This window comes from Weissella thailandensis (assembly GCF_005405465.1).
GTDB classification, from domain to species: domain Bacteria; phylum Bacillota; class Bacilli; order Lactobacillales; family Lactobacillaceae; genus Weissella; species Weissella thailandensis.
Map to the genome: position 1 here is coordinate 1 of NZ_BJEC01000017.1, position 49,008 is coordinate 49,008.

The following is a 49,008-nucleotide window of genomic DNA, read 5'->3' on the forward strand; positions in this document are numbered from 1 at the left end:
AAATACTAGACCCAAATTAAATTACCGTTTAACAATCCACTCTGACCAGGGATTCCAGTATCAAAATTATGAATATGTCTCACGTTTGCAGAACAACCATGTGTTTCAAAGTATGAGTCGCAAAGCGACCTGTCTAGATAATGCTATGGCGGAGAGCTTCTTTCATCTCTTGAAGGTAGGAACTGTCCATAATAACCATTATCAAAATTATGACGAGCTGAAGTCTGCCGTCAATAATTATATCTATTACTACAACAATAAACGGATTAAAACAAAGCTGGCCGGAAAAACTCCGGTTCAATACCGAAGTCTTTCCGACCAGCTAGTTGCTTAAACTTCTCTCCAATTTTTGGGGTTCAGTTCAGTTCCAACCTTTTTTCTGAAAGTATATTGTATAACGAAGTTTATGCTACGGCCAAAAATGATGAAAATCACGTGACACGCTAGCTTTAAAACGACTTTTGTCACGCTCTTGTTTACCAAGGCTTGATGATAATCGCAGTTAAAAGATATGCCAAGATTAACAGGCAGACGAGGCCCCATTGCCATTTTGGTAAGTGTTCTTGTACAGTCTGTGTTCGTGGAAAACCTTCCGAAAAACCATGAGAAGTCATGGCAATTGCCAAGTCATCCGACCAATGTAGGGCACTTAGAATCGCTTTGAAATAGATCTGAGGTTGCCATAAATGATAAGTAATCCCACGCAAGGCACCAGCATATCGAATGATTTGCACTTGTCGTCTGACACGTGGCACTAAGTTAAAGGCAGCTAATAAACCATAAGTAAAAGTATTAGATAACTTTGCATGCTGATTCAAGCTGAACAGTAAATCTTTCACATTGACAGTTAGCGTGACAGCGGCTCCCAAAAGGAGGTAGGCGTATAAACGAGTTGCATAGACCAGTGCCAGGTGATGTGTGTCACCAGTACCAAAGGCAATAAATGACCACCAAGTTCCAAAGGCCACGGGAATCGAGATTATCAGCATCAGGCCGACAATTTTTAAGTTTGGTCGTTGGAGTAATAGATAAATTAAACTAATGAGCGCAATGACTCCGTTGAGAATAACGGAACGGACAAATGAAGTTTCAATACCAATGCCGAGCATAATGAAGACAAGAATTGTTGGATTTAATTTAAGCATTTGGCGCCTCCCCAACAAGTTGTAATTGTTGATTCTTAAAAATCAATTCATAGTCAATAAAATCAGCCAAACCGGCACGTTGATGAGAAATCATCAGGACACTTTGGTCAGTTTCGTGAATACTCTGGTTAATTAATGTCATCACTGTGTTTACTGAATCAATATCCAGACCAGCCAGTGGTTCATCCAACAATAGAATTGGTTGCCCCATAATCAACATACTGAGCACTTGTAACTTCTTTTGTTGACCACCAGATAGTTGATAGACCACATGTTCAGTTAGATGATTTAAGTGTAAATTTTCTAAAGCTGTTTGTATACGCTCATCTGTCCAATAATCAGTTGCTAAACTATGCTGTTGTGACAACGTGACTTCTTCTTGAACGGTCATTGTTACAAATTGATCACTAGCCGATTGAAAAATCAACGCAACTTTTTTTGCCCAATTTTTTAGCTTTATTTTGGCTGTATCTTGATCATCCCAAGTCACTTGCCCGTTATATTTGACTTGGTGACTAAGTGCCTTAAATAAAGTTGATTTACCGATACCGTTTGCACCAGACAATAAGCCGATTTGTCCAGTCGGTAAAGTAAAGTCACTATTGATTAACAATTGCCGACTTTTGCCCACAGTCAGTGTCAATTCTTGCCAGCGTAGATGACCATCAGTTTTAGGAACACCATAAAAAGGTGTTTGAGCAGGGAGATTAACTAATTTTGACAGTGATTGTTGATTTAATGTGCCCGAATCAGTATCGATAGCAAATAGGTAATCAACGAGTTCTTGGTAACCAGATAAGTCATGATCAGAGATAATGATCGTTTTGTGCTGCTCTAGTTGCATTTTTTTCAAATCCGTCAGTAGTGATAAACGTGCGGCTGGATCAACACTGGCAAATGGTTCATCAAGTAAGATGATATCACTGTCCATCGCAAAAATAATGGCCAAGGCAACGCGTTGTTTTTCACCACCAGACAACGTCAATAAATCTTGGTCAGCAATTTGCTCTAGATGGAGCGCATTGATAGCAAATGCTACTCGCTGATTAATAACCTCAGTTGGCAATTGTAAATTCTCTAAAGCAAATACCAATTGTAGTCGTGCTGTCCGCATCGCGAATTGACGGTCTGGATTTTGGAAGAGCATGGCAATTCGGTTTGCCCGTTCGAAAGGTGCTAATGGTTGAATAGGTTCGTCGTTTAATAATACCTGACCAGCCGTGACGACCCCACCAAATTTTGGTAGTAATCCAGCCATTGCTTTCAGCAGGGTCGATTTACCTGAACCAGAAGGGCCAATCAATAAGTTAAAAGATCCTGTTTCGGGAACCCAGTTAATCTGATTTAATACGTTGGGTTGGTCAGCTTGATAGGCAAAGCTTAGATGATCAACTTGTAATTTTGTCATAAGCTTAACGTTTTAGTAATCCAGATTTTGCAACAAGCTTTTTGATAAAGTAAACTAATACACCACCAAAGAAACCGGCAGAAATCAAACGAATAATAAATAGGGTAATCATCAAACTTGGCTTGTAATCTGCATAACCACTATTGAAGAGGTCCCAAATGAATGTCACGATCGTTGTCGTTAATACAGAAAGACTAATGCCTAATTTATCCCAGTTTTTGTAGCCAGTCGCAGCAAATCCGAGTTCTGTACCAATACCTTGGACAAAACCGGAAATCAAATTAGCAGCTCCCCAGCTTGAGAATAATAGCATTTCAACAGCTGCTGCTAATACTTCACCAATAGTTGAACTACCGACCTTTTGTAGGATAGCCCCAGCTAATGGTCCAGCCATCAACCAGACACCTAATGTTAAATCATTTGCGTAGGGCTTTAGTGGAGTAGCAGCAACGGCGTAATAAGCAGCACTCCAGACCTCAAAAATGACCCCAAAAAAGATGGCGATGATGGCTAAGAAAATCACATCACGTAATAACCATTTAACCTTAGACTCAGTAACTGTTTGCATAATAATTGCAAACCTCCTTAAAATAAAATGTGGTCGAATCGCCGAAGCTTTGGTAACAAAAAAAGCCCCAGTATCGATAGCGCTTACACACTAATCATTGATACTGGGGCTTGTTTACTGTCATGGTAAACAAACCAAGCTCCCTAGCAACATTACCTTGCTCAGGTTCTATGGGTATTATCTCAGCCAGCTTAATGGCACCCCAGCTTGTTTGATTCGCTTGTTTAAGTATAGTGGGAATGTATTTAATTTGCAAATAAATTCTATTGGGCTAACACATCATCAGAACAACTCAGGCTTTTAATGGTATAAAGCATACCGTAACCGGTTTTATTTTGTTAAAATAGATTTAACGACAGATGGTGGTGAGAAATGGAGGAAATCACTCGTGAAATCTCAAATAAAGTTGTTAGGGCTAACTGCGAATCATGATTTAGCAGATGCAGTGGCAGAAGAATTGCATTTGCCGTTGACACAGTTAGATATCAAGTGCTTTGCGGACGGCGAAATTTATGAACGAATATTAGAAAGTATCCGTGGCGATGATGTTTACGTTATTGCACCAATTGCAGAGGAAGTAAATGATGCATTTATGGAAATGATGATTGTTGTGGATATCTTACGACGTTCATCTGCGGCGAAAATTACGCTTGTTATTCCATACTTTGGTTACGCTCGCCAAGACCGTAAAGCCAAATCACGAGAACCGATTACTGCTAAAATGGTTGCGTCACTTATTGAAATGAATGGTGTTGACCGGGTTGTTTCGATGGACTTTCACGCAGCGCAATTACAAGGCTTCTTTAATATGCCAGTTGATCATTTGCAAGCGGCACCATTATTAACAGACTACTTTTACAGCCGGAATTTATTAGATGATTTGGTTGTTGTTTCACCAGATCACACCGGAGCTGGTCGTGCCCGTAAATTTGCTGACTTACTTGGTGCTCCTTGGGGAGTTGTCAACGATAATGTCGCAATGACTAACCCAGAGTCTGATGATGCAATTGTTGGTGATGTCAAAGGACGTCGGGCAATCATTGTTGATGATATTGTTGATACTGGCTACCGTGTGCAGATGACTGCTAAAGCGTTATTGGCTAATGGCGCCACTGAAGTTTACGTTGCTGCAACACACCCAGTTCTTTCAGGTCAAGCAGCTGAAAATTTGGCAGCAGATGACAATATTGAACGTTGTATCTTTACGGACACCTTACGTATCCCTGAAGAGAAGCAAAGTTCAAAATTCACGACATTATCTGTTGCACCTTTGTTTGCCGAAGCTATTAACCGCATTCATGAGAACAAACAGATTGATGTACTATTACGTTCAAAAAATAAGCCAGAAGTTAATTTATAAATAATCGCATTTAAAAATTAGGAGGTACCATAATGGTCTACGCAGCATCAGAAAATCGTTATGAAGTTATGCCATATCGTCGGGTTGCCGATTCAGGATTGATTTTACCAGCCTTGTCATTTGGATTGTGGCGTAATTTAGGAGATCAAAAGCCGCTAGCTAATTCAAGAGAAGTGATGTTAAAAGCATTTGATAATGGTATTTTTTCTTTTGATAATGCTTCAAATTATGGTCCTTCCGATGGGACTGCGGAAGAAACATTTGGTGCAGTTTATAAAAAAGATTTACATCCTTACCGTAATGAATTGATCATCACCACTAAAGCTGGTTACCATATGTGGCCAGGACCACTGGGACAGTTTTCAGGTAAAAAGACCTTAACAGCTGCTTTAGATCTATCATTACAACGGATGCATTTAGATTACGTTGATATTTTTTATGCGCACCGTTGGGATCCAGAGACGAACTTACGTGAAACAGCTGAAGCCTTAGACTTAATGGTTCGCCAAGGGAAAGCTCTGTATGTTGGGGTTTCAAATTACACGACTGAACAAGTGGCTGAGATTAGTAAAATATTTGATGAATTACACACACCATTTATTGGTAATCAGATGTCATACAATATGTTTAATCGAGAAGCTGAAGATACGGATATGTTGGCTACTTTGGCACAACATCATGCTGGATTGATTGCGTATGGTCCATTGGCAGAAGGTTTGTTAACGGATCGTTATTTGGATGGTTTCCCAGCTGACATGCCATTGCATCGTACCAATGCGTTCATCAAAGATGATCCCAAGGGAACGGTGTCAAAGCTTAACGCGTTGAATAAAGTGGCAGCTGATCGTGGACAAACCTTAGCACAACTAGCAATGGCCTGGTTGCTACGTGATAAACGTGTGCCATCAATCGTCATTGGTGCTTCTTCAGTTGATCACTTATTGGATAATGTCAAGGTTGCTGATAATATGACGTTGTCTACCGAAGAATTAGCAAAAATTGATGCTATTTTGAAGGGATAAAATTTGAGGGACAAGAATTGTTTATTTTCTAGATAACTAACTTGAAAATAAACAATTTTTTTGAATAATTATTTATAGGAGAATTGAGCTATGACAAGAAAAGTAACAGTTCTGGGGTCGTTGAATTCGGATACGATTTTGCATATTGATCACTTGCCAGTACAGGGTGAGACCATGGCCATGTCTGATGCCTCAACCGCACCAGGGGGTAAGGGGGCCAATCAAGCAGTTGCTGCCCAGCGCTTAGGTGCGCAAGTGCATTTTATCGGTGCTGTTGGTCAAGACCAGAACGGTGAGTTGCTACTGAATGCCTTGCAAGCAGATGGTGTCGATACCACACACATTGCCCAACTTGCCAATGTTGGTACCGGAGCCGCCTATATTTTATTGGAAAGCGATTCGAACAATACGATTCTTATTTTAGGTGGTGCTAATCAACAAGTTAGTGAAACAAATGTTGATGAGGCAGAAAAAACGATTCAATCATCAGAAGTCTTGGTCGCACAATTTGAAACACCGATTGTGGCAACGCTGCAAGCGTTTAAACTTGCTAAGTCAGCGGGGGTCATGACGATTCTAAATCCAGCACCCGGGCACAAAGACATTCCAAAAGAATTATTGGGGTTAACTGATCTGATTACACCTAACGAAACTGAGGCCGAAATCATTACGGGTATTCCAGTTAATGATGATATATCGATGACCAATGCTTCTAATAAAATGCAAGAGATGGGTGCTAAAAATGTTATCATTACTCTAGGTGAGCGTGGTGCGTATTATCAGTTGGCTGATGGTCATCATGGTTTCGAGCCGGCCTTGAAGGTTAAAGCTGTGGATACAACAGCAGCAGGTGACACTTTTATTGGCGCATTGGCGACTAAATTAGCGCCTGATATGACCAATCTTGTTGAAAGCGTTCGTTTTGCTAGTGCAGCATCCGCATTAACTGTGCAAGGTGCAGGTGCCCAACCATCGATCCCCACACTTAAAAAAATGAAAGAAGTATAACATCAATTATGCACAACAACGATATTATTCGTAGATTGCAATATATTTTCAATATTAATAGTAAGGACATGATGACTATTTTTGAACTAGGTGGTTTGACTCTTGATAAGCTAACCTATTTAGCAATCATGGCTAAACCAACCCAAGATAGTGCCAGAGATGCTCAGCTATCACGACATGACCTGGAAAAGTTTTTGAACGGATTGATTATCTCTCAGCGAGGACATAAAAAGAATCCAGATGGGTCGATTGCTGCACCGGACTATAGTATGCAACGCGATAACGATATTAATAATGTCGTTATTAAAAAGGTAAAGATTGCTATGGCGTACACAACTGAAGATTTACTTGATTTTTGGCAAGCTGCTGATTTCAAAGTAACTAAAGGTGAGGTTGGGGCAATGTTACGGCGTAAGTCACATCCAAAATATTTAATTGCTGGTGACCAATTCATGCGTAAACTATTGATTGGTATGGCAAACACGCTGCGTGGTTAAATGACCAATTTATGATAGAAAACGGCTTAAGTTAGGCATTACTTAACTTAAGTTTTTTTGTAAACGTTTTAATTTTTAATTGATAATAAAAATTAAAACCACTTTTGGGCAAAATATTTGATATTATTGTGTAAAAAAAATAAAAATAAGCAAAAAAATAGTTGCAACTGGGGGCGTAAGCGAGTAATATATTGTCGACGGGTAAGGAGCGCCCCGGTTAAGTATAAGTCATAAGCTTTCAACAACCAAGTTGAACGAAATTCTTTATGAATTCTACTTAGCACTATATACAAAAGTAAATAGTACACTGGGACTGACCTTATTACGGCATATTACGTATTATGGGAGGTTGTCATGACTGAAAAAGAAGTGACAAAAAACAAAGGGCTGGTACAAGATGCAGCTGCGGATGATAGTTTAGGCGATATCAATGGTTCTGTATCTGTACCAAAAGGTGGCTCTTTTTGGAGAAAACTGTGGGCATTTTCAGGACCAGGGGCATTAGTTGCCGTTGGGTATATGGACCCTGGTAACTGGGTCACTTCTGTAACTGGTGGAGCAACGTACCACTACACATTACTTTCAGTTGTCTTGATTTCATCACTGATTGCAATGATGCTACAATATATGGCTGGTAAGTTGGGAATGGTTAAGCATGAAGACTTAGCTCAAGCGACTCGTAACCGTACCAACAAGACCGGTGGTATCATCCTTTGGATTATTAGTGAGTTGGCCTTGATGGCAACGGATATTGCCGAGGTTATCGGTGGTGCGATTGCGTTGCACTTGTTGTTCGGTTGGTCAATGATTGCATCTGTGTTAACGACGGCATTGGATGTTGTGTTGCTATTGTTACTAATGCGTTTTGGATTCCGAAAAATCGAAGCAATTGTTGTAACACTTATTTTAACTATCTTATTTATTTTCGGATATCTAGTAGTTTCATCAAATCCTAATTTAGCAGCTTTGTTTGGTGGTTACTTACCACAATTACAAACAGTTAGCACACACGGTATTCATGGTGCTGATTCACCATTAGTCATGACCTTAGGTATTATTGGTGCGACGGTTATGCCACACAACCTATACTTGCATTCATCAATTTCACAAACACGTCAAGTGAGTCGTAAAAACAAGGAAGAGTTAAAAGAGGGTGTTCGTTTTATGGCTTGGGATTCAAATATCCAATTGTCATTAGCCTTTGTTATTAATTCATTCCTATTGATTTTGGGAGCATCATTGTTCTTCGGACATGGTGATCAAGTTGGTACTTTCGGTCAAATGTATAATGCACTAGGTGATAGTTCAATTGCTGGTGCCATTGCATCACCAGTTCTATCAACGTTATTTGCGGTTGCTTTGCTAGCATCAGGACAAAATTCAACAATTACTGGAACGTTGACTGGTGAAGTTATCATGACTGGTTTCTTACACTTGAAGGTGCCAATGTGGCTACGTCGTGTGATTACTCGTGGTTTGGCTTTGATTCCAGTTGTTGCCTTTACGTTGATTTATGGTGGTGACGAAGGAAAACTTGATCAATTACTTGTTTATTCTCAAGTCTTCTTGTCAGTTGCTTTGCCATTTGCGATGGCACCATTAATTGCGTTCACATCTTCAAAGAAGGTTATGGGTGAAGACTTTGCCAACTCAAAGTGGATGACATGGTTAGCATGGATTGTCTTTGTTGTTTTGACAGGATTGAATATCCAATTAGTCTTCCAAATTCTTGGACAGTTGTTTGGTTAATTAGTTAACGAAGCTAATTAATTTTGGCATAAAATGATTTAATCAAATAAACTATAAATCAAGTGGCTGAATTCTTTAAAGAATTCAGCTACTTTTTTGTAGATTTGTGAGGAGGTGGTATTTCAATTATGGTCGACAATAATTTTGACTTACATGACTGTCTTGCTGAATTAACTTCAGATCCTAAAGCAGAATCAAAGATATTACAATACATTGACCAACAGCATGGTCCCAAAAACAAAGTTGTTATGCATATTGAAATGGGAGAATTAATTAATGTTATACTGTCAACAGAAGAAGGTGATAATATCTTAGCTTGTGTTTTGACTTATTCAGAGCATTATCATAACAAGATAATTGAATTGACAGCTAGCTAATTTAAACACTGTAGGTTTAATGAGGGGGGGACGATATATGAGTAAATGGGTGCGTGAATTTTTACGCCTTGATTTAGAAACAATAATATTTGGTTTTTCGTATTATTTTTTTACTAATTTAATAGGTTATGAGCAAAGCATTACTAATGCTGTTAGTGTTTCTGTCATATTTTGGGTACTAATGTTAATTGTTTTAGACTTTATGGGTAAATTTAAGAAGAACGATTAATAATTGAGGTCATTGGTAGTATAAAAATAACTTCTTATCTTTTTAGTCTTGAAATGAAAGGTTAATTTGGTTAGTTGTTACATGATGCTAATAGCAGAATTATTTAATTGAATAGCTTAAACACTAAGCAGCTGAATTCTTCATGAATTTGGTTGCTTTTTTCTTTAAACGGCAATTATTATAATCTTTATTGTTGACATACCATTATACGTCATATAATATAATGGTATACAAGATATAACATTGAGAAATAAGGAGAACAGCCATGAATATTCAAGTACCAACGGTGGTACTCGATGGTTCTGTATTGGCCGTATTAACCAAGGAAGATACATACGGTTATATTATTACTAAGGCGATGCAAGAATTATTGGGCGTCAGTGAATCAACGATGTACCCTGTTTTAAGACGATTAAAACGTGATGGCTATTTAGAAATATATGATAAGCCATTTGAAGGTCGCAATCGGCGTTATTACCACATTACTGAAGTAGGTGTGACCCATTTAAATGAAATCAGTCAAGCATGGGTAGATTTCCGTGGAGCAGTGGATTCATTATTGGAGGAAAGTGATGATTAAAGAATATTTAACAGCAGTTAGATCATATTTGAATGATATTCCTGCTGATGAACGTGAAGAGTTACTACAGTTTTATGAAGAGCAAATGTTAGATGCTGGCTATACGATGGAAGAAGTTAAAGAAAAGTATGGTTCACCAAAGCAATTTGCGCGCTCATTAAAAATTGAATATTTCATTGAAAGTGATGAAGTAGCAGATGAAGATATGCCAACTAGCAAACGAACAAAAAACCGCGTGACCTTAATCTGGTTAATTGTTTTGGGGTTGTTTGCGTCACCAATTTTAATTCCCGTGGCAATTGGATTAGTACTCGCACTAATTGGTGCCTTTATTGGTTTCCTGGCAATTATCTTTGGTATTTATGTTGGGATTATCGGAACTTTAGCTGGTGGTTTGTTTGCCTTCGTTAACGGTATTATTTTATTGTGGCAGTCTGTGCCAACTGGATTACTATTTATCGGTGGTGGTCTGTTGTTAACCGGTCTAGTTGTTTTCTTTGCACCAATCGTTTGGCGCTTGACTCGTTGGTTATTTGAAATGTTGGTACAATTTGTGAAGTGGATTGGCCATCGTTACTTAGGCAAAAATCACGTAAAGGAGGCACAATAAAATGGGATTAAAAACAACACTCATGGCTGGTGGTAGTATGATGCTTGTTGGTGGTGCCTTGGTGATTACTGGACTATCAACCGGTGCTAAGACGTCATTTACTTGGGATAATGGTCCCAAGATTGTCGAAACACACAGTCTTAACAAAACATTTAATAATAAAGATTTTAAAAAAGTTACAATTGATAGTGGCGCGAATTCATATGTGAGAATCGTCCGGGGGAATCAATGGCAAGTATCAGGCAAGTATCTTGATGGTAACGCTGATTTAAGTACCGTCAATAATGAATTGAAGTTGGCCTTACGTGAGCCAAAAAATTCAGTTTTTGGTTTTAAAGAATCAGATCAGACTGCTGTTGTGACGGTCCCATATAAGGTTAATTTGGATGACTTAAACATTAATACTGAAGGTAGTGGTGTGAAAACACAGGATGTGTCCGCCAAGAATGTGACAGTTCATAATAATTATGGTGGTGTACGTTTAACAAAATTGACCGCCCAAAAGATTAATATGCAAGGCGATGCTGGTAATTACCGCTTACAAGATGTGACGGCGGATACGATACATGTGGACAGCGGGGATGCCTATTTGAAGGCACGCAATTTAACGTTGAAACAAGCTAGCCATGTGCAGGGTGATAATCAAGAAGTTGTCTTACGTGAAAGCCACCTACCAGGTATTAAGGTTGTTAACCAAGATAGTAGTATTTATGCTAACGGTGCTGACCAAGGTGATAATGATTATCTAACAGGTGATCAAAGTAAGGCTTTGACGATTGATGGCGACGAGACTGACGTTACAATCAAGTAGTTTATAGACTGGTAACTAATATATTTATAGCAAGCAGGGTTTGGAATGATTATTTTGTTCCAAACCCTGTTTTTTACTAAGAAGTTTAAACATTAATGTAACACAATTTGTACACCGACTTGTGTCACGCTCTCAAGTTCTCACTGTGTTTTAATCTTTGTTATAATGGAAACACTGAAATGGAGAGTGAAATATGAAAATAAATCAATTTGGTGTTATCAAAAGAACTTTCGAACAGAAAATTAATGAGTTGGCGTTGATTGGTTTTTATGATGAAAAAATCCAAGCCGCCATTTCAAAGGGGAGTGTGCCACTATTACAAGCACTGTTAGAACAAGCAGCGCAATCAACTGCGGTGACAACAAAGTTTGATGATTATATGGTCAACGAACAACAAGATTTAGCCGCTTTTTTTGCAACGGATAAACAAGTCACCAATCAAGAATTTGATGCCATTGCTTTGCAATTACTCAATTTTGAAGAATCAGTTGACTATAATTTAGCTGATTCTGTACAAGCAGTAAACAGAATTGGATTACCGTTATTTAGTAAGGATGGGGACTGGTCGACTCATGATGTGTTAAATGCATGGTATGATCTGTTAACGACGCATACCAAAGGTGGTCTACAATTTATTGATGAATTAGTCAGTCATCAGTATCTCAAGCCAACTAATCAGACAGTGTTCTTTAATGGTAAGGCGTTAGCAACATTTGACACCAACCAATTAATTAAGGAAGTTGTCTATGTTGAAACGGATTTAGATACGGATAAAGATGGTGTAAAAGATTTTGTTCGTGTCGATATTATTCGTCCAACAACAGCACAAAAGGTGCCAACTTTGTTTACGGCATCCCCTTACTACCAGGGAACAAATGATGTAGTTAGTGACAAAAAAATGCACGATGTTAATCAACCACTACAACGCAAAATTCCTAATAATTTAACATACGAGGACGTTGCATATGAGCCTAGTGCACCGGAAGAATTGACCGCCCATGAACAAACCGGCGAAACAACGGAAGCAACTGAAACCTTCTATCCAAAATCACACGTGGATTTGAATAATTATTTCTTATCTCGTGGATTTGCTGTGGCATATTCTTCAGGGGTTGGGACTCGTTATTCAGATGGTATGCAAGATACCGGTTCACCTGAGCAAGTGGTTAGTATGCAGGCAGTTGTGGAGTGGTTGGCAGGTAATCGCCAAGCCTTCGTTGATCGTCAAAGCGGTGTGACAATCAAGGCCCATTGGTCAAATGGCAAAGTGGCGATGACAGGTAAGTCATACTTAGGAACCTTAGCGACTGCTGTGGCAACCACGGGTGTTGCGGGATTAGAAACGGTAATTTCTGAAGCAGCTATTTCAGATTATTATCAATACTACCGTGATAATGGGCTTGTGATTGCGCCCGGTAGCTTTCCTGGCGAAGACATGGATGTTTTAGCAGAATTAGTCTATTCACGGATGCAAGACGCAGGTGATTGGCATCGGACAAAGGAACAGTGGGAGCAATTCCAGAAGCAAACCGTTAGAGATATGGACCGCACGACAGGCAATTATAATACTTATTGGGATGCGCGTAATTATCTAAAAAATGTGCCCAATATGAAAACCGATATTGTGATGGTTCACGGCTTGAACGATTGGAACGTTAAGCCACGACAAGTATTCCGCCTCTATCAAAAACTACAAGAACTTGATATTGTTAAGAAATTATATCTACATCAAGGACAACATATCTATATCAATAACAATCGTTCATTAGACTTTAGTGATCAAATGAATCTGTGGTTGAGCCATAAGCTGTATGGTATTGAAAATGATGCTGTTGCGCAATTACCAGATTTGACTTGGCAAAGTAACCAAACACCTGAAACTTGGGAAACTCGTCAAAGCTGGGGCACGACGACCCCTACGAAAATTTCCTTAGCAAATGTTCAAACGCCGGTTAGTTACACAGATCGACAAACGAAAGTCGCCTATGAATCGTATAGTAAAGACTATGATCACTGGCGTTCATTAATGATTGATCGTGACAATCATGAGCTTGATCATTCACGTGTTATCTTTTCACAACCAAAACAAAAACAAGACTTATTGATTGATGGTGAAGTATCGCTGCAATTAAGAATTAAATCGTCAACTAATGTGGGGTTAGTCAGTGCGATGTTAGTGGATTATGGTGATGCTAGTCGTTTAACGAAGAAACCTGTTCCACAGGGAAGCCAAATTGACCGTGGTGTCAATTGGCAGCCAACGCCGTTAGTTGAATTCGAACAAGCAAAATCAACACCTAATAAAATGATCACGATTGGTCATATCAATATGCAAAATCGTGAAAATGCTTGGCGTGTGAATGATTTGCGTCCTGATGAATATGTTGATTTAACATTGACTTTGCAACCAACCTTGTATCAGTTAACGGCTGGTCATCAATTAGGAATTGTGATTTATGGTACCGATTTTGAAATGACTGTGCGCGGTAATCAAAATATTACTTATACAATTGATACAAAGCATAGCCAATTATTAGTACCAGTGGTTACTAGTAAGTAAATGTCAATAATCAAGATTGTAGGCAATAAGAGAAAATAAAAGAGGGTATAGTTATGGGACGTAAATTAGTTGGCATTGATTTGGATCGGACAACTTTAAATGATGCCGGAAATATTTCTATTAAAACACGTCAGACCATTCAAAAAATGCAACAAGCTGGTCATGTCGTGGCAATCATTACGGGACGTCCAGTACGGCTATCAATGGACATTTATCAACAACTGGGGCTAAAATCCCCAATGATTAATTTCAATGGATCACTTGGTGAAATTCCTAATCAAATGTGGGAACATGCTTATTCTTACCAAGTTGACCGTGAAATTGCTTTCGATTTAATTGAAAATGCGGCTGATATGGCTATCAAATCAGTGGTTGCTGAAAGTCGGGCGGATGTTTGGACTAATAGTCGCATAGCACCGGAAAATCCTAATGAAGCGTTTTTCTTTCCGCAAACGACTGACACTTACCACATGTTAGACCGTTTAAGTTTGACCACGAATATCAATTCAATCTTGATTGAAGCACAAAATAGCGATCATCAAGCACTTATCCAAGAATATGTGACCAATCGTTACGGTGCAGACCGTGTGACAGTTAATACCTGGGGTGCTGATTCGCCGGTACTAGAAGTGGTGCCAGCAGGGGTTGCGAAAGATACAGGATTGCAGATTATGCAACGTGCTTTTGATATTGATAAGGATGATGTCTATGCCTTTGGTGATGGCATGAATGATTACGAAATGATCGATTATGCCACGCATGGCATTGTCATGAAAAATGGCAATCCAGATCTAAAGGCGATTGCTAATGACATTACCTCGTATACTAATGAGGAAGATGGCTTGGTCAAGTACTTAGAGCAGATTATTTAAAAGAACAACAAAATATATTTTTCAGCCGTCAATCTACCCAGTAAGTGTGGGCAGGTTGACGGCTGATTGTAATTTTGAGCTCTTGCAGCGTCCTTATTTTCGTTGCCTGAAAAACATCTTTTTGAATAGTAAAAAAACGTGTAGAATAAAATTATTATATAGGACAAGGAGTTTATGAAATGGCGGAGTTACCTAAAGACTATCAGACGAAGTACCGTCAATTAATGGGCGATGATGCAGATGAATTCTTTGCAGCATTTGATCAGCCAGTTGTGAAGGCTTTTCGAGTCAATCCATTAAAAGCTAATCAGCAATTGTATGATACACCCACAAACGGGCAAGTGCCTTGGGGTGACTGGGGTTACTTTGGTGTTGCGAAAGGTCATTCAGTTGACCATACAACGGGTGTGATTTATTCACAAGAACCATCTGCGCAATTAGTAGGAGAAATCGCGCAACCACAACCTGGTGAGAGGGTGCTTGATCTAGCAGCTGCACCGGGCGGCAAATCAACGCACTTGGCCTCTTTTATGCAACAACAAGGATTATTGGTATCGAATGAGATTTTTCGTAAGAGGGCGCAAATTTTAAGCGAAAATATTGAACGTTTCGGGGTCCAAAATGCATTGGTGACTAATCACTCACCACAAGAACTATCAAAGAAATTTCCACAATACTTTGATCGCATTGTGTTAGATGCACCTTGTTCTGGTGAGGGGATGTTCCGTAAAGATCCTGAGGCAATCAACTATTGGCATACGGACTATCCAGCAGAAAATGCAACTCGTCAGCGAGAAATCTTAGTAGAAACCATGAAAATGTTAAAGCCAGGTGGGACACTAGTATACTCAACATGTACGTTCGCTCCTGAAGAAGACGAACAAATCATTGCATGGTTATTAGCAACTTATCCTGGTTTACACTTGGTTGATGTACCAAAGCATGACGGCATGTCAGATGGTCACCCAGAATGGGCGGATGGCAATCCTGAGTTAGTAAAGGCTGTGCGTTTGTTCCCACAATTCGTGGCTGGTGAAGGGCATTTCATGGCAAAGTTGCAGTATCAGCCAGAGGATGAATCAACAGTTAAGGAACCTAAATTGACTAAAACTAATTTAACGGCTGATCAGCGACAATATTGGGACGACTTTCAACAAAAATTCTTACCAAGTTATCAACCAGGCGTTCTTTTAGCTTTTGGTGATCAACTTTATGCAGCACCAACAGGCACGCCAGAATTAAAAGGCATCCAGGTATTACGAGCTGGGTTGCATTTGGGAACTTTTAAGAAGAAGCGCTTTGAGCCTAGTTTGGCTTTGGCTTTGGCCTTACATCCCAATACGTTTACGCAACGCTATCAATTAAACGATGAAGAATGGCGTCAATATGTCCACGGCGACACATTCATGCTACCATCATCTATAGGTGATTTAACAAATGGTTGGTATTTATTAGAGTTAAATGGTAATGGGGTTGGCTTTGGTAAGCTAGTCAATCGTCAAATGAAAAACTTTTATCCAAAGGGTCTAAGGTTCATTGTTCACGAGAATCAAGTGAATTTATCAGATGACGTATACTAAATATAAAAACTTTTGGTAAAATAGCTATATTAAAGCATGAAAGGAATTAACATGGCAAACGAGCAAATTACGCGTGAAGAAGTTGAACATGTGGCTAGCTTAGCAAAGTTAGCTTTAACGGATGCAGAAGCTGATATGTTTACAGATCATTTAGGTAAAATATTTGATATTGTGACAACATTAGCCGAGGTGGATACAGAAAATGTGAAACCAACATACTCTGTGACTGAGATGCAAACAGTATTACGAGATGATGTGGCGGTTAACGCACAACAATCAGAAGCATTATTGAACAATGCACCAGAACACCAAGGTACTTTGATTAAAGTGCCCGCAATTCTTAATGGGGGAGCTGAAGGTTAATGGATTTTTTGCATACAGATATCGAAAAGTTGCATGAACAACTAGTAAACAAAGAAATTACATCAGTTGACTTAGTTAAAGAAACACTAGCAAATATTGAGCAAACTGATGCAAAATATGATGCATTTTTAGCAACTATGTCAGAAAAGGCTTTAGCTGAGGCTGCTGCCATTGATGAAGCAGGTATCGATCCAGATAATGTACTATCTGGAATTCCATATGGAATTAAGGATAACTTGATTACGAAGGATGTGACGACAACGGCCGCATCAAAAATTTTACAAGACTTTAAACCAATTTATGATGCAACGGTCGTTTCACGTTTGCGTGAACAAGGCGCCGTTGGTGTTGGTAAGTTAAACATGGATGAGTTTGCCATGGGTTCAACAACTGAAACATCATACTATAAGCAAACTAAGAATGCTTGGGATCAAACAAAAGTCCCTGGTGGTTCTTCGGGTGGATCAGCTGTGTCAGTTGCCGCCGGTCAAGTACCATTCGCATTAGGAACTGACACAGGTGGTTCAATCCGTCAGCCCGCTGCCTTCAATGGGATTGTTGGAATGAAACCAACATATGGCCGTGTGTCACGTTGGGGAGTGATTGCCTTTGCGTCATCACTTGACCAAGTTGGTGTCTTTACGCGTCGTGTCAAGGATAATGCCACTGTATTAGCTGCCATGGCTGGTCATGATGACAACGATCAAACGTCTTCAGACCAAGCGGTTCCTGATTTTGCAGCTCATTTGGATGGCGATATCGCTGGTTTGAAGATTGCCGTACCAACAGAATACTTTGCTGCTGGTGTGGATGAAGGTGTTAAAGCAACTGTTCGTGCCGGTATTGACAAATTACGTGAACTTGGCGCAACAGTTGATGAAGTTTCATTGCCACATACAAAGTATGGTGTTGCTGCATACTATATCTTAGCTTCTGCTGAGGCATCATCAAACTTGCAACGTTTTGATGGTATCCGTTATAGTACGCGTCCAGAAAACGTCAAAAGTTTGGAAGACCTATACGTACAAACACGTACACAAGGCTTTGGTGACGAGGTCAAGCGTCGTATTATGCTTGGAACATACTCACTTTCAGCTGGTTCATATGATGCTTTCTTCAAGAAGGCTGCACAAGTACGTACGCTAATGAATGATGATTTCCAAAAAGTCTTTGCCGATTATGATTTGATTGCGGCACCAACTGCACCAAATGTTGCTTATGACTTTGGCGCTAACCAAGATGATCCTGAAGTCACTTACATGAATGATGTTTTGACGATTCCTGTTAATATGGCTGGATTGCCAGGTATGTCAGTACAAGCAGGCTTTGTTGATGGATTGCCAGTTGGTATGCAATTGATAGCAAACCGCTACCAAGAGGAGACCATTTATCGTGCTGCGTATGCTTATGAGCAAGCAACACGTCTATTCGAAAAAGTACCAGGAGGTAAGGATTAATGGCAGTGCCAAATTTTGAGACGACGATCGGACTAGAAGTCCATGTTGAGCTAAAGACTAATTCTAAGGCGATGTCACCTTCTCCAGTACAATATGGTTCTAAGCCTAATGCCAATACCAATGTTATTGACTGGGGATATCCTGGGGTTTTGCCACAGGCTAATAAGGGTGCCATTGAATATGGTATGATGGCATCACTTGCATTGAATGCTGATATTACACGTGATTTGCACTGGGATCGAAAGAATTACTTCTATCCTGATAATCCCAAGGCTTACCAAATTACCCAACAACAACAACCCATTGGTCGTAATGGTTGGCTAGAGATTGAATTTGAGGGTCAAAAGAAGCGTGTGGGTATTACTGAACTACACGTGGAAGAAGACGCTGGAAAGAATACCCACGGTACAGATGGTTATTCATATGTCGACTTAAACCGTCAAGGAACACCATTGATTGAAATTGTTGGTGCACCTGATATTTCATCACCTGATGAAGCTTATGCTTACCTAGAAGCATTACGTCAAGCTATCCAATTTACAGGAATTTCTGACGTGAAGATGGAAGAAGGTTCGATGCGTGTCGATGCCAATATTTCAATTCGCCCAGTTGGTTCAAGTGAATATGGTACTAAAGTCGAGTTAAAGAACTTGAACTCATTTAACTATGTGCGTAAGGCGCTGGCATTTGAGGAAAACCGCCATGCCAAGATTTACATGTCTGGTGGTACAATCAAGCAACAAACTCGTCGCTTTGATGAAGCAACTGGTGAAACTGTTTTGATGCGTGTTAAGGAAACAGCTGATGACTACCGTTACTTCCCAGAACCTGATTTGACGCCAATCCACGTCACGGACGATTGGATTGATGAAGTTAAAGCAAAGTTACCAGAGACAGCTAAAGCCCGTAAGGCACGTTATGTCGATGAACTTGGTTTGGAAGTTTATGATTCAGAAGTCTTAACACAAACGCTAGCCATGGCAAACTTCTTTGATGAAACCGTTAGTTTTGGTGCGGATCCAAAGCGTACCGCTAACTACCTAATGGGTGATGTTAATGCCTTCTTGAACGAGCAACAAGCTGATTTGGAAGAAACCCCATTAACACCAGCTCACTTAGCTGACATGATCAAGTTGATTGATGATGGTACAATTTCAACAAAGATGGCCAAGAAGGTCTTCAAAGCAATTACTAAGGGTGATGACCCAGTTGAATTTGTGGAGAAGAATGGTCTTAAGCAACTATCTAATCCAGCAGTATTGACACCAATGATTGATGAAGTTTTGGATAATAATGAGCAATCAATTATTGATTTCCATAATGGAAAAGATCGTGCCGTTGGCTTCTTGGTTGGTCAAATTATGAAGCAAACCAAGGGTAGTGCTAATCCAGCAGTTGTTAACAAATTATTGATGGCTGGTTTGCAAGCCCGTAAACCTGAGTAAAAAAACAGTGGAAACACATTTAAAAAGAGAGTAATTTTCTCTTATCGGAATCAGAGTAGTATAGTCTACTCTGGTTTCATACATATATTAAAACTTAGGAGCGAGATAGAATGAAAAGAGCACGCATTATTTATAATCCAACTTCTGGACGTGAAGCTATTCGACGTGACTTGGTCGATATTTTGGCTGTGTATGAAGAAGCCGGTTATGAGACCAGCGCCTATGCAACGACTCCTGAACCAAACTCAGCAATGATGGAAGCAGAACGTGCTGCCAAAGCAGGCTTTGATTTGTTAGTTGCGGCAGGTGGTGATGGAACGATTAATGAGGTTGTTAACGGGATTGCTCCATTAGATGAGCGACCAATGTTAGCCATTATCCCAGCTGGAACGACTAACGATTATGCACGTGCATTGAGTATTCCACGTGAGGATCCTTTAGCAGCTGCTAAAGTTATTCTGAAGGGGAAGGCAGCCAAGATGGATATTGGCCAAGCGAATGATTCGTACTTTATCAATATTGCTGCTGGTGGTTCATTGTCAGAGTTAACATATTCAGTGCCTTCTAAGTTAAAGTCAATGTACGGCTACTTAGCTTATGTCGTTAAGGGAGCTGAGATGTTGACTAGCATCAAACCAATGGACATCCATGTTAAGTATGATGATGGTGAATTTAATGGTAAATCAGCCATGTTCTTCTTGGCATTAACTAATTCCGTTGGTGGTTTTGAGCAGATTGTGCCAGACGCTAAGCTAGATGATGGTAAATTTACTTTGTTGATCGTTAAAACAACAAAATTTGCTGAGATTTTGAATTTGATTACCGAAGTGCTGAAAGGAAAGCACGTTAATAATCCAAATTTGATTTATGTGAAATCTGAAAAAGTGGAAGTGTCATCGACTAAAAATGACAAAATTATGATTAATTTAGATGGTGAATATGGTGGGGATGCCCCAGTCACATTCGTTAACCATAAACAGCATATTGATATCGTTGCAAACATTGATGATATTGCAGAGAATACGTTAGTTGCAACGCCAATTACGTTACATGAAGATTAATTGTTTTTGATAAGTACTAAGGAAAACCATGTGGAGATTTCTTGGTACTTTTTTTACGGGATGGCTGCGTTTAGCGAATAATTATCAATAATGCGCCGCCGAGTAAGAATGATATATGATAGAATAAAGCTTTAGAGAGTCGCTTGGTCGACATAAAAGATGAAGGACTGGTTTTCATATGGGCACTGTTGAAACATATCGACAATTTGAAAAGAGTTTGGGTGATGATTGGCAAGTATTGCCCAGTCAACATAGTCGGGTCGGCATGTTGAAGGAAATTTTAAATTGGCTTGGTCATCCTGAGCGCCGTTTGTCGGTTATTCATATTGTTGGCTCAAACGGTAAAGGATCGACTGGTGTGATGTTGAGTAAAATATTAACGACTGCCGGTTATCGAGTGGGTCATTTTTCAACGCCAGCAATTTTGTCAGATCGTGAAGTTGTGATGATTAATGGTCAGATGATTAGTGAAAAAGAAGTGATGTTTCACTATAAGCGTATTATGACTGAAATTAAAAATCACGGTGGCGATGAAAAAACATTAACAAAATTTGAAATGTGGACTCTGATTGCCCTATGCCATTTTGCGAAACAAGAAGTTCACTTTGCTATTATTGAGGCTGGTTTAGGTGGTACTGGGGATGCGACGAATGTCGTTGAAAAGCCATTGATTGTTGCGATTACGAAAATTTCCGATGATCATTCGACCATGCTGGGGCATAATGTGCTTAAAATTGCAGAGAATGTTGCTGGGGCGATTAAGCCAGGCAGTTTAGTAGTCAATTATCCTGGACAAGATGTTGAAGTTTTTAAAACACTTCGTGATAAAGCAACAGCAGTCGGGGCAGTTTGGAATCCGTATCCTAAGCCACAAATTACATTGATGCGCTCATCACCAGAAGGGCTGATCGTTAATGCCGACCAATTAGAAGGTTTGAAATTATCATTAACGGGTGCTTATCAGGCAAATAATTTAAGTACCGTTTTGCAGGTCGTCACCATCTTAAAGAATAAGCGAATTACTTTGTCAGATGTGACAGTTGCCGAAGCATTAGCGCATGTTAAAATCACGGGCCGGATGGAGTTTGATAGCACCCATAATATTCTTTATGATGGTGCTCATAATCCGCACGGTATTTCAAGTTTGGTTGCCGCTATTCGTTCTTGGCATTTACCTTTTAAGCCGATTGTTATTTTGGGCCTGATCAAAGGTAAAAATCATATGGATATGTTGGATGAATTGCTTCCTTATGTATCAACGATCATTGCGGTGACACCTGATGCCAAAAATGCGATGTCAGCTGATGAGTTGGCAGCCAAAATTGTGATGATGAGCAATGTGGACGTTGAGATTGCTGATGATTCTACAGCCGCTATTTCGTTAGCGCGACAAGTTCGTGAGTCGTCAAAGTCATTAATTGTAGTTACAGGTTCATTTTATACATTACGGGCTATCGAAAAGGAGGACGGTATTTAACATGATTGAACGATTTGTTATTGCCTCAAATAACACCCATAAAACTGACGAAATGGTTAGTTATCTGGCTGTACTAGGTTTAAAAGGTATTAATTATCGTCAGTTGATTGATGAAATAACGTTTCCACCAGAAACCACTGATGATATGGCTGCTAATGCGCTCGTCAAAGCGCAAACGATCCATAATTTATTGCCAGATGAGTATGTTTTAGCCGATGATTCGGCGCTATTTATCCCGGCCATTCCGGATCATTTTGGGGTAACGACCATGCGCGAGTTTAGGGCTCATCAGTTACGTGGCGATGATGAAATTAATCAGTATGTACTACAACAATTGCCAACTGGTGCATCGCGCGAGGCTCATTTGTTGGCAGATTTTGTGGTGATCACACCACAAAATATCATTTATACCACACAAGGTAAGGGTGGTGTGACGCTTACTGAGACACCACGTGGTAATCGAAATGGATTAGATGAGTTGTTAGAAACTAAAAATGGGCTGACCCTGGCAGAAATTGATATGCCAGCACGTGTGCATTACGCACATCGTGGTCGGGCAGCTATTAAAATGAAGAATCAATTACAACAAGCTGGCGAATTAAAATAATTAACGAATAATCAGAAAAGAGGACTAAGTTTGATGACACTCACTGCAGATAACATCACAACGTTATTAGCTGATCAAGATTTATTAGTATCAGCACCAGAATTTGATGGTGAGATACAACATTTAGCTTATAATTCAAATGACGTTGTACCAGGTACCTTATTATTTATTAAGGGGAATTTTAAAGCTGCGTACTTAACCGATGCCATCGAAAAGGGCGTTACTGCAATCGTTGCTCCGGCTAACTTTAAGCATGATACTAATTTACCAACTTGGGTAGCAGATGATGTACCAGCGGCCATGAGTATTATTGCGATGGCTTATTACCAATATCCACAAAATAGTTTAGCTTTGATTGGTATAACTGGTACCAAAGGGAAGACATCAACGGCGTATATGGCATATGAAATTTTGCGTGCGTATACACATGATAAGGTTGCGTTGTCTTCAACTTTACAAGTTATTACGGGTAATAATCCAGAATCTCATTATCGGGCACACTTAACAACGCCAGAATCAGTAGATTTGTTCCGTTGGATGCGTGAGGCGGTTGATAATGGTATGACGCATATGGTGATGGAAGTATCATCACAGGCATTTAAAATGCGCCGCGTTTATGGCCTTCATTTCAATGTTGGTATTTTCTTAAATATTAGTCCAGATCATATTGGTGAAAACGAACATCCAACATTTGAAGATTATATCCAACACAAAATGATGTTATTTGATCATTCAGAACAGGTGGTTTTGAATGTTGATACAGATCATTTTGGGGAATTGATCGAACATGCTGAATTAACGGTTCCTCGTGATGGTATTTGGTTGTATGGGCAAGAAGATGCTGATTCTCCCAAAGCGGATGTTTACTTTGAAGCGACTGATGCCAACTTACATGGCAGTGTCTTTAAAGTTCGTGAGGTGGGTCAACAAGCCGAACACTTACATATTAATGGGGAATATACTTTAGATATGCCTGGTGATTTTAATCAAAGTAATGCGTTAGCAGCAATGATTGCAACGCGTTTGGTTAATGCGGATGCACCAGCAATGGCCGAAGGGCTCGAAACGGTAAAAGTTCCCGGACGGATGCAGGTTTTAAACACCAAAGAACACGGGACAATATACGTCGATTATGCCCATAATTATGCGTCAATTGCGGCCTTATTGCAGTTTGTTCGCCAAAATGAATCGGTCAATCAATTAACGATTGTTGTGGGAGCGCCAGGTAACAAGGGTGTCTCACGTCGTCCTGGTATTGGAAAAGCCGTTAGTGAGGGTGCCGACGTTGTTTATCTGACGAGTGATGATCCACAGTATGAGGATCCAGCAAAAATTGCTGATGAGATCCAAACGGCAATCACTAATCCGAAAGTAACGATCTATCGCGAATTAGACCGTACAAAAGCGATTGCATCAGCAATCCAGGCAGCTGGTTCAGACGATGTTGTCGTCTTAGCAGCTAAAGGATTGGATGAATATCAAAAGATAGACGGTGTCGATACACCATATGAAAATGATTGGGCAGTGGCAAATCGGATTGTTTCCGAATTAGAGTTCTAGTCTTTAGGCTAGAAATTTGTTATAATTTATAGAATTGTCGTTATTGCGGCCAACTATTAATAAATAAAAAACCTCAGTTATAAAAGTAAAGGGGAAACTATCATGGCTAAAGAACCAGCAGAAAATACATCAGAATTTGATATCGGTGATTTCGTCGCCGGTAAGAAGTTTGCTAATTTTGAGCATGACTTCAAAGGAATCGTTGAAAAAATTTATGAGCATTCAGTCCTAGTGGTTATTACGGAAAATAATCCTGAAGATGATGCGACCGTAAACGAATATAATCATCGTGCAGTATTGCGTATGTCAGACGCTAAAATCTTAGTAAAGACTGATAACCCTGCACCTCGTCCATCAGAAGATGATGATGAAGCGGATGATAATGCCAAAGGAGACAAAGCTTAATGGACTACAAGAATCAAATTGCCGAAACAATTGCTGCAGTTGTTCCTGAATTGGATAAAGCAACGATTCTTTCAAAAATTGAGGTGCCTAAGGATACTAAGATGGGTGATTATGCTTTTCCAGCATTTTTACTAGCCAAAGAACGTCGCATGGCACCACAACAAATTGCAAGTAACATTGTGTCAGAAATTGCAACTGACGGCTTTAAAGAAGTCAAGGCTGTTGGACCTTATGTTAATTTCTTTTTGGATCAAGCCAACTTTGGTGTTGAAACATTAGCTGAAGTGCTACGTCAAGATGACTATGGTCATAACACTGATGGTGAAGCAGGTCATGTGACAATTGATATGTCATCACCTAACATCGCTAAGCCAATGTCAATGGGTCACTTGCGTTCAACAGTTATTGGAAACTCTTTAGCTGAAATTGCCAAAGCAAACGGCTATCAACCAATTAAAATCAATCATTTAGGTGATTGGGGAACACAATTTGGTAAGTTGATGTCAGCTTATAAGCGTTGGGGATCAGAAGAAGAAGTGAAAGCTGATCCAATCAACACATTGGTAAAGTACTATGTACGTTTCCATAAGGAAGCTGAGACACAACCTGAATTGAACGATGAAGGTCGTGCCTGGTTCAAGAAGCTTGAAGATGGTGATGAAGAAGCACATGGACTATGGTCATGGTTCCGTGAAGAATCATTGAAAGAATTCATGGAATTATATAATGACCTAGATATTGATTTTGATTCATTTAACGGTGAAGCTTTCTATAATGACAAGATGGACGATGTAATCGATACCCTTAAGGAAAAGCAATTACTTGTTGAATCACAAGGTGCACAAGTAGTTGATTTGGAAGACGAAGGATTGAACGTTGCAATGATCCAACGTACCGACGGGGCAACTTTGTACATGACGCGTGACTTAGCTGCTGCTATTTTCCGTAAGAACAACTACAATTTTGTTAAGTCACTATACGTGGTTGGTGGTGAACAGCGTGAACACTTCAAGCAATTGAAGGCGGTCTTGAATAAGATGGGTTACGAGTGGTCAAATGATATTGAACACATCCCATTTGGTATGATTACTGTTGATGGTAAGAAATTATCAACACGTTCTGGCCGTATTGTTCTATTGAAGGACGTTTTGGCTGATTCTGTTAAATTGGCAACTGCTCAAATTGACGAAAAGAATCCAGATCTACCTAATAAGGCAGAAGTTGCTCATGAAGTTGGAACTGGTGCGGTTGTATTCCATGATTTGATGAATGAACGTCTGGGTGACTTTGATTTCAAGTTGGAAGAAGTGGTTCGCTTTGAAGGTGATACTGGTCCATATGTACAGTATACAAATGCTCGTGCGCAATCAATTTTGCGTAAGGCAGGTAAGCCTGAGTTAGATTTGACTAACTTGTCAATTGATGATGAACAAGTTTGGGAAACTGAAAAGTTAGTTGCAAACTTTAGTGATACTGTTCGCCGCGCATGGCGTGATCGTGAACCATCAGTGATTGCGAAGTATGCATTGAATTTGGCCCGTACTTTCAATAAGTACTATGCTAATTCAAAAATCTTGATTGAAGATGACCAATTAAACGCACGTTTGGCATTAGTAACGGCTGTTTCAAATGTTTTGACTGAATCACTACGTTTGTTGGGTGTAAAAGCACCACAAGAAATGTAATTAAAATATATTAACTATTAAAAGGGTCGAAGTTCATTCCGTGTATCGGAAAACTTCGACTTTTTTACCTATAATAATGATTGATAATTTTGTCTACTAAAGGCAGAGTTAAGTGAAATAGTCGATTATGATAGAATAGTACCAGTGGTGACAGTAACGATTAGTCATCATGATTGAGTGAAAAAAGAGGAATGAAACATGGCTTTAAAAAAGCAAGAACGACAAGCAATGATTCTTGAAATTTTGGCACGTAATGTGATTGATTCTCAAGAAGAAATTTTACATCGTTTGCAAAATGCAGGTATTGCAGTCACACAAGCTACGGTCTCACGTGACATTAAAGAACTACGGATTGTACGTCGTCCTGATGTTAATGGTCAAACGAGATATCAAGTGATGGCTGATGCAACGAATCAGGCTGCTAATGATGGCAATCAAATTGAACAAGGCTTTTCAGACATGGCAGTCGATGTCACACCAGTGTCATTTATGATTGTGGTAAAGACGACGCAAGGTAATGGCAATCGTTTGGCTGCGATGATTGATGCAGCGGAAATGCCAGAGGTGATTGGTACATTAGCTGGTCATAATACAATTTATGTCACTACGCCGACAGCTGAGGCGGCAATTGCTTTAGCTGATCAATTTAATAATTGGAAGCAATAATATGAAAGATTATATTAAAGGATTAAAAAATTGGTTTCATCAAAAAATGATGCCAGTGACTAATTGGTTACGTAAATTTTTTGGTCCGTTAATTCGGTTTCACCAACGATTTTTTCAGCCATTCTATGCGTGGTTGCGAAAAACTTTTGGCCCTTTTTGGCATAGATTTCAAATCAATCGCTGGCTGATTGCGTTATTATTGTCGCTGATTTTAGTTATCAGTGTGCTAGGAACATTTGAAGCTAAGACGACGGATGTATCTGATTTGAAAAAGCGTCTCCAATCAACTACTGAAATCTATGATGTTTCTGGTAACAAGGCAGGTAGTCTGTCAGGACAGAAGGGAACGTATGTCAAGTTTAGTGAGATTTCTCCACATGCGGTAAATGCCGTTATCGCTACTGAGGATCGTAATTTCTATAAGGAACATGGTTTTTCTGTCCGTGGAATGACACGTGGTGTATTGACTACCATCTGGTATCGAATTCGCGGTAGCAATGTGTCGGTTGGAGGGTCAACTTTAACGCAACAGTTGGTAAAAAATGCCTTCCTAAGTCAGGACCAGACTGTTATTCGTAAAGCACGTGAATTATTTTTATCAGTCCAAGTTGAAAAAGAATATTCTAAACATGAAATCTTGGCAATGTATCTAAACAATGCTTACTTTGGTCATGGTGTTTGGGGTATTCAGGATGCGGCTAAAAAGTATTTTGGTGTGAGTGCAGCTGATTTGTCAGTGTCGGAAAGTGCGATGCTCATTGGGATGCTACAATCTCCCAATGGCTATGATCCATTGACATATGAAGATACGGCTAAGCAGCGGCGTGATCAAGTCATTCAAAATATGGTGTCAACGAAATATTTGACGCAAGCGCAAGCAGACTATAATGCAAAGTTTGCCTTAGGCGCTACCGATCATGAAGTTGATAATTCAAATTATAATTATCCTTATTATTTTGATTCCGTCATTAATGAAGCAATGAATAAGTATGATTTGAAGGAACAAGACATTTTGAATAATGGGTATAAGATTTACACAACTTTGGACCAAAAAGATCAAACGAATTTGCAAAATGATTATGACGATGAGAGCTTAAATCCAATTGGTGATGGGTCGCAGGCGGCTTCAGTGGTAATGGATGCAAAAACTGGTGGTGTCCGTGCCGTTGTTGGTGGTCGTGGTGAACACGTCTTTAGAGGATTCAATCGTTCTACCCAGTCTCATCGTTCACCAGGATCGACGATTAAACCAATTGCGGATTATGCGCCATCATTGTCACGTGGTTTCTCATATGATTCTGACCTGAAGAATAGTAAGATGAGCTTTGGTACCAATGGTTATTCACCTTCAAATTATGGTGATTATACCAGTGAAAAAATCCCAATGTATCAAGCCTTGGAGAATTCTTACAATATTCCGGCCGTTTGGCTGCTTGATCAAATCGGTGTGAATGCTGGGTATAACGCAGCTACTAAGGCTGGCTTACCATTGGCCAAATCTGATAAGAACTTGTCATTAGCAATTGGTGGTATGAAAAAAGGTGTCACACCATTAGAGTTGACTCAAGCATATACGAGTTTTGCTAATGGGGGTCAAATGAGTGATAGCCATTTCATTACTAAAATTGTCGATACTTCTGGTAAGACGATTGCCCAAGCCAAAGAAAAGCATACGCGTCTATGGTCAAAGCGGGTGGCTAATGAGATGACTTCGATGATGATGGGTGTTTATACGCATGGTACTGGAACCGCTGCTGATCCGAGTGGTTATGATGTGGCTGGTAAAACAGGAACAACTGAAGTTTCAGGAACTAATTCAACGAGTGATAATGCCACTGACTCATGGGCAATCGCCTATACGCCAGATGTTGTTGTGACGACATGGACAGGATATGATGAAACGGATGCTGACCATACGATATCTGCCTATTTGTCGCAAACATCTGGTCCGTTAATGAAAACGACACTTGAACAAGTTTTGCCAAATACAAAACAAACGAACTTTGGTGTCAAAAGTGTTCGCGCGAAGATGTCAGCCACTGAAAATGGGGCTTCAAATAAGAAGAATGGTATTTCTAATAACATTTCCGGTATTGGTGATGATATTAAGAATGGTGCTTCTAGTGCCTGGAGTAATGTCAAAGGTGGTGCCCAAAAAGCTTGGTCGGGAATTCAATCATTATTACCACAATAACTATAAAATATGAGATAATGGAATAACTAAAAGAGATGGGGAATAAATACTTATGATAAATATTTACGATGACGTTAACGCAGTTGCAACTACTTTACGCGAAACAGCGCAATATAAGACATTACGTGATGCCATTGATGCTGTCGAAGCTGAGCCAGAAGCTAAGGCTATCTTTACTCGTTTCCAACAAGCACAAACACAAATCAATCAAGCAGTGCAATCAGGTAATGAACCAGCGGAGGATCAAATCAAAGCTTGGCAAGAAATTGCTAACGAGATGGAACAATATGATTCTCTAAAGAAGATGCTTGAAGCTGAAAAAGGATTGAACCAATTGTTGATGGAAATCAACGATATCATTACCAAGCCAATTGCCGAATTATACGGTCAAGATTAAATAATAGAGATGAGAGCGAGATAAAAGTCGTTTTGAAGCCGGTGTGTAACGTGATTTGCGATATTTTACCCGGAGCAAAGCGAAGGACAGGAATGTCGTAAATTGTGTTACATTGAGACTTCAGACTTTTAGAACGCGTTTAAGCTATAAAATTTATAAGCGTATAAATTAATTTGTTTTTAGCAAACAAATGTTGAGACATTTACTTTTGTCCCAACATCATATTGATAAACAGGGTGGAACATGTGATTTTGTTCCACCCTGTTTTGCTGTATTAACGTCTTTTAGAACGTTCTCTTTTTTTTGTCGTCAAACTCCCATATAATGAAATTAAAAACAAAAAGGGGCTGGAAAATGAAATTTATTCATGCAGGCGATTTACACCTGGGTAATCCATTTGGTGGTTTATCCGTGACACCAGATTGGTTGACTGACAAGTTACAATCTGCAACCGAAACTGCCGTCCATCGCTTGGTGGATGATGCCATTACTGCTGCAGTGGATTTTGTGGTATTAGCAGGTGACTTATTTGATTCAACCACGCCCGATGCGCGCGCACAATTAGATTTAGTCAAAGAATTAGAAAGATTAGCAACGGCCAACATTCCGGTATATATCGGGTTTGGTAACCATGATTATGTTGTTGATTGGCAACAGTTACCAACATTTCCAAAGAATGTAACCCTGTTTCCAGAAGCGGTGACTACGTATGATTTACAGACCCAAAATCATGAGACGGTAGCAATTTCAGGATTTTCATATACACAACGGCATATTACGACTGACCAAGTGGCCCAATTCCCAATGAAAGCTAATCAAGCTGATTGGCATATTGGTGTTTATCATGGTGCGGTGGGTGAAGTCTGTTCAGGAAATTATGCCCCGTTTAATTTGCAAGCACTGCAAGACAAACATTATGATTACTGGGCATTAGGTCATATTCATGTGCGAGAGACATTGCAAGCTAAGCCATTTATTGGTTATTCGGGTAGTATTCAGGGATTGGATAAAACTGAAACTAATGCCAAAGGTTATTATATGGTAGAAAGTGACGGTGATGAACTAGTACCGACATTTACTCCGGTGGCGCCAATTACTTGGGTGACGGCAAGCTTACGGACAAATCGTGACTTGAGTACGGTTGTTCAATATGTACGCGAGCAATTTGCGGCCAAGGATGAGTTTGAATTAATTACGTTAGAGTTGATTACTGAAGACCCCAATGTCCTGTCAGTCATTGTGAACCAACAATTATTGGCACAATTTGTGGCGGCAGCTCAGCCTACTGATATGTTCTTTATCTACGATATTCAGGTACAAACGCAAGACCAGCAGATGCCGTTACCAGCTGTTGATGAGACCTATTGGTCAGAAACCTTGGCTGATGTATTTACCCGAGAGCAATTACAAAAACTAGGCCTAAAACAGGTGACGGATGTCGCTGTTTTAGATCATTTTTTAAATGAACAGACATTGCATGAGCTACAGACAGCAGTTCAAACACAATTGCACTTGGCACAGATGGGGGATGAATATCATGTGGATTAAAAAAGTGCATATTGTGGGATTTGGTCAGTTTAATGAACAAACATTTGATTTTGTGCAGGGATTACAAATTGTGCAGGGATTAAATGAAGCCGGTAAGACGACTTTACATCAATTTTTATTTGATATATTATTTGGCTTTCCACAAGCTAAAGGTCGTAAAATCAACACTTATGAGCCATTAAATAAAGGCCCATATGGTGGTAGTATGCAATTTGAAGTTGATGGTCAACTTTACGAGCTGGAGCGTTTAGGCAGAACACAAACAGCAACGACTTTAACAGTCGTCGCAACGGGGCAACAATTTGCTGATCCGGAAGCAATGCTGACCAAGTTATTGGGACCAGTTGACCGTGACTTATATTTGGCAATTTTTAGTTTTGACCAAGCAGCTTTAATGAATATCTTTTCACTAAAGCCAGACGACTTTGCATCATACTTGCGGACGTTAGCAACACCAGGAGCTCAGAATTGGTTAGAAGTTGCGAATCGCTGGGAAAAAACAGCAACGGCAAAATTTGGTAGCACTAAAACAGCGCATCGTGAGCTCAACCAAGCTTTGGCAAATTTAAAGACACAACGCCAACAGTTACAAAATAAGATTCGCCAACAGCCATCTTTAGATAAGTTACAAGCAGAGGCGCAACATCTAAGTCAGCGGGTAACGAGTTTACAGCAACGGCAAGAGCAGATCCAAGGTCAGATGAGTCACCAACAAGCACAGGTTCACTTAGTGCCGGTGTATCGACGTTGGCAGCAGATTAAGCAACAAGTCAAAGCGACTGGTAAACCGTTGGATTTAACGGTTGCCGACAAAGCTGACCGTGTCCGGCAACAATTAGCCGCATTAGATGAAGTGATGGTAACGACAGCGGTTACGAAGCAACAAGTTGAATCAGCGACCGTTGCTTTACGGCAATTAGAAAAATTAGAAAAGCAGCAACAAACTTTGGCTGAACAACAAGTCAAATCTGTCCAGGCTCAAAATGAATTATTGGAAAAATATCATTGGACACAGATACCACCATTATTAACAGAGCAACAAAAAGCTCGTTTGGGTGGTCAAGGAGAAACGACGCAAGCAAATTCTGATTATCGCTGGTTGGTCGTAGCGGCAATAATTTGTGTTGTGATTATTATTGGTGCTTTGCTGGCGGGTCATTGGATGATCGGTATGCTGTTAGCGGTGCTTGTCTTAGTCATTAGTTGGTGGGGTAGTCGCCGACCAGAACAAACAAAAACAACACTGAATGGGTCACAAGATTTACCAGCTGCCTACCAACAAATGTCAGCCAACGATATTTTTGCTGTCCAGGCGGATATCCAGCATATTAATGATATGATGTCGTCTAATAATCAAATTATTCATGATCAACAGGCGATGATGCCAGAGTTGGTCAAAGTACGAGCGACTTTAAATTGGTTAGGTGAAGGCTTAACTGTTGACGAATACCGCAAGCGTCTTGCTGATATCCATATTAAGCAAGAAACCATGGGACAACAACAGTTACAACGCGCTAATCTCCAACAAACTTTGCAAGACTTGTATCAAGAACTAGGTGTGAAAGATGCTGCCATGTTGCGGCAACGGCGTGATGCACAACGTCATATTAATGATTTGCAGCGTGAAGCAAATGTGCTTGAAGAACAACTAAAAGATGCTGACTTGCATGAGTTAGCTGCGCAAACTGTTGTTAAGCCAGATGATCAGTCAGAAGCGGACGAGCAGCAACACATTTTAAAGCGTATTCAGGATGAGAAAAATCAGTTGAATCAAAAGTTGGCTGAAATCAATGTACAATTACAAAATCTACAAACTGATAATACAATCGAGCATCAGCAACAGGTGGTGGCTAACCAAGTAGCCGTTGTGAATCAACAATTGACTCAGTATTTTGTTGATCGGCTAGGTAGTGAGTGGATTAGGCAGGCATTGAATGCGGCCATTGCTGATCGGTTGCCAAATCTTTTGACGCAGGCAGGGGTTATTTTAAGTCAGTTGACCGATAATCATTATCAAACGATTCAGCAAACGAAGACGTTGCTCAAGGTGGTTCGTGATGATGGGAAGATTCTAGGGGTGAATCAGTTATCAAAAGGAACGGCTGAACAATTGTATGTGGCATTGCGGTTAGCCTTTGTTAAAACTGTAGCCGCTGCTTTGAAGTTACCGCTGTTGATTGATGATGCCTTTGTTGACTTTGACAATCAACGACGGCAAACCATGTTGAACGTATTGAAAGATCTGGCATCATCTGAACAACAAATTTTTTACTTTACGGCGCAAAAGACACCAGGAGAACAGGTCTTAGAATTGACGCATCAACAATAGGAGGTTGTTTTGACAAAAGCATTAAAGGACTATCAATTAGATGAACGAGTTGAAACCTTTGCATTACTTAAAGAAGTTGATGCCCGGGTAACACAACAGGGAAAGCGTTATTTAGCTTTACAATTAGCTGACCGTTCCATGGATATCAAGGGGATGAAATGGGATGCTACCGAAGCAGAAGTCGGCAAATTAGCTGCCGGCATGGTAGTCTATATTCAGGCGGTACGCGAAGCGTATCAGGATAAACCGCAATTAAAAGTGTTATCGATTCGACCAAGTAAAATTGGTGAACCACAGGATGCAGCAGACTTTGTGGCTGCTGCACCTATGAAAAAACAAGATATGGCCGAAGAAGTATCAGCAATTATTTTTCAGATTACTAATGCCAATTGGCAACGCATCGTACGACACATTCTTGGCAAGTACCGTGAGGCGTTTCTGCAGTTCCCAGCTGCTAAAAGTAACCATCATGCCTTTGCGGGTGGTTTAGCTTATCATAGTTTATCGATTGTGCATTTAGCACAAGCTGTTGTTAAGCAATATGGTAATTTAAATGCTAGTCTATTATATGCGGGGGCTTTATTGCATGATATTGGGAAGGTTATTGAACTTTCTGGACCAGTTGCGACGCAATATACAACTGCTGGTAATTTGATTGGCCATATTGTGCTAGTTGATGAAGAGATTGTTTTAGCAGCCACGGAGTTACAGATTGATTTAAAGAGTGAAGACATGCTTGTTTTGCGGCATACAGTTTTGGCACATCATGGTTTATTGGAATATGGCTCACCTGTACGTCCGATGATCAAAGAAGCGAATGTGTTACACCAGTTAGATGAACTAGATGCTGGTATGCAAAGCTTTGATAACGCTGTGGCTGAAACCCAACCTGGTGAATTTTCACCTCGCCAATGGGCCTTAGATAATCGCAGCGTTTATCGACCAAGTGAAGAGCATCTCGCAGATGAAACAAGGTAGAAAAAAATTTTCGTGAATTTGTTTGCAAAATGTAAGTTTTTTACATAAACTTATAGTAAGTGATAAAGCAAAATTAGATTTGAGAGGTTTTAATAATGGATTACCTAATTGGAGTTGACTTAGGAACCACATCAACAAAAGTTGTCCTATTCGATACTAAGGGACATGTTATTGCAAGTGCTAATAAAGGTTATAAGTTATACCGTGATGCACCCGATATGGCTGAAGAAGATCTAGATGAAATTTGGGAAGCGTTTACTGATGCGATGGCACAAGTAACTCGTACTGCCAAGGATGGTAAAATTTTGGGTGTTTCATTTAGTTCAGCAATGCACTCATTGATTGCCTTTGATGCTGACTGGAAACCTTTGACTCGTGTGATTACGTGGGCAGATGCACGTGCTGTTAAGTATACAGAGCAATTGAAGTCAAGCGGTGTTGGTCAAGAGATTTATAGTAAGACTGGTACACCAATTCACCCAATGGCTCCTTTGTCAAAACTTCTTTGGTTAAAGAATGAGCAAACGGATACTTACAACAAGGCAGTTCATTACTTGGGTATTAAAGAATATTTGTTTAACCGTCTATTTGGCGCTAACAAGATGGATTACTCAATTGCATCAGGAACTGGGTTGTTCAATATCTTTAATTTAGATTGGGATGAACAAGCATTATCAGTGACTGGTGTTGCTAAGGACCAATTGCCTGAACCTGTTGATCCATACACAATTGAAAAGGGTATGAATCCGCAATATGCTGCCGAGATGGGCTTGGATGTCGATACACCATTTATTTATGGTGCAGGGGATGGTCCATTATCAAACCTTGGTGTTAACGCTATTCAACCAGGTGTTGCAGCCGTTACGATTGGTACATCAGGAGCTATCCGTGTCGTTACAGATGCGCCAAAGATCGATCCAAAGGGACGTACATTTACATACGCCTTGGATAAGGACCACTGGGTTGTTGGTGGACCTGTTAATAACGGTGGTGATGTCTTCCGTTGGGCACGTGACAACATGTTCGATTCAGAAAAGTCAACGGCTGAATTGTTAGGTGTTGATTCATACGATCTCTTAACTGAAATCGCCTCAAAGATTCCAGCTGGTGCTGACGGTTTGTTGTTCCACCCATACTTAGGTGGCGAACGTGCCCCAATTTGGGATGCTAATGCGCGTGGTTCATTCTTCGGTTTGACACACAACCATACGCGTGCTCACATGGTACGCGCTGTCCTTGAGGGTATTATCTTTAATATCTACATGGTATCGCTAGCACTTGAAGAGGTTGTTGGTGACTTATCTGCTATCCAAGCAACTGGTGGTTTTGCTCGTTCACCATTGTGGCGTCAAATGGCTGCGGATATCTTTGAGCAACCAGTCACTGTGCCAAAGGCCTTTGAATCAGGTGCCTTAGCAGCAACTGTGATGGCACAAAAGGCTTTGGGATTGGTTGATAACTTAGAAGTTATTGGTGATATGATTGGTGAAGCAAACACTTACCAACCAAATCCAGATAACTATGAGGCTTATCGTGAATTGACACCAATTTTCATTCGTCTATCTCGTCAATTACAAACAGAGTACAAGGCAATTGCTGATTACCAACGTACCCATATTGACAAATAATTAATAAATTTTAAGTAAAAGTGGTTGGACATTATCTTGTCTTAACCACTTTTCTTCGTTGGTAAAAATATTTTTCCTTAGAAAACATCCAGTAACTGTTGTGCTGATAGCATATCAAGGTACGGGATATTTTAGTGTGTCATTATTTTTTTAGCTATCAAAAAAATGGTCTATTTTCTAAAGAAATGCTTACGAATATAAATTGGTATATGTATTGACTTTCAAAAATCATATCAGTACAATTACTTGACCAGATAATATATAGAGAGATATTAGAATTATAAAATGACATTACATCAATTTTATAACATTGGTATACTTATACCTGCTTTTAATCCTGATGACAAATTGATTTATTTATTAGATGACATACACCAACAAACAAAATTTAATCAAAAGATTATTATTGTTGATGATGGATCACTAAATCAAGATATTTTTGAACAAATTATGACCAAGTATGGTCAAAGCATTGTTGTCCTACACCACGATAGTAATCAAGGGAAGGGGCAAGCATTAAAAACTGGTTTCCAATACTTTTTGCAACACTATCAATTTATTAACGGTGTTGCAACAATTGATGCGGATGGGAAACATAAAGTGAGTGATCTTCGAAACTTAGAAGATAATTTTATAAAACATCCTGAAGCGTTGATTATTGGTGGCCGTACTTTTGACGAAGCAGTACCTTTAAGAAGTAGATTGGGTAATCTGGTAACCAATCAATTAGTGAAGGTATTGACTGGTATCCGAGTACAAGACACACAAACTGGACTCCGAATTATTCCAATCAATTATGTGAAATTATTAATTTCATTCCCGACTAACCATTATGAATTCGAATTTGATATGTTATTGGCGACTAAAAAGGCGGGGATTGAACTTGTAGAAGTTCCCATTCAAACGGTGTATTTGGATAATAATGCGACGTCGCATTTTAGGGTTATCCATGATTCATTAGCTATTTACAGTCGCTTTTTTAAGTTTGCGTTTAGTGGTGTCAGTTCGTTTGTCATTGATATTGTTAGTTTCTATGTGTTGGTACATTTTATGATGACATATACTCATGATTTTATTATATGGGCAACGCTTATTTCACGCGTCATTTCAGGACTGTTTAATTATGTCATGAATAAACAGCTCGTTTTTGGTACCCAAACTCGGCAAGCTCTTTGGAAATATAGTGGATTATTTCTTTGCCAATTGGTCGCCTCTGGTTTATTAACGACAATTTTTAGTTATCTAACAGCGTTAAACCAGGCAACTTTTTGGATTAGTTGCATTAAGATAATGGTTGATCTTGGCCTGTTTTTGATTAGCTATCAAATTCAAAAAAGATTCGTATTTCGGGAGGCCAAGGATACTAATGCAGCTTAAACTTCATCAAAAAGTATTATATGGATTAGCGGTTATATTAACGGTTATTTACCTGATTTGGCGAACCTTTTTCACGTTGCCATCGCATGATCACCTTGGTTCATTTGTCGTTGCTATATTACTCTTGCTAAGTGAAATATTGTCTAATATGACTGCGTTTATTATTATTTATTTCCGTGTGAACTTTGATAAAAATAAGAATCAACAACTAGATTTACCTGATATTGCTCCTGAGATTGTCTGGCCGGATATAGATGTCATTATTGTGACACATGATGAAGATATTGAATTATTGCGAAAGACAATCAATGCCGCGGTGAATATGACGCCCGGCCATCATCAAAAAGTTAATATTGTGATTGCTGATGATGGTAATCGACCATCAGTGAAGTTATTGGCTGAAGAATATCAGGTAATGTATATTGATATGCCTGAAGGTAATCAGGCGGCAAAAGCAGGTAATATTAATCACGCTTTAGAATTTATCCAGGCACCGTTATTGGTGGTGTTTGATGCAGATATGATTCCCTTTCAAACTTTTTTGCGACATTCGGTGCCTTATTTTATTCAAAATAAACTGATGCAAGAGCAAGATAATCAAGTGAAATCCTTGGGCTTTTTACAAACACCTCAAAGCTTTTATAATGCTGATATTTTTCAGTATAATTTGTTTTCAGAAAAAACAGCGACCAATGAACAGAACTTCTTTTCACGGGATATCAATATCCTAAATGGCTCAAATGGGGCAGCAATTTTTACCGGATCCAATGCCGTGTTTGCCAGAGAAGCGATTGATGCAGTTGGTGGTTTTCCTGAAAAGACATTGACCGAAGATTTTGAACTAGGCGTGCGCATTAATTTAGCTGGCTACATCAGCTTGGCAACGAGTGAACCAGAATCAAGTGGGATGACACCAATGGCCATCAAGAGTGTTGTTAAACAACGTGTTCGCTGGGCACGGGTGTTATCCAAAGTGCTCGGAATTTACACATATTGACTAACCGTCAATTACCATGGGTGAACCGTTTAATTTTGATCAATGTGTATCTATATTGGTGGTCTTTTGCAAGAAGAATGTTGTTTATCTTGGCACCCATCTTATTTGCTCTTTGGCATATTAAATTAGTCGATGTTAATTTTTGGCTATTACTTATACTATGGGCGCCAGGATATCTGTTACTACATTATGTGTTAGGGAAAAGTAATACTAACATACGTGGTGAGCGGTGGGGTGAAATACATGAAACCTTTTTTGCACCATATCTTTGGCTGCCTGTTCTTTTGGAGACCCTGGGGATTAAGCAGAAGAAGTTTAAGGTGACCAATAAAAATAATGGACAATCAACACAGGCAATCCTTTATGGTATCCCGTATTTAACACTGTGGTTGCTTGATGTTTGGGCACTAATTTCATTTAATTACGGTAAATGGGGCTCTGAAATTATGTATGGGGCGATTATCAGTTTTTGGCTGCTTACCCATTTGATTAATTTAACATTTAGTTTGTATATCGCATGGGGTCGCCAGATCAATCGTCAATCAGAGCGTTTTGCCCGATCAGTTAAAGGGTCTATACAAGTCAATGACGAGACAAATATACCGATAACCACAATTGATATATCTGATAAAGGTTTGTTATTTAGACAATCTGAAAGTATTGGTTTGGAAATTGGACGCGAAGTGGTTGTTGAACTTTATCATGCTGGCAAAACGATTACATTCAGTGGGGTTATTCGGATGAGATATGATGACAATACAAGATATGGGCTACAGATTACCTATATTACCTCAGATAATCAAAACAAGTTATATCATCTTATTTACAATGGTAGAAATACGTTACTACCTAGGGAACAAGATTCTTGGATGACCATTTATGATGCACTGTTATTTAATGTTGGTTATCACTTGAAAAATAGCTGGCGAAATATCCAGTCATACAGAAGGATGAAAGAAAAATGACGATGATGATAGCAATCCTGTTTGCGCTAGCTTTGCTAGGATTTCAGCAGTTAGTGATGTTCTTTAAGGGCAGTCAATATTTATCATGGTTGCTTGCAATTATTATGCAAAGCTTAGTTGTTTATATTTTCGCACTAGCCCATCAGTTACGAATAGGTATTTGGCTAACATTCGTTAGTGGGCTAATACTGGCAATAATTTTTTTGTGGTTAGAGTAAAGCAACGACAGTTACTTAAAATAAATTTACATCTATTTGATGTGTGGTTTATGATTTTTGGCATCTTAATCAGCCTAACTTTGTTGAAAAGCCCGTTGATTCATTATGACAATTTTACCCATTGGGCAACCATGGTAAAGTATTTAACTTTCGTCGGTGAACTGCCAGATGCCCAACAAAATTTGGTGACGTTCACTGATTATCCACCAGCTACAGCGATGTTTTTGACCTATTTATCGACGATTGTAGGTTATCATGAAGGCAGTCTACTGGTCGGGCAATTTGTGATTATTGGTGCGGGCCTATATGCCTTATTTGGGGTACTTCGCGATCAACGACGTGCCTTAATAACGGCAGGCTTGGTGTTCATGTTGACGCTGATTAATATCTTTAACATCGCCATTAGATTTAATAACTTGTTAGTTGATTGTCTGATAGCTATTTTAGCGATAGCAGGTATTAGTGCTGTCTATATTCATCAGAATCAACGTGGTTGGCAAATTGTTAGTACAAGTTTGATTGTCAATTTTTTATTATTGACCAAAAGTTCGGCAATGTATTTCGCAATCTTGATATTAATTTATTTTGCCATAGCTAATTTGGCGAAGATTAAAAATAAGGCGCCTAAATGGCGTGAGGTCATTAAAACGACCGCAGTAATTATCTTGACGACTGCTGGAAGTTTTATTGGTTGGTTACTGTGGCGTGTTCATGTCGCTAATGTGTTTACGAAAGTATCCAAACATGCCTTAAACTTGCAAGCCTATCAAAGCCAAGTTGATCATGAATCCGCAAACACACAAAGGTTAATTGTTCAAAAGTTTATGAGTTACATGACTAATACGGACACGTTATTTTTTCGAGGTATCCTATTAGTTAATATTGCCTTATTACTGACTTGGTTAGTGATTCGTGTTGGTCTCCATAAAAGAAGTTATAGTCTGCTTATGTTAGCAATCACTGATTTAGTTACAGCCATCTATATGATTGGTGTACTGGGGATGTATGTCGTTTCAATGCCATATGCTGAAGCCATCAATTTGGCTGGTATTGATCGTTACTTATCAACGATTGTCATATTTAGCATTTTATTAAGTGGTGTCATTATTTTAAATGATATTGACCGAGCATCGTTTCAACCAATTGTTGCGCAACGAAATTCAGCTAGTTTTGCCAATTTACAAACAAAACAGGTGTATCAAGAAAGTACTTTTTTCTTGCTTATCTTTTCAAGTGTTCTGATGTTGTCAGAGATTAATGGTATTAATTTTTTAAATCAAAAGATGAACGATGCATTGCCGATAAAGATGCAGCAGATGGTGCCTAATCAAAATACGTTTAACCACAAACGTATTTTACTTGTTGATGCGAAAGCACAAGACGTTAACAATGCTTATGCAAACTATGTGGGTCGTTATTATTTATTTAGTGATCATGTGGACGGGCGTGAAGCATTTGATGTCTCATCCAAGCAATTTCAGTCAATTATTCAGGGGTATCAATATGTTGTTGTGCCTAGATACCATCAAACTTTTTCAAAATTAACAAGCAAAACTTATCATGAACATGTGCGTACGGGTATTTATAAGGTAACTAATAATGGTATAAAACCGTTATCGACTGCAAAATACTTAGCTGAGATGAATCAATAATATGCTCTGAAATAGTGAATAATAGAGGCATGGGATGGAAAATATAATGGAAATAACAGTCATTATAATTACTTCATTGTTAATTATAACGGGGATTGTTGCAATCGATTACTCAATTAGAACCTGGATCGATAAAGTTAACGGATCGGTAGTCCTAAAAAGGTGGTTAATTTGGTTAAGAGTGGTGATACCAATGGTGGCCATTGTGATGATTGATTTAAATTACTCAGATGCGACTGATATTTGGGGTCGATTAACTGGTTACAGCGTTGAGATATCGATTGCCTGTTATTTTATTGTGCATGTACATGACAAATTATTTGTGTATGCAACGGATTGTATGGCGCTTGTTGTCATGTTATTTAATATCAGCGTGTATTTTCCGGCGGTACCAAATTATCAAGATTTTGGTAGGCTACTTCTTTCGTTATTTGGTGTGTTATTAACTATATTTATAAATCATCTGATTTATAGTTACGATGTTTTTAAAATCAGGTCGCGTGTTCGATTTTTTGTCATCATTTGTTTGTATAGTATGTCGTGGTGGAGTATTTTATCGCTTAATCAAACATTTTCTGGTTATGATCTGCTAGCACAGATGGTTGCTAGTATCGTTAATATTTCGATTATTTTGTCGTTGGACTTAGTTTTTAGAAAACAGCTTGAGTCGTTGACCCATGAGATTGATGCAGATTTTTTAACGCAAATTGGTAACCGTAAAGCATTTGAATTTGCGTTTCAACAACTGTTTAATAAGTATGAAAAAAGACAGCATGATTGGTATCTTGTGATGCTGGATATCGATGATTTTAAACAAATTAATGACCAATTTGGTCATATAGTCGGTGACACAGCATTGCGTCGTTTATCGAAAGAGGTTAATCTACAGTTATATGATCTACAATTAGATGCTTCGTTTTTCAGAATAGGCGGGGAAGAGTTTGCTATTTTGTTGACGCATATTGATGAATCGCATTTACCGCAAATTATTGAACAACTCAAGACAACTGTTGGTCGAATTGATATTACAACTAATGGTGAGCAGTCTGTAAAGATATCTATATCGATGGGAGTTGCTAAGTATCAGAATCATGATAATAGTGCTGCAGTGCTTTACGAAAGAGCAGGCTCGTATTTATACGCAGCTAAAAAAGATGGCAAAAATTCAGTGAACTATGAAGGTAATAAGTTAATAAAATAGGGCATGTAAATGTCGATACCGCTAATCTAATTAGATTGGCGGTTTTTTATGTTGTTACATTAAACCCGTTGATAGTGTTTGCTTTCCAAATTTCGTTTATGTTAGGCTTAAACTTATTATGTGAAGGGGTAGGTATTTACAAAATGGGACAACAATTACCTAAGCGTATCAAAACGGTTTGGCGTTTGCAGGCCGGGTTTAATCTTTTAATTGATATTGGCATTGTGGTGGGAATCATAGTGTGTCATTACTTTTTTTCATGGCCAACATGGCTGATATGGGTGGCGAGTTTACTTGCGATGATGGCGGCAATTATCCAATTTACCTTGATTCCTTATCGCTATCAATTTTGGCGCTATCAGCTTTCAGACCATGATGTTGAAATCACAACGGGCTTTTTCGTACGTAAAACGACGGCGGTGCCAATCTTACGGATCCAAGATGTTACCTTGTCTGCGGGGCCTTTATTACAATTTAATCATTTACAATCAGTTAAGATTCATACAGCAGCCGCAGTACATGAAATCGGTGGGGTTGATCATGCCACCGCAACACAACTAAAAAATCAAATTATGAATCTAGCCAAGGAGGAGGATGTTTATGACAGTTAAGGCAAAACATCTGCACCCCTTAGCATTAATTGTTTTTTTAGTTGAGGAAGTGAAGACGTGGTGGCTGTTACTATTATTAGGCGCTATTAATGGTTTATGGTGGGTGCTTTTAGCAGCGATTTGTTTAGGATTAGCTTTAATAGTTGGTCGCTATGCCACCATGACTTACGCAATTACAACTAATGAAATTGTGATTAAAAGTGGCATATTTAATAAAAAACAACATCATCTGACTTATCCAAAAATACAAACCTTTCAAACAAAACAATGGTTCTTTATGAAGCCACTGCATTTGGTTAGTTTAAAAATTGAAACATCGGCGCATGTTGACAATCAAGCTGATGCCAGCTTACCGGTGATTACGGTAAAAGAAGTTAGAGAACTGGAACGATTAAAACAGAATAGTTATTCAGAAATAAATGAACCCGCAGAAGCGACATCAACAAACGCCGAACCACAACATTCAGAAACAAAACAGGCACAATATCAAATTAAATGGCGCGACTTAAATTTGTATGCGCTGACTTCATTTAGTGTCGTACCAATTTTAGTTGGAGTGTTGGCGATTTATAGCAACTTAGATGATGTTTTACCAGATCATTATATTAATCAAATATTTAGTCGTTTTAGTCAGCAGACCGCAATGGTGATTATACTTGATGTTGTCTGCTTGATTTTGTTAGCTATCGTGGCTGCCTATTTGTTGATTATTCAGCGTTACTATCACTTTACAATTGTGCACCAAGGTTCACAGCTGACAACGAAAAAAGGATTTTTTCAAACTAGTCGGGTGACCGTCAGACTTAACCGAATTCAAAGTGTGGTGTATGTCCAATCGTGGTTACGACGCTTATTACATTTAACAACTGTTCAGGCGTTGGTAGCAGCAAACGCCTCGGATGATGAAGACAGTGGTGATGTGGTCATTATGCCAGTCGTGCAAACGAAAGATGTGCAACATCAAACCCGCCGCTTTATCAATTGGCTGCCAAGCCAAGATGTTGTACCCGCTTCATGGCGACAAACGAATGCCCATGGTCGTTGGGCATTGATTCGCAACCGCTTGTTAGTAACTGCTATTGTGGTTATACCAACTTGCATTTTTTGGCGTCCCTATGGTTTGTTATCACTAATTTTGTTGCCGGTTGCGTGGGGACTGGGTGCTTATGTTGGTAAAACAAATGGTCTTGGTGTGACTGAAAATCATATTTTGGTTGCCCAAGTGGGCCGTCTATTTGGTCAAAAGCGCTATTATATGCCTAAGAAAAATATTCAATCAATGCGAATATCGCAGAGTATTTTTATGCGCCGGACAGGACTGGTCCATTTAGAAATTCGTCTACGCAGTGGTAACAGTGAGTTATTAGTTGAGAATCGTTATTTGCCAAAACGTGATGCTCAGACGATTTATAACTGGTACCGTCAGACAGATATGGACAAAGAGGCTATCCAATGATTTATAGTAGGCTTTATGGTATAAAGTAATAGAAGTATCTCGATAAATCTAGCAAAATAGGACAGGAGAGATTGATATGGTATGGGGAATTATTGTTGGTATTCTGGTTGTGATAATTATTGGATGGTTAATTGCTATCTACAACCAGTTGGTGCGTTTACGTGAAAATGTCCGTAATGCCATGGGGCAAATTGCCGCACAAGTTGAAAGTCGTTGGGATGCGTTAACTAATTTAATGCAGGCGACTGAAAAATATCAAACGTACGAGAGCAAAACCTTTGAAAAGATTGTTAATGCTCGTCAAAACGTGTCTGAACGATCAGATGTCGCCGATGTAAATGCGGATGAACAACAATTTAATCGGGTATTAGGGGTCGTCAATGCTTTGGCTGAACAATATCCTGACTTAAAAGCTAGTCATGTCTATCAACAGACAATGACGGCAGTTGATGAGTTTGAGAATAAAGTGCGTCTATCACGAATGGTATATAACGATTCAGTTACGAAATTAAATCGATCGATTCAAGTCTTTCCTAATTTCATGATTGCTGGTTCAATGGGCTTTAGTCAGGAAAAGTACTTCGAAAATACCCAAGGAAAACAGGAGATGCCAAAATGGGAAAAGTCAGAGTAAAATCGCTCTGGTTACTATTTCTGGCATGTATCGTTTCGTTTTTCGTGTTGGGGAATAGCCAGAAGGTTGCGGCTGAACAAACCGTTAATCGCATGAATATCGATGTGTCTTTGAATGATCAAGGAACAGCTACAATTAAAGAAAATTGGTCCGTAACAGCTGATGAAGGTAGTGAAATTTACAAAGTTGTGAAGTTAGTTGGTCCTCAAGAGCTTTCGAATTATCAGGTTAGCATGGATGGCCGTCAATTTACGAGGCAATCAAATTGGCAAACTGATAATAATCGCCAGCAAAAGGCCTATCAATATGGTCAGAATGGGGATGAACTAAATTGGGGAATTACCTCATACGGTACTCATGAATATACGATTCAGTATCAAATCAGTAATTTTGTTGAACAAACGGCCACGAAGCAAATGATTGCTTGGCAGTTTTTAAACAGTGATGTGAAGATTTCGCCTAAAAACTTGCAAGTTGTTGTTCATGATTCAAACCGACAATTATCAGTGGATAATGGTTATGGTGTTTGGGGATTTGGCTTTGATGGGGAAACTGCGTTTAATAAGGGGCAGGTGACCATGCAAAGCAGCAAGAACTTGTCAGAAGATAATTACGTCAAAATGATTGTTCAAATCCCTAAGAATACCTATGGTACGGCATATAAAACGACACGTTCTTTTGATTCCTATATGCAAGAAGCCTTTAAAGGTAGTGATTATAATTATCAAGATTATAAGAACGGGGAAACCGTGAAGAATGATCAAGGACGCCGGCTAGCATTAATTGTGGTGACTGTTGTTATTCTGTTGGTATTGGGTGCTGGTATTTGGTTACTACTGTGGTATCGCAATTACCGTCGTTATTATCCAACTATTAAGACGTTACAAAAACAAACCAAAGGCGAGTACTATCGTGAAATTCCAACCGGTAGTATTTATAATGTTTACCAACTATTGAGTGCCATGTTATCGACGACAGTGACAAGTAATTTCTTGTCAGTCGGGTTGTTGCAACTGATGCGTGATCAATATTTGACCATTCAGACAAAAGATGCTGAAAAAAAGCCGAATAAGAAAAAAATCACGTTTATATTGGCTGATAAAGAATTGGCGGCGGATACGCCAGAACCGATTCAAAAGTTACATGAATTATTAAAACACGCAGCCAAAGACGGCGTTGTCACACAAAAAGATTTTGGTAAGTATTTAAGCAAACATAGTAAAAAACTTGAAGCATTAACGAAAGCTTTCGATCATTATAGTCAACAGTATGGTGAGGCCAATGATTTGGTTTATCCGACGAAAACAAAGCGCGTAAAAACTGATGATAAAAAGCGTGATCGGGCAAATCGGGCGGCTAGTTGGTTACAAGGCTTCCGTAAAAAGCCGGCTGCGGATGAAGTTGATTTGAATCTGGCTCGTCTAAAGAATTACTTGCAAGAATTTACATTGATCAATGAGCGAACCCCACAAGAGGTTGGCTTGTGGGATGATCTAATGTTAGCGGCAGCCGCTTTTGGTATTGCTGAAGAGGTGGCCGAGCAACTAACAGTGGCTTATCCAGAGTATCAAGCAGAAAGTGTTTACTATCATGGGTCATTTTTCCCATTCTTTGCTGTTCAGCACTTTAGTAGTAGTGCCATGACAACCGCTGTTAGTACTGGTAGTGGTGGTGCCACGAGTATGTCCGGTGGTGGTAGCTTCGGTGGCGGCTCTGGTGGTGGTGGCTTCCGTTGATTATGCACAAAGTAAATTGGTGTGTACCAATTCCGGGACATCAAAAGGTGTCTTAAACGCTTTTTTTACAGTTTGTACAGTTGTAAAAAGTTAGTGAAAAGGTATAAAATGACGTAGTTGAGCAATCGCTTACACAAGTGTGAGTGAAATTATTTTTTGATTGAAGAGGTTAGTGTATTATGTTCACAATGCTAACAGGATTATCAATTGACAAATCTACAGGACTGTATCAATGGCTGCTAAATGATTTTAATATTTGGCCATTTTTGATTCTAGTTCTTGGAATTGCCTTGTTGCTATTTTTTATCCTGAAGTTAAATGTTAATACCTTCGTGGCATTAATTATTACATCTATTTTAGTTGCCCTTGGTCTGGGTATGAACCCAGCCGGAATCGCCGATGCGTTGAAAGATGGTATCGGTGGCACGATGGGTGAGCTGATCATCGTCTTTGGATTTGGATCGATGATTGGTCGTTTGGTTTCTGATTCTGGTGGTTCCTACCGTATTGCCACAACGCTGATTAGAAAATTCGGTAAGAAGCGTTTGCAGTGGGCAGTTGCTGGTGCATCATTTATCATTGGTATTTCTTTGCTATTCGAAGTTGGACTAGTTGTTTTGATCCCAATTGTATTTACAATTGCGCTTGAAGCTGAAGTACCTTTGCTTTACTTGGGAATACCAATGGCTGCAGCATTGTCTGCCGCTCAAGGGTTCTTGCCACCACAGCCATCACCTACAGCAGTTACTAATATTCTAGGTGCTAACATTGGTATCGTCTTGATGTATGGTATTGTTGTTGCCATCATTGCGATGTTAGTTGCTGGACCATACTTCACTCGTGTTATTAAGAAGTTTGAGCCTAAAGCATTTAAGATTACTAAGAAGTTAGATGCTATTGGTGAAGTTAAGACGTTTAAGTTAGAAGATACACCATCATTTGGATTGGCAATCACAACTTCATTGATGCCTGTTATCTTCATGCTTATTTCAACGATTTACACGTTGACAGTTAACGCTGGTAAGCAAGTTTACTCAGGTACGGTTGGTGATGCCTCATGGAAGGCTATGTCAGCTGCCACTCAAAGTGGTTACGTTACTGATCCATCAGTATTAGACAAGATCATTGCCATGTTTGGAAACCCTGTGATTGCCATGGTCGTGGCTATGTCATTTGCAATCTGGTCAATGGGACCAAAGCAAGGTCGTACAATGGGTGAAGTTGGTGACTCAATGGGTAATGCCTTGAAGTCAATCGCTAACCTATTGATGGTTATCGGTGGTGGTGCCGCTTTCAAGGGAATCTTGACAGCCGGTGGTATCTCTGATGCAATTGCTGACGCTTTCTCAAACACGTCATTGTCACCAATTATCTTTGCTTGGCTTATTGCTTTGATTTTGCGTGTGTCAGTTGGATCAGCAACAGTTGCTGGTTTGACAACAGCTGGAATCGTTGCACCATTGGTAGCAAGTCAATCAGCTGTTGATCCAGCCTTTGTTGTCTTGGCTATTGGTGCCGGTTCAGTTGGTATCTCACACGTTAACGATGCTGGTTTCTGGATGTTCAAGGAGTTCTTCGATTTGGACGTCAAACAAACTTTGAAGATTTGGACGGTACTAGAAACATTGATTTCTGTTGTCGGCTTGATCGTTATCTTAGCTTTGTCAGCAATCTTTTCATAATTAATATAAATAAACGTAAAAACTGGGATTGAACTGAACCCCGTAAGTTGGAGTAATTTCCAAAACTTACGGGGTTTTACTATGTTTTCAAAAGAAGTACAAATTGAAGCAGTCACGATGTACCTACAAGGTATTCCGCCTTATAAAATACGGAAAAAGTTTGGTATTAAAGGAACAGACACCATTCGTAACTGGGTTACTAATATCAAGGAACTTGGTGTCTATGGATTAAACAACGCTAGTCAAAGTAAGACAAATTATCAATATTCCTTTAAAATCAAGGTAATTCAATGGCGACTTGAG

Annotated in this window: 45 protein-coding genes and 1 riboswitch; of the genes, 42 read left to right on the forward strand and 3 right to left on the reverse strand. The window is 39.3% G+C overall.

All coding sequences use genetic code 11. The annotated features are described in order from the left end of the window. The coding region (locus tag FFM62_RS07795; RefSeq protein WP_137604531.1) for an IS3 family transposase at window positions 1–334 on the forward strand (334 nt) is incomplete at its 5' end. A 142-nt stretch (window positions 335–476) separates the two neighbouring features. On the opposite strand, the gene FFM62_RS07800 is transcribed toward FFM62_RS07795, so the two are convergent. Genes FFM62_RS07800 through FFM62_RS07810 form a run of 3 tightly spaced genes read right to left on the reverse strand, consistent with a single transcriptional unit; the run spans window position 477 to window position 3,121 of the window. After that, the gene (locus FFM62_RS07800) at window positions 477–1,145 is read right to left on the reverse strand and encodes an energy-coupling factor transporter transmembrane component T family protein (RefSeq protein WP_115471452.1); all 669 of its coding nucleotides are present in this window, start codon (window positions 1,143–1,145) and stop codon (window positions 477–479) included. Continuing rightward, window positions 1,138–2,553 (reverse strand): ABC transporter ATP-binding protein, encoded by a 1,416-nt coding sequence (locus FFM62_RS07805; protein ID WP_115471453.1) that lies wholly within the window; start codon window positions 2,551–2,553, stop codon window positions 1,138–1,140. Before FFM62_RS07805 ends, FFM62_RS07800 begins: the two co-directional genes overlap by 8 nt. Window positions 2,554–2,557: 4 nt before the next feature. After that, complete coding sequence (locus FFM62_RS07810) at window positions 2,558–3,121, reverse strand: ECF transporter S component (RefSeq protein WP_115471454.1); 564 nt, start codon at window positions 3,119–3,121, stop codon at window positions 2,558–2,560. A gap of 123 nt (window positions 3,122–3,244) precedes the next feature. After that, window positions 3,245–3,336: riboswitch (TPP riboswitch) on the reverse strand. Window positions 3,337–3,509: 173 nt separating this feature from the next. Between FFM62_RS07810 and FFM62_RS07815 the strand changes: the two genes are divergently transcribed. The 41 genes from FFM62_RS07815 to FFM62_RS08010 form a co-directional block, all read left to right on the forward strand. After that, complete coding sequence (locus tag FFM62_RS07815; protein ID WP_115471455.1) at window positions 3,510–4,481, forward strand: ribose-phosphate diphosphokinase; 972 nt, start codon at window positions 3,510–3,512, stop codon at window positions 4,479–4,481. 32 nt (window positions 4,482–4,513) lie between these two features. Continuing rightward, the gene (locus FFM62_RS07820; protein WP_115471456.1) at window positions 4,514–5,503 is read left to right on the forward strand and encodes an aldo/keto reductase; all 990 of its coding nucleotides are present in this window, start codon (window positions 4,514–4,516) and stop codon (window positions 5,501–5,503) included. A 90-nt stretch (window positions 5,504–5,593) separates the two neighbouring features. Then, window positions 5,594–6,511 carry a ribokinase gene (gene rbsK, locus FFM62_RS07825; protein WP_115471457.1) on the forward strand — a complete coding sequence of 306 codons (918 nt, stop codon included), beginning with the start codon at window positions 5,594–5,596 and terminating at the stop codon, window positions 6,509–6,511. 8 nt (window positions 6,512–6,519) lie between these two features. After that, window positions 6,520–7,008 (forward strand): DUF1456 family protein, encoded by a 489-nt coding sequence (locus tag FFM62_RS07830; protein ID WP_115471458.1) that lies wholly within the window; start codon window positions 6,520–6,522, stop codon window positions 7,006–7,008. Between the two features lie 354 nt (window positions 7,009–7,362). Continuing rightward, window positions 7,363–8,757, forward strand: coding sequence for an Nramp family divalent metal transporter (locus FFM62_RS07835; RefSeq protein WP_115471459.1), 1,395 nt, complete (start codon window positions 7,363–7,365; stop codon window positions 8,755–8,757). A 128-nt stretch (window positions 8,758–8,885) separates the two neighbouring features. After that, window positions 8,886–9,134: a hypothetical protein gene (locus FFM62_RS07840; RefSeq protein WP_115471460.1), complete on the forward strand. Its 249-nt coding sequence runs from the start codon at window positions 8,886–8,888 to the stop codon at window positions 9,132–9,134. Between the two features lie 37 nt (window positions 9,135–9,171). Continuing rightward, complete coding sequence (locus FFM62_RS07845) at window positions 9,172–9,363, forward strand: hypothetical protein (RefSeq protein ID WP_115471461.1); 192 nt, start codon at window positions 9,172–9,174, stop codon at window positions 9,361–9,363. A 265-nt stretch (window positions 9,364–9,628) separates the two neighbouring features. Next, window positions 9,629–9,943: a PadR family transcriptional regulator gene (locus tag FFM62_RS07850; protein WP_115471462.1), complete on the forward strand. Its 315-nt coding sequence runs from the start codon at window positions 9,629–9,631 to the stop codon at window positions 9,941–9,943. Continuing rightward, entirely contained in the window at window positions 9,936–10,553 is a 618-nt protein-coding gene (locus FFM62_RS07855) for a DUF1700 domain-containing protein (RefSeq protein ID WP_115471463.1), read from the forward strand. Before FFM62_RS07850 ends, FFM62_RS07855 begins: the two co-directional genes overlap by 8 nt. 1 nt (window position 10,554) lies before the next feature. Next, the gene (locus tag FFM62_RS07860; protein WP_115471464.1) at window positions 10,555–11,364 is read left to right on the forward strand and encodes a DUF4097 family beta strand repeat-containing protein; all 810 of its coding nucleotides are present in this window, start codon (window positions 10,555–10,557) and stop codon (window positions 11,362–11,364) included. 193 nt (window positions 11,365–11,557) lie between these two features. Further along, window positions 11,558–13,924, forward strand: coding sequence for a Xaa-Pro dipeptidyl-peptidase (locus FFM62_RS07865; protein WP_115471465.1), 2,367 nt, complete (start codon window positions 11,558–11,560; stop codon window positions 13,922–13,924). A gap of 53 nt (window positions 13,925–13,977) precedes the next feature. Further along, entirely contained in the window at window positions 13,978–14,796 is an 819-nt protein-coding gene (locus tag FFM62_RS07870) for a Cof-type HAD-IIB family hydrolase (protein WP_115471466.1), read from the forward strand. Window positions 14,797–14,975: 179 nt separating this feature from the next. Continuing rightward, the gene (locus FFM62_RS07875; protein WP_115471467.1) at window positions 14,976–16,376 is read left to right on the forward strand and encodes an RsmF rRNA methyltransferase first C-terminal domain-containing protein; all 1,401 of its coding nucleotides are present in this window, start codon (window positions 14,976–14,978) and stop codon (window positions 16,374–16,376) included. 51 nt (window positions 16,377–16,427) lie between these two features. Beyond that, window positions 16,428–16,739 carry an Asp-tRNA(Asn)/Glu-tRNA(Gln) amidotransferase subunit GatC gene (gatC, locus tag FFM62_RS07880; protein ID WP_075269371.1) on the forward strand — a complete coding sequence of 104 codons (312 nt, stop codon included), beginning with the start codon at window positions 16,428–16,430 and terminating at the stop codon, window positions 16,737–16,739. After that, window positions 16,739–18,196 (forward strand): Asp-tRNA(Asn)/Glu-tRNA(Gln) amidotransferase subunit GatA, encoded by a 1,458-nt coding sequence (gene gatA / locus FFM62_RS07885; RefSeq protein WP_115471468.1) that lies wholly within the window; start codon window positions 16,739–16,741, stop codon window positions 18,194–18,196. Before gatC ends, gatA begins: the two co-directional genes overlap by 1 nt. Beyond that, window positions 18,196–19,641, forward strand: coding sequence for an Asp-tRNA(Asn)/Glu-tRNA(Gln) amidotransferase subunit GatB (gatB, locus tag FFM62_RS07890; protein ID WP_115471469.1), 1,446 nt, complete (start codon window positions 18,196–18,198; stop codon window positions 19,639–19,641). Before gatA ends, gatB begins: the two co-directional genes overlap by 1 nt. Window positions 19,642–19,751: 110 nt before the next feature. After that, a complete protein-coding gene (locus FFM62_RS07895; RefSeq protein ID WP_115471470.1) occupies window positions 19,752–20,702 on the forward strand; it encodes a diacylglycerol kinase in 951 nt (316 codons plus the stop codon). 178 nt (window positions 20,703–20,880) lie between these two features. Continuing rightward, window positions 20,881–22,179 carry a bifunctional folylpolyglutamate synthase/dihydrofolate synthase gene (locus tag FFM62_RS07900; RefSeq protein ID WP_075269375.1) on the forward strand — a complete coding sequence of 433 codons (1,299 nt, stop codon included), beginning with the start codon at window positions 20,881–20,883 and terminating at the stop codon, window positions 22,177–22,179. A 1-nt stretch (window position 22,180) separates the two neighbouring features. Further along, the gene (locus tag FFM62_RS07905; protein WP_115471471.1) at window positions 22,181–22,786 is read left to right on the forward strand and encodes a non-canonical purine NTP pyrophosphatase; all 606 of its coding nucleotides are present in this window, start codon (window positions 22,181–22,183) and stop codon (window positions 22,784–22,786) included. Between the two features lie 33 nt (window positions 22,787–22,819). After that, on the forward strand, window positions 22,820–24,346 hold the full coding sequence (locus tag FFM62_RS07910) for a UDP-N-acetylmuramoyl-L-alanyl-D-glutamate--2,6-diaminopimelate ligase (RefSeq protein WP_115471472.1): 1,527 nt from the start codon (window positions 22,820–22,822) through the stop codon (window positions 24,344–24,346). Between the two features lie 102 nt (window positions 24,347–24,448). Continuing rightward, window positions 24,449–24,751 (forward strand): hypothetical protein, encoded by a 303-nt coding sequence (locus FFM62_RS07915; protein WP_174855249.1) that lies wholly within the window; start codon window positions 24,449–24,451, stop codon window positions 24,749–24,751. After that, complete coding sequence (argS, locus tag FFM62_RS07920) at window positions 24,751–26,436, forward strand: arginine--tRNA ligase (RefSeq protein WP_115471474.1); 1,686 nt, start codon at window positions 24,751–24,753, stop codon at window positions 26,434–26,436. Before FFM62_RS07915 ends, argS begins: the two co-directional genes overlap by 1 nt. Window positions 26,437–26,634: 198 nt before the next feature. Further along, the gene (locus tag FFM62_RS07925; RefSeq protein WP_075269380.1) at window positions 26,635–27,102 is read left to right on the forward strand and encodes an arginine repressor; all 468 of its coding nucleotides are present in this window, start codon (window positions 26,635–26,637) and stop codon (window positions 27,100–27,102) included. Window position 27,103: 1 nt separating this feature from the next. Beyond that, on the forward strand, window positions 27,104–29,296 hold the full coding sequence (locus FFM62_RS07930; protein WP_115471475.1) for a transglycosylase domain-containing protein: 2,193 nt from the start codon (window positions 27,104–27,106) through the stop codon (window positions 29,294–29,296). A 52-nt stretch (window positions 29,297–29,348) separates the two neighbouring features. Continuing rightward, the gene (locus FFM62_RS07935; RefSeq protein ID WP_115471476.1) at window positions 29,349–29,693 is read left to right on the forward strand and encodes a YlbF family regulator; all 345 of its coding nucleotides are present in this window, start codon (window positions 29,349–29,351) and stop codon (window positions 29,691–29,693) included. A 354-nt stretch (window positions 29,694–30,047) separates the two neighbouring features. Further along, the gene (locus FFM62_RS07940) at window positions 30,048–31,241 is read left to right on the forward strand and encodes a metallophosphoesterase family protein (RefSeq protein ID WP_115471477.1); all 1,194 of its coding nucleotides are present in this window, start codon (window positions 30,048–30,050) and stop codon (window positions 31,239–31,241) included. Beyond that, window positions 31,231–33,570: an ATP-binding protein gene (locus tag FFM62_RS07945; protein WP_115471478.1), complete on the forward strand. Its 2,340-nt coding sequence runs from the start codon at window positions 31,231–31,233 to the stop codon at window positions 33,568–33,570. The genes FFM62_RS07940 and FFM62_RS07945 overlap by 11 nt, the downstream gene beginning before the upstream one ends. Window positions 33,571–33,579: 9 nt before the next feature. Then, the gene (locus FFM62_RS07950) at window positions 33,580–34,548 is read left to right on the forward strand and encodes a 3'-5' exoribonuclease YhaM family protein (protein WP_115471479.1); all 969 of its coding nucleotides are present in this window, start codon (window positions 33,580–33,582) and stop codon (window positions 34,546–34,548) included. A 95-nt stretch (window positions 34,549–34,643) separates the two neighbouring features. Then, window positions 34,644–36,176, forward strand: coding sequence for a gluconokinase (gntK, locus tag FFM62_RS07955; protein WP_115471480.1), 1,533 nt, complete (start codon window positions 34,644–34,646; stop codon window positions 36,174–36,176). A gap of 285 nt (window positions 36,177–36,461) precedes the next feature. Continuing rightward, on the forward strand, window positions 36,462–37,553 hold the full coding sequence (locus FFM62_RS07960) for a bifunctional glycosyltransferase family 2/GtrA family protein (protein WP_115471481.1): 1,092 nt from the start codon (window positions 36,462–36,464) through the stop codon (window positions 37,551–37,553). Then, window positions 37,543–38,550, forward strand: coding sequence for a glycosyltransferase family 2 protein (locus tag FFM62_RS10335; protein ID WP_240005936.1), 1,008 nt, complete (start codon window positions 37,543–37,545; stop codon window positions 38,548–38,550). Before FFM62_RS07960 ends, FFM62_RS10335 begins: the two co-directional genes overlap by 11 nt. Beyond that, window positions 38,547–39,515 carry a PilZ domain-containing protein gene (locus tag FFM62_RS10340; RefSeq protein ID WP_240005937.1) on the forward strand — a complete coding sequence of 323 codons (969 nt, stop codon included), beginning with the start codon at window positions 38,547–38,549 and terminating at the stop codon, window positions 39,513–39,515. The genes FFM62_RS10335 and FFM62_RS10340 overlap by 4 nt, the downstream gene beginning before the upstream one ends. Continuing rightward, entirely contained in the window at window positions 39,512–39,733 is a 222-nt protein-coding gene (locus tag FFM62_RS07970; protein ID WP_115471482.1) for a hypothetical protein, read from the forward strand. Before FFM62_RS10340 ends, FFM62_RS07970 begins: the two co-directional genes overlap by 4 nt. A gap of 131 nt (window positions 39,734–39,864) precedes the next feature. After that, window positions 39,865–41,385, forward strand: a complete 1,521-nt coding sequence (locus FFM62_RS07975) for a glycosyltransferase family protein (RefSeq protein ID WP_133296307.1) — start codon at window positions 39,865–39,867, stop codon at window positions 41,383–41,385. A gap of 34 nt (window positions 41,386–41,419) precedes the next feature. Next, a complete protein-coding gene (locus FFM62_RS07980; protein WP_115471484.1) occupies window positions 41,420–42,586 on the forward strand; it encodes a GGDEF domain-containing protein in 1,167 nt (388 codons plus the stop codon). A 143-nt stretch (window positions 42,587–42,729) separates the two neighbouring features. Then, the gene (locus FFM62_RS07985; protein WP_115471485.1) at window positions 42,730–43,197 is read left to right on the forward strand and encodes a PH domain-containing protein; all 468 of its coding nucleotides are present in this window, start codon (window positions 42,730–42,732) and stop codon (window positions 43,195–43,197) included. Further along, the gene (locus FFM62_RS07990; protein ID WP_075269391.1) at window positions 43,187–44,653 is read left to right on the forward strand and encodes a PH domain-containing protein; all 1,467 of its coding nucleotides are present in this window, start codon (window positions 43,187–43,189) and stop codon (window positions 44,651–44,653) included. Before FFM62_RS07985 ends, FFM62_RS07990 begins: the two co-directional genes overlap by 11 nt. A gap of 76 nt (window positions 44,654–44,729) precedes the next feature. Beyond that, window positions 44,730–45,287, forward strand: coding sequence for a LemA family protein (locus tag FFM62_RS07995; protein WP_075269392.1), 558 nt, complete (start codon window positions 44,730–44,732; stop codon window positions 45,285–45,287). After that, on the forward strand, window positions 45,269–47,023 hold the full coding sequence (locus FFM62_RS08000) for a DUF2207 family protein (RefSeq protein ID WP_115471486.1): 1,755 nt from the start codon (window positions 45,269–45,271) through the stop codon (window positions 47,021–47,023). The genes FFM62_RS07995 and FFM62_RS08000 overlap by 19 nt, the downstream gene beginning before the upstream one ends. 179 nt (window positions 47,024–47,202) lie before the next feature. Then, complete coding sequence (locus FFM62_RS08005) at window positions 47,203–48,705, forward strand: gluconate:H+ symporter (RefSeq protein ID WP_115471487.1); 1,503 nt, start codon at window positions 47,203–47,205, stop codon at window positions 48,703–48,705. An 81-nt stretch (window positions 48,706–48,786) separates the two neighbouring features. Then, window positions 48,787–49,008, forward strand: a 222-nt coding sequence (locus FFM62_RS08010) for a helix-turn-helix domain-containing protein (protein ID WP_137604529.1), incomplete at its 3' end; no start/stop codon positions are given.

Excerpts from the sequence above, each read along its gene's own strand:
- FFM62_RS07850 (WP_115471462.1), top strand. The coding sequence starts at position 9,629 with ATGAATATTCAAGTACCAACGGTGGTACTCGATGGTTCTGTATTGGCC.
- FFM62_RS08000 (WP_115471486.1), top strand. The coding sequence starts at position 45,269 with ATGGGAAAAGTCAGAGTAAAATCGCTCTGGTTACTATTTCTGGCATGT.
- FFM62_RS07800 (WP_115471452.1), bottom strand. The coding sequence starts at position 1,145 with ATGCTTAAATTAAATCCAACAATTCTTGTCTTCATTATGCTCGGCATT.
- FFM62_RS07945 (WP_115471478.1), top strand. The coding sequence starts at position 31,231 with ATGTGGATTAAAAAAGTGCATATTGTGGGATTTGGTCAGTTTAATGAA.
- FFM62_RS07820 (WP_115471456.1), top strand. The coding sequence starts at position 4,514 with ATGGTCTACGCAGCATCAGAAAATCGTTATGAAGTTATGCCATATCGT.
- FFM62_RS07900 (WP_075269375.1), top strand. The coding sequence starts at position 20,881 with ATGGGCACTGTTGAAACATATCGACAATTTGAAAAGAGTTTGGGTGAT.
- FFM62_RS07810 (WP_115471454.1), bottom strand. The coding sequence starts at position 3,121 with ATGCAAACAGTTACTGAGTCTAAGGTTAAATGGTTATTACGTGATGTG.
- gatC (WP_075269371.1), top strand. The coding sequence starts at position 16,428 with ATGGCAAACGAGCAAATTACGCGTGAAGAAGTTGAACATGTGGCTAGC.
- argS (WP_115471474.1), top strand. The coding sequence starts at position 24,751 with ATGGACTACAAGAATCAAATTGCCGAAACAATTGCTGCAGTTGTTCCT.
- FFM62_RS07985 (WP_115471485.1), top strand. The coding sequence starts at position 42,730 with ATGGGACAACAATTACCTAAGCGTATCAAAACGGTTTGGCGTTTGCAG.
- FFM62_RS07860 (WP_115471464.1), top strand. The coding sequence starts at position 10,555 with ATGGGATTAAAAACAACACTCATGGCTGGTGGTAGTATGATGCTTGTT.
- FFM62_RS07995 (WP_075269392.1), top strand. The coding sequence starts at position 44,730 with ATGGTATGGGGAATTATTGTTGGTATTCTGGTTGTGATAATTATTGGA.
- FFM62_RS07870 (WP_115471466.1), top strand. The coding sequence starts at position 13,978 with ATGGGACGTAAATTAGTTGGCATTGATTTGGATCGGACAACTTTAAAT.
- FFM62_RS07930 (WP_115471475.1), top strand. The coding sequence starts at position 27,104 with ATGAAAGATTATATTAAAGGATTAAAAAATTGGTTTCATCAAAAAATG.
- FFM62_RS07910 (WP_115471472.1), top strand. The coding sequence starts at position 22,820 with ATGACACTCACTGCAGATAACATCACAACGTTATTAGCTGATCAAGAT.
- FFM62_RS07840 (WP_115471460.1), top strand. The coding sequence starts at position 8,886 with ATGGTCGACAATAATTTTGACTTACATGACTGTCTTGCTGAATTAACT.
- gntK (WP_115471480.1), top strand. The coding sequence starts at position 34,644 with ATGGATTACCTAATTGGAGTTGACTTAGGAACCACATCAACAAAAGTT.
- FFM62_RS07865 (WP_115471465.1), top strand. The coding sequence starts at position 11,558 with ATGAAAATAAATCAATTTGGTGTTATCAAAAGAACTTTCGAACAGAAA.
- FFM62_RS07940 (WP_115471477.1), top strand. The coding sequence starts at position 30,048 with ATGAAATTTATTCATGCAGGCGATTTACACCTGGGTAATCCATTTGGT.
- FFM62_RS07830 (WP_115471458.1), top strand. The coding sequence starts at position 6,520 with ATGCACAACAACGATATTATTCGTAGATTGCAATATATTTTCAATATT.
- FFM62_RS07905 (WP_115471471.1), top strand. The coding sequence starts at position 22,181 with ATGATTGAACGATTTGTTATTGCCTCAAATAACACCCATAAAACTGAC.
- FFM62_RS07935 (WP_115471476.1), top strand. The coding sequence starts at position 29,349 with ATGATAAATATTTACGATGACGTTAACGCAGTTGCAACTACTTTACGC.
- FFM62_RS07990 (WP_075269391.1), top strand. The coding sequence starts at position 43,187 with ATGACAGTTAAGGCAAAACATCTGCACCCCTTAGCATTAATTGTTTTT.
- FFM62_RS07975 (WP_133296307.1), top strand. The coding sequence starts at position 39,865 with ATGGTAAAGTATTTAACTTTCGTCGGTGAACTGCCAGATGCCCAACAA.
- rbsK (WP_115471457.1), top strand. The coding sequence starts at position 5,594 with ATGACAAGAAAAGTAACAGTTCTGGGGTCGTTGAATTCGGATACGATT.
- FFM62_RS07925 (WP_075269380.1), top strand. The coding sequence starts at position 26,635 with ATGGCTTTAAAAAAGCAAGAACGACAAGCAATGATTCTTGAAATTTTG.
- FFM62_RS07980 (WP_115471484.1), top strand. The coding sequence starts at position 41,420 with ATGGAAAATATAATGGAAATAACAGTCATTATAATTACTTCATTGTTA.
- FFM62_RS07835 (WP_115471459.1), top strand. The coding sequence starts at position 7,363 with ATGACTGAAAAAGAAGTGACAAAAAACAAAGGGCTGGTACAAGATGCA.
- FFM62_RS10335 (WP_240005936.1), top strand. The coding sequence starts at position 37,543 with ATGCAGCTTAAACTTCATCAAAAAGTATTATATGGATTAGCGGTTATA.
- FFM62_RS07845 (WP_115471461.1), top strand. The coding sequence starts at position 9,172 with ATGAGTAAATGGGTGCGTGAATTTTTACGCCTTGATTTAGAAACAATA.
- FFM62_RS07855 (WP_115471463.1), top strand. The coding sequence starts at position 9,936 with ATGATTAAAGAATATTTAACAGCAGTTAGATCATATTTGAATGATATT.
- FFM62_RS07960 (WP_115471481.1), top strand. The coding sequence starts at position 36,462 with ATGACATTACATCAATTTTATAACATTGGTATACTTATACCTGCTTTT.
- FFM62_RS07895 (WP_115471470.1), top strand. The coding sequence starts at position 19,752 with ATGAAAAGAGCACGCATTATTTATAATCCAACTTCTGGACGTGAAGCT.
- FFM62_RS07875 (WP_115471467.1), top strand. The coding sequence starts at position 14,976 with ATGGCGGAGTTACCTAAAGACTATCAGACGAAGTACCGTCAATTAATG.
- FFM62_RS07805 (WP_115471453.1), bottom strand. The coding sequence starts at position 2,553 with ATGACAAAATTACAAGTTGATCATCTAAGCTTTGCCTATCAAGCTGAC.
- gatB (WP_115471469.1), top strand. The coding sequence starts at position 18,196 with ATGGCAGTGCCAAATTTTGAGACGACGATCGGACTAGAAGTCCATGTT.
- FFM62_RS08005 (WP_115471487.1), top strand. The coding sequence starts at position 47,203 with ATGTTCACAATGCTAACAGGATTATCAATTGACAAATCTACAGGACTG.
- FFM62_RS07915 (WP_174855249.1), top strand. The coding sequence starts at position 24,449 with ATGGCTAAAGAACCAGCAGAAAATACATCAGAATTTGATATCGGTGAT.
- gatA (WP_115471468.1), top strand. The coding sequence starts at position 16,739 with ATGGATTTTTTGCATACAGATATCGAAAAGTTGCATGAACAACTAGTA.
- FFM62_RS07970 (WP_115471482.1), top strand. The coding sequence starts at position 39,512 with ATGACGATGATGATAGCAATCCTGTTTGCGCTAGCTTTGCTAGGATTT.